The organism is Gemmobacter sp. LW-1, from assembly GCF_001303875.1.
Taxonomy (GTDB): Bacteria; Pseudomonadota; Alphaproteobacteria; order Rhodobacterales; family Rhodobacteraceae; genus Gemmobacter; species Gemmobacter caeni.
Genome location: NZ_LJSC01000037.1, coordinates 94,502 through 149,430, shown reverse-complemented (window position 1 = coordinate 149,430; position 54,929 = coordinate 94,502). Strand labels below are relative to the sequence as shown.

Below are 54,929 nucleotides of genomic sequence, written 5' to 3'. Positions count from 1 at the left end.
GTCGTCCTGGGTGTTCAGGTTGAAGAACGGATCGGGTGTGCCGCCGGGGAAGGGGGCGGCGACGGCGCCATGGGCCGCGCAGAAGTCCATCATCCGCGCCTTGCCCGCAGCCAGCCAGTCCCGCAGGGCGGCGCGCAGGGCCAGCGGCCACAGCGCGAAGGTCGGATGCGCGCGGCCACCACATGTGGCATAGGCCAGTCCGCCATCGGCGGCCATCCACAGGCGCGGCACCAGATCGCCGGGGAAGAACGGGGTATCCACCGCCACGCTGACAAGCGCATTCGCGCCTTCGCTGGCCTCCAGCGCCGCCAGAATGCCCGATAGCGGCCCTTGCGACACATCATCGGCGAGCACCGGCAGGCCGGTGAAGGCCAGCCGCGCCGGATCGCCATTGGCCGAAAGACAAAGCCTGTAAACTTGCGGTTCAAGGCGCGCGATGGCGTTCAGGATCAGAGGCTGGCCCGCCAGCGGCAGCAATGCCTTGTCAGCACCGCCCATGCGTCGCCCGCCGCCGCCTGCAAGGATAACCCCGTCGATGCGCATGACCTCCCCCGGGTTGCAGCCCGCCCCGCAAAGCCCTAAGCCTTCTGCACCGGCCGGTAAAGCCGGTTCCTCCGACATGCCGGATTGTCCCATGCCTTCTCCACTGCGCGCCGCTTTCCTGCGCGGCCTTGCCGCCTCCTTGCCTTTCGTGCTGGTCATCGGACCGTTCGGAACCCTGTTTGGCGTGGTCGCCACCGGGGCGGGGATGACGGTGCTTGAAACCATGGGGTTTTCGGTGGTGGTCATCGCCGGCGCCGCGCAGTTCGCGGCGGTGCAGCTGATGCAGGACGGCGCGCCGCTGGTGGTGGTGATCTTCACCGCTGCCGCCGTGAACCTGCGCATGGCGATGTATTCCGCCTCGCTGGCGCCGCATCTGGGGCTGGCGAAGCTGTGGCAGCGGGCACTGATTTCCTACCTTCTGGTGGATCAGAGCTATGTCGCTGCCATCACCGAGTTTACCCGCAACCCGGATCGCCCGGTGGCCGAGAAAGTGGCCTATTTCTTTGGCACGGTCAGCCTTGTCGTGCCGCTTTGGTATCTGTCCACCTGGGGTGGGGCAGCTTTTGGCAAGGCGATTCCGTCTGACCTCGCGCTGGATTTCGCCGTGCCCATCGCCTTTCTGGCGATGATCGCCCCGGTCCTGCGCACACCTGCGCATTATGCCGCCGCCCTTGTTTCGGTCGGGGGCACGCTGGCCCTGTGGTGGATGCCCTATTCCTCGGGGCTGCTGGTTGCCTCGGCGGCGGCGATGGTCGTCGGGGCGCTGGTTGAAACCCTGTGGGAGAAACGCGCATGAGCCCCGATCAACTGCCCGAGATCATCGCGGTCAAATGGAAGCTCTGGACCCTGATCGTCGCGCTGGGCGCGCTGACCTTCGCGCTGCGCTTTTCGTTCCTGGGGGTGATCGGGGCGCGGCCTCTGCCGCCGATGGTGCTGCGGCTGCTGCGCTATACGCCGATGGCGGTGATTCCGGGGCTGGTGGCGCCCGCCGTGCTGTGGCCCGCCGCAACGGGCGGCGAGACAGATCCGGTGCGGCTTGCCGCTGCGGTGATGACGGTGCTGGCCGGGGTGATCACCCGCAACACGCTGGCGTCGATCGGCGCAGGTGTTGCGGTGCTGTTCGGTTTGCCGCTGCTGCTGGGCTGAGCCCGCCGCGCCTTACTGCGCGGCGGCGGCATCCTGCTCCACCAGACGGGGATCGCCCGCCTGCACCAGCAGAACGCCATGATTGTCGTCTGCATCATCGTCGGTGATCTTGCGCTCGGTCACGCCCGGCAGCTTACCGAATTCTTCCATCAGCTTCTTCGGGAACCAGGTGTGCGGCAGGGTTTCAAAGCCGGGGACGCCCCGCAGGATGGTCGAGACGGCATCGGTGCAATGCGCCTTCGGCACCGCGCCGTAGGACATCGCACGCTGCATCGCCAGTTGCGCGGCCTCGGGCGAGACGATCTTGGTTTGCTCGACGACGTAGTAGGTTTCGCGGGCGTGATAGTCGATGTAGAAATTGACCATCTTGTCGGTCATGCCGAAATGCACGTCATTGCGTTCGGCCAGACGCGGCAGTTTCCAGCTTCCCGCCGGATCGAACATGATCCGCTGCGAGCCGTTGATCATCAGCCCTGCATGCGCGCCCGAGCCGTTGCGGGTGCTGATCACCGTGAACAGCGTGATCGCGGGCGGGCCGTCATGCACATAGCGCGCCTTTGCGACGGCTTCATCCGGTGCCCAGGTCGGCTCGGCTGCGCCGCAGGCGGACAGGGTTGCGACGAGGGCAACACAAAGCAGATGGCGGCGCATCGGGCGCTCCTTCAGGATGTCGGGCAGGAGGTCGGGGCCGGGCCGGGGTTTGACCCCCGGGGCCCGGTCCGCCGGAGACCGGGATCAGGAATTGGCCAGAGCCATGAAGATCAGAACGCCGATGGCGATGCCTGCGCCCCAGGTCGACATGCGGATGAAGCCCGCGAAGGTCTTTTCGTGTTCGCGGATGTCCATGCTGCCATGCTTGTGTTCGGCCATAGGTGCGTCTCCCGGATCTGCCGTGATTTTCCAACCCGATACCTGATTCACCGGGGGCTGTCACCTCCCCGCGTCACGCTTCGGGGGCAGGGTGTTGCGGCTCCGCCGGGGCCGGTTCATCCCAGTCCTGAGCCAGACGAAAGCCGATGCGGCGTGGCGGGGCGTCGGGCATTTCGCGCGGGATGGCCCGCAGCGCGACATTCAGCTGGCTGACATGCTGCACAAGCTGCATCTTCGCCCCGTCCTCGTCCCGACCGTAGAAGGTGATCAGATCGGGGTCGAAATAGCCCAGCCCCTCGATCCGCAGCACGCCGACCTCGCCCCCCGCGAATCCCATCGCCACCTCATGTCTGGCATCAAGCTGGCTTTCGAAATTGCGGATATAAAGGATGAGCCGCTCATAGGCCCATTCGGCCGGGCTTTTCTGTTCCACGGGCTTGCGCGCCACGGCGGCGGGCAGGGGCTGCTGTTCTGCCGTTTCCGGCGCATCCGGGTCGGCATGGACGACATGGGCGCAAGGCAGGGCGCTGGCTTCCAGAACCTCGGCAGAGGTGGCGATTTCGTCGATCATATGCGGCTCCACATCCAGGCTCCTTCCGGGGACAGGTCGCGTTTCGCAAGCCCCCTGTGCAGAAGGTAGGTCAGATGTGCCATGGCTTCCACCATCGCAAGGCCATATTCCCCGTCACCGATGCTGCGGCGGAAGAGGGCAGGGAAGCACCCCGTCGCGGTCTGTGGCTGTTCCAGATGCGCCAGAAGGCGGGTGATGGCGCTGTCGTGGTTTTCCTCAAGCTGGTGCAGCCGCAGTGGCAGGCCGGTGAAGGGCAACTTGTGTCCGGGCAGCACCAGATGCCGGGGTTCGGCCAGTGTGGCGAAGCGGCGGCAGCTGTCGATCCAGTCGCCCAGCGGGTCGGCCAGCGGTTCGGTCGGATAGACCCCGATATTGGGCGAGATCGAGGCCAGAAGCTGATCGCCGCCGATCACCAGATCGTCGCTCTCGCTCCAGAAGGTCGCGTGTTCGGGGGCGTGGCCATCGCCGCAATGCACCCGCCAGCGCCGCCCGCCCATGGTCAGGCTGTCGCCGTCGGCGGTGCGGGTAAAGCCCAGTGGCAGCGGATGCACGACGTCGCAGAAGTTGAAGGGCCGTTCCGTCGCGCGCTTTTCCAGCAGTGCCGCATCCATCCCGGCACCGCGCCAGAAGGCGAGCTGTTCCGGCGTGGCGGCGGGCTGTTCGTCCAGCGTCAGCATGCGGGCATAAAGCCAGGCGGTGCGGGTGGTCACAAGCTCCGCCCCGCGTGCCATGAACCATCCGGCAAGACCAATATGGTCGGGATGGTGATGCGTCACCACCACCCGCCGCACCGGGCGGCCCGCCAGCGGGCCATCCAGAAGCGCCTGCCATTCGGTGCGCGCGCGGCGGGTATCCAGCCCGGTGTCGATCAGTGTCCAGCCGTCGCCCTCGTCCAGCGCGTAGACATTGACGTGATCCAGCGCCATCGGCAGCGGCAGCCGCAGCCACAGAACGCCTTCCGCAATTGCGACCGAGCCGCCCGCTGCGGGCGGCTCGAACGGATAGCGCAGGCCGGTGCTGCGGGTATCGATGCTCACGAGGCCAGCGCCTCGGGGGTGAGGGCATAAAGCCCCGCCGCCCCTTCGCGCATCTGTGCGATCAGCGCGCTATGTTCGGGCATCAGGCGCTTGATGGCAAAGGCCGCCAGCGGTTGCCGTGACGCATCGGCCAGCGCGGCCTTCAGGTGGTAATGTCCGCCCAGCACGCGGGCAAAGGCGCGCAGATAAGGCACGGCCCCGGCGTTGCGGTCTTTGGCCTCCTGCGCGACCAGCCATTCCGTCGCCTCGCGCAGCGCCTCGGCCGCCGCCCAGACATCGCCCGCCAAGTCGGGCAGCGTGGCGCGCGCCTCGCTGGCGTGATCCTCAATCTCTTGCAGCAGGCGGTAGGCCGCCGCGCCACCGTCCATCATCTTGCGGCCCACGAGATCCATCGCCTGAATGCCGTTGGTACCTTCGTAGATGGAGGTCACCCGCGCGTCACGGCTGAACTGCGCGGCGCCGGTTTCCTCGATGAAGCCCATGCCGCCGTGGACCTGCACGCCCAGATAGGCGACCTCGTTGCCCATATCGGTGCCATAGGCCTTGGCGATTGGCGTCAGCAGGGCGGCGCGGGCCTGCCAGTCAGCGCTGCCAGTAGCGCGGCCCATGTCGATGGCGACCGCGCAGGCCAGCGCGATGGCGCGGGCGGCAAAGGTTTCGGCCTTCATCTGCCCCAGCATCCGCCGTACATCGGCATGATCGACGATGGCGGTGGCGCCCAGCGGCGTCTTGCCCTGCTTGCGGTCCATCGCATAGGTCAGCGCGTGCTGGAATGCCGCTTCGGCAATCGCCACGCCCTGCATCCCGACGCCCAGCCGCGCATTGTTCATCATGGTGAACATCGCGGCCATGCCCTTGTGTTCTTCTCCGATCAGCCAGCCGGTCGCGCCGTCATATTGCATGACGGCGGTGGGTGAGCCATGCAGGCCCAGCTTGTGTTCAAGGCTGACGACGCCAAGGCTGTTGCGCTTGCCGGGATTGCCGCTTTCATCGGGGATGAACTTTGGCACCATGAACAGGCTGATGCCTCTGGTTCCGGGGGCGCCATCGGGCAGACGGGCCAGCACGAGGTGGCAGATATTTCCCGCGAAATCATTGTCGCCCCAGGTGATGAAGATCTTCTGCCCTGTCACCGCATAGGTGCCGTCACCATTGCGCTCCGCCTTGGTGCGCAGCGCACCCACATCGGACCCGGCGCCCGCTTCAGTCAGGTTCATGGTGCCGCACCATTCGCCCGAGATCAGTTTCGGGATGTAAAGTTCCTTGATCGCGTCCGAGGCGTGATGCTCCAGCGCCTCGATCTGGCCCTGCGTCATCAGCGGGTTGAGTTGCAGCGACAGGCAGGCGGAGCCGATCATTTCGTTCACGGCGGTGGTCAGCGACATCGGCAGGCCCATGCCGCCATGTTCGGGGCTGGCCGCCATGCCGACCCAGCCACCCTCGGTGATGGCCCTGTAGCCTTCGGCAAAGCCGGGCGAGGTGCGCACGACGCCGTTTTCCAGCTTTGCGGGCGTCAGGTCGCCCGCGCGGTTCAGCGGCGCCAGCACGGTTTCGCACAGCTTGCCCGCTTCGGAGAGAATCGCCTCGACCGTTTCTGGGGTTGCTTCGGCAAAAAGCTCGGTCGCGGCGACCTGATCCATGCCGACCACCTGGTCAAGGACGAAACGGAATTCGGAAACCGGGGCACGGTAGGGCATCTATCCTCCTTCCCGCGCTTGGCAACCGGGGCGCGCGGGTCTATCTGGGGTCATCTGTCGGGGGCGAGATTAACGCAAGGTCAAACCGCCTCAACATCAACGCTGCGTCACGAACCATGGAAACCCGTCTTATCGCCGCCACGTCAGAAGGGATCGCCGAGGCAGCCGGGGTGCTGCGCGCGGGCGGTCTGGTCGCGATGCCGACCGAAACTGTCTACGGGCTGGCCGGGGATGCGTGCGATGATCACGCGGTGGCGCGGATCTATGCCGCGAAGAATCGCCCGTCTTTCAACCCCTTGATTGTGCATCTGCCGGATCTTGACGCGGTCGGGCGCTATGCGGTGCTGACGCCCGAGGCGCGTGCACTGGCCGCGGCCTTCTGGCCGGGGCCGCTGACCATGGTGCTGCCGCTGCGCGAGGGGGCGGGACTGTCGCCGCTGGTGACGGCGGGGCTGCCCACGGTGGCGGTGCGGGTTCCGGCGCATCCGCTGGCGCGCGAGCTGTTGCGGGTGGCGGGGCTTCCGGTGGCTGCACCTTCGGCCAACCCCTCGGGCCGGGTATCGCCGACGCGGGCCGCGCATGTGATGGCAGGCCTGGCAGGCCGGATCGAGGCGGTGCTGGACGGTGGTGCCTGTGCGGTAGGGGTTGAAAGCACGATTCTGGGGCTCGACGGCCCGCCCGCGCTGCTGCGCCCCGGCGGGGTGACGGTGGAGGCGGTGGAGGCGGTGCTGGGACATGCGCTGGTGCTGCCGGGTGATCCGGCGCAGCCCAAGGCACCGGGGCAGCTTGCCTCGCATTACGCGCCCGAGGCGCGGGTGCGGCTGAACGCGACCGGGGCACGGTCGGGCGAAGTGCTGGTGGGTTTCGGCGCGGTGACCGGCGATCTGAGCCTGTCCGAAAGCGGCGATCTGGTGGAAGCCGCAGCGCGGCTGTTCCACCTGTTGCGCGAGGCCGATGCGCTGGCTGGTCCGGGCGGCGCGATTGCCTTCGCCCCGGTGCCCGAGACTGGACTGGGCCGCGCGATCAATGACCGCCTGCGCCGCGCCGCCGCGCCGCGCCCCTGATATGTGTGCCTGACAAGAGGTGCCTTTCTCCGGGGCATCGAGCCCCTGCGAAAGGCGTTGCCACGGAAGGTTTCAGGGCTGGTGCCTTGTGCAATCGTGTTCGGGATCGGCACCGGGGACCGGATCGTAGCCCGATCCGCCCCATGGGTGGCAGCGGCAGATGCGGTGAACCGTCAGGTAGCCCCCCTTGATCCCGCCGTGGCGGGCAAGCGCATCCAGAGCATAGGCCGAGCAGGTGGGCTGAAACCGGCAGCCATGGCCGACCCAGGGGCTGAGCAGCAGCCGGTAGGCGCGGATCGGCAGGGCAAAGATCTGAGCGAGCGGCGACATGGGGAAAGGCCTTTGGCCGTGGCCTGGGTTTTGACCGGAGATATGAGTATTTGGGCAAGAAGCAAGGGCAGGGCGGTGCGCCGTGCTCAGGTCTTGGGGCGCGGCGGGCGGTGGATCTGGGCGAGCGCCTGCGCCAGATCGGCTTGCAGATCTGCAAAATCACGGGTGACCGTGGCGCCGGGGCGGCCGACCAGAACGTAATCCCAGCCGGGGCGGGCAAGGCCGGGCAGGACGGCGCGCACGATCTCTCGCAGGCGGCGTTTGGCGCGGTTGCGCATCACCGCATTGCCGATCTTTTTCGAGCAGGTGAAGCCGACGCGGATATCGGGGCGGTCATCGCCGCGTTCGCGGGCTTGCAGAAGGAAGCCGCCCGTGCCCTGCCGGCGCGCCTGAGCGGCGCGCAGGAAATCGGCGCGTTTGGCAAGGATTGTGTAAGGCACATATGACGAAACCGCCGCGAGGCTTTCGGAAGCCCCGGTCGTGCGGTTTGCTTCCTCTGCCAGCGGCGGTGTCATGTCAGATCTTCCGAAGCGGCCCCGCAGGACAGGACCGACCCTTCTTAGGCCGACAGCTTCTTGCGGCCCTTGGCGCGGCGGGCATTCAGCACAAGACGGCCACCTTTGGTGGCCATGCGGGCGCGGAACCCGTGGCGGCGCTTGCGAACCAGGTTCGACGGTTGGTAAGTGCGCTTCATCGCGGCTCTCCAGTAACGGCGGTAACATGCAGCCCGAACCCCGAAAGATTCGAGGGCCGCGGCAACTGAGGCCCGTCCTTTACGCAGGGCGCGGCGGCAAGTCAATTCCGGATGGGGCGTTTTTCGCAGCAATCTTGCTTCGGCCGGGGTTTCTGCCCGTTGTCCGGGGCATATATGGCGCTGTATTCGGCCCGGCGGGTTTGCTAGTGCTGGGAGAGAGGCGGGCGAGCCGCCACAAGCGGAGACGGATGTGCCGTGCGGAAGCTGACCAGCCGCATTCTCAATACGCTTTCGGGGCGGTTCCTGTTGCTGACCGTCGCTTTCGTCATGCTGGCGGAGGTGCTGATCTTCGTGCCCTCTATCGCGCGGTTCCGGGTGGATTATCTGCAACTGCGGCTTGAAAAGGCGCAGATCGCCTCGCTGGCCTTGCTGGCCAATGACGGGATGATCACGCCCGAGCTGGAGCAGGAGCTTCTCAACAATGCGGGTGTGTTCAACGTGGTGTTGCGGCGCGACGAGGTGCGCCAACTGGTGCTGTCGTCGGAAATCCCGCAGCCGGTAGCGGCGACCTTCGATCTGCGCATGGACGGGTCATTCGATCTGATCCGGGATGCGCTGGCGGTGCTTGTGACGCCCGAGGACCGGATCATCCGCATCATCGGCAATCCTGTACAGCAGGCCGGGCTGTTGATCGAGATTACCCTGCGTGAGGGCCCGCTGCGGACCGAGATGTATGATTACGGCCTGCGCATCTTGTTCCTGTCCGCGCTGATCTCTGTCATTACGGCGGCGATGCTGTTTCTGGCGGTGCGGCGGCTTATGGTGGTGCCGATCCGCCGGGTGGTGCGGCATATGCAGGCCTATGCCGCGGCGCCGGAGGATGCGCGCTATGTCATCACGCCCACGGCACGGGTGGTGGAGTTGCGGGATGCCGAAGAGGCGCTGCAACGCATGCAGACGGACCTGATCGCGGCGTTCCGGCAAAAGGAGCGGTTGGCCCAGCTTGGCGGAGCTGTTGCCAAGATCAGCCATGACCTGCGGAATATCCTGACATCCGCGCAGCTGTTTGCGGATAGAATCGAACAAAGTGCCGATCCGGCGGTGGCACGTTCGGCGCCTAAGCTGGTGAATTCGATCAGCCGTGCTGTCAATCTCTGCGAATCGACGCTGGCCTTCGGCAAGGCCGAGGAGCATCCGCCCCGGCTTGCCCGTTTCGCCCTGCGTCCGCTGCTGGAGGATGTGGCGGATGGCGAGGGGCTTTCGGCCCAGTCGGAGCCTGCCTGTCTGGTCGATGCCGCGCCGGGGCTGATGGTGCGGGCGGATACCGAGCAGCTTTACCGGGTCGTCGCCAATCTGGTGCGCAATGCCCGGCAGGCCATCGACGCGACAGGGCGGGGCGGCACGATCGAGCTTTCGGCGGGCGAGGATGAAGCCGCCTGGTGGATTCGCGTGGGTGACACCGGGCCGGGATTGCCGCCGAAAGCGCGCGACAACCTGTTTCGCGCGTTCCAGGGATCTGCCCGCAAGGGGGGGGCCGGTCTGGGGCTGGCCATCGCGGCGGAGCTTGTCCGGGGCCATGGCGGCCAGCTTGATTTGGTCCGCAGCGACGAGGATGGCACCGAATTCCTGATCCGCCTGCCGCGGGCGGGCGGGCTGGATGCAGAGGAAGCGGCGGGCTGATTCTCTCGGGTGCGCTGTCCCTGGCCGGAATTCGGCCCCGATCACCGAAATCTGCGCGGCAGCTTTCCCAATGCAGCAAGGCCGGAACAGAGCGGCAGAAACAAAGTTGTCATCTTCCGCTTTTTCGCCCTTGCATCCCCCCGGCCCTGCCGCTAAATCCCCCCTCACAGCGGACCCGTAGCTCAGCTGGATAGAGCATCAGACTACGAATCTGAGGGTCGGGCGTTCGAATCGCTCCGGGTCCGCCATTTCCTGAAATTGTGAGAAACATCCCCACTGGGGGGAAGTTGCGCTGTGTCTCAGGCGTTGTGCGCGTCAGCCTGCGGGCGGTGTTGCTGCTGGCCTGTCGATCCGGGCGCGGCATTTTGTTTTGAACGGCCGGGGTGCTGGAAGGAACTCCGGCACGCGGTTCACCTCGCGTGCCGGGGCGGAATTTTGGGGCTTTGGCCCGGCTTCAATGCGCCATCAGGACGGTCGGGTCACTGCGCTTGTCATGGGTGGCGAGCCGGTCGACGATGGTTTCCGATGCGGCGTTCATGCCGATGATTTCAACCACTGTTCCGGCCCGGCGGAATTTCAGGACCGCCATATCCAGTGCCTGCACGCTGGAAATATCCCAGATATGTGCGCGGGTGACGTCGATCACCACGCGCTCGGGTGCGGCGCGGAAGTCGAAAGCCGTGACGAAATCTTCGACGGAGCCATAGAAGAGCTGCCCTTCCACGACATAGGTGCGGACCCGTCCGTCGGGTGAGAGGCTGGACGTGACCTTGAACAACTGTGCGATCTTGGCGGCGAAGAAGATACCCGACAGCAGCACCCCCACCAACACACCGATGGCAAGGTTATGCGTCCAGACCACGGTCGCGACCGTCGCCAGCATCACCAACGAGGACGAACGGGGATGGGTGCGGAGGTTGCGCAGAGACGACCACGAGAACGTGCCGATGGATACCATGATCATAACTGCGACCAGCGCTGGCATCGGAATCCGGGCCACCCAGTCGCCCAGAAAGACCACAAGGATCAGCAGGACCGAGCCTGCGGTGAAAGATGACAGTCGGCCGCGCCCGCCGGATTTGACGTTGATCATGCTCTGCCCGATCATCGCGCAGCCCGCCATGCCACCGATGAAGCCGGTGGCCGCATTGGCGATGCCCTGGCCGATGCATTCCTGATTGCGGTCGGATGTCGTGTCGGTCAGCTCGTCGACGAGGTTCTGTGTCATCAGGCTTTCCAGCAGGCCAACCACGGCAATGGCGATGGAATAGGGCAGGATGATCAGCAGCGTGTCCAGCGTCAGCGGCACGTCCGGGATCAGGAAGACGGGCAGCGTGTCGGGAAGCGCGCCCATGTCGCCGACGGTCCGCACATCCCAGCCAAACCCGAGGCTGAGCGCGGTCAGGACGATGATCGTGACCAGAGGAGAGGGCACGGCCTTTGTCACGCGCGGGAACAGGTAGATGATCGCCAGGCCCGCCGCCACAAACGCATAGGTCAGGGGCGGCACCTTCCTCGGGTCCAGTTCTGGCAACTGGGCCAGAAAGATCAGGATAGCGAGGGCGTTGACAAAGCCGGTCATCACCGATTTCGACACATAGCGCATGACAGAGCCAAGCTTCAGCAGCCCCATGGCAATCTGGATCACGCCGGTCAGCACCGTGGCCGCCAGCAGGTATTGCAGCCCGTGATCCCGTACCAGCGTGACCATAAGGACGGCGGTCGCGGCGGTTGCGGCGGAAATCATGCCGGGCCGCCCGCCGGTCAGCGCGGTCAGAACGGCGATGGAAAAGCTCGCATAAAGCCCGACCTTCGGATCTACACCTGCAATGATGGAAAAGGCGATGGCCTCGGGGATGAGGGCAAGCGCCACGACGAGGCCCGACAGCACGTCGGCCCGGATATTGCCGAACCATTCGGCACGATAGGTTTGTGGTGAAAACATGCAAATTTCCCGCACAGCCGGGGCATGGCCCGTCGGCTGTCATCCAGATCTGGGTTTGGTGAGGTTGTCCGGCGGATGGGCGGCCGGAAGAGCCAGCCGGGAATTGCACCCGGCTCCTTGTTCGCTGCCGCCCGCATACTGGTTTTGCTGCCAGATGCCAAGCCGGTGCGGGGAACGAGGGCCACTGCATGGCGGCCATGTGGCCAGCGGGTCATGTTGCCTTTGCCGTCAGCTCCAGCTTACATCACCCAGAAAGATATATCCCGCGCCGTAGATCGTCTTGATCAGGGTCGGGTTCTTCGGGTCTTCGCCCAGCTTGGTGCGCAGGCGTGAGATGCGGACATCCATCGCGCGGTCAAAGCTTTCGCCCGCCACGCCGCCAAGGCTTTCCTGCATCTGGGCACGGCTGATCAGGCGACGCGGGCTTTCGAGGAACAGGCGCAGCACCTCGCCCTCGGCGTGGCTGAAGGGCACCTCTGCTCCGTCGGCGGCGATCAGCAGATAGCGGTCGAACTGTGCCGTCCAGCCATTGAAGCGGGCCGTCTGGGCACCGCGCTCCGGCTCGGCCCGGGTCTTGCGCAACCGGGCGCGGACGCGGGCCACCACTTCGGCCGGATCGAAGGGCTTGATGATATAATCGTCGGCACCAAGCTCCAGCCCGGTCACGCGATCCTGCACCTGCGCGCGGCCCGATATGATGATGATGGCCGCCCCGGATTCCAGCGCCAGACGATGCACCACAGCCAGCCCGTCGCGGTCGGGCAGACCCAGATCGACAAGGCAGACGTCCGGCGTCATGCGCTTCAGCGCCGCCTCGAATTCGGTGGCGCGGGCGTGGGTGGTGACGCGGAAGCCCGCTTCCTCCAGAGCGTCGGCCAGCATGCGGCGGATTTCCGGCTCGTCGTCCAGAATGGCGATATGCGCGGGTTTGCTCATGCGCGGGCAGCTCCGATGGCGGTGGCAAGGGCGGCGGCGTCGAAAGGTTTCGACAGGACCGGCACGCGGGCGGCGGCGCGGCGCGGATCGCCGGCAGGCAGGGCGCTCATCAGCAGGACCGGGGCAGGGTGCCTGCGTTCGGCGAGCGTTTCGGCAAGCACGGTGCCCTGCGCCGCGCCCAGCTGAATATCCGACAGGATCAGCCCGATGCCCGGCACCTCGGCCAGCGCCAGCGCCTCGTCCACGCTGGCGGCCTCGATCACCGCATGACCCTGTGCGCGCAGCATCTCGCGCACACCCTCGCGGATGTCGCTGTCATCCTCGACCAGCAGGACCAGCAGCGGCGGCAGACCTTCCGCCTGTCCCTCGGCCACCGGGCGGAAGGGCAGCCGCACGGAAATCGAGGCCCCGCCGCCGGGGCGGTTGGACAGCCGCACCGTCCCGCCCGCCAGCGTTGCATGGTCATAGACCATCGACAGGCCCAGCCCCGACCCCTTGCTGCCCTTGGTGGTGAAGAATGGGTCCAGCGCCTTTTCCAGTGCCTCGGGGCTGAAGCCCGGCCCGTCGTCCTCAACCCGGATTTCCAGCCAGGTGTCGCGCAGGCAGGCCAGTGCGATGCGGATCGTGCCGCCCTTCAGCCCCATCGCATCCCGCGCATTCAGCACGAGGTTCAGCAGCGCATCCTGCAAACCGCCCGCATCCAGCATCAGAACCGGCATCTGCGGAGGCAGCACGATCTCCAGCCGGGTCTGAACCGGCAGGGTGGGTGTTGCCAGCAGCCGCAGATCGGCCAGCAGGGCACCCACATCGGTGGGCGCGGGTTTCAGCGTCGGGCGGCCCGAGATCGAGGCGATCCGGTCCAGCAGCACGCCCCCGCGCCGGGCCGCAGCCTGAATGCCGGTTGCCAGCGCGCGGGCCTCATCCGGCAGGGGTAGCCGCTCCATCCGGCTTTGCAGGCCAAGAATCACGGTCAGCAGATTGGCGAAATCATGCGCCATGCCCGAAGTGAACTGCGCCGCAAGCTCGCGCTTGCGGGTCTGTGCCAGTGCCGAACGGGCCTGGGTTTCCGCCGTCACATCGGTCGACAGGATATAGACGCCGTTCACCGGCCCGCCGTCGATCTGATCGGGGGTGAAGGCCGCACGGATGCGGCGCCCGGATTCCTCGTCGGTGAACTCGAACACCGACGCCTCCCCGGCCAGCGCCCGGTTCAGATAGGGAAGGATCTTGCCGAAGGTCAGATCGCCCAAAGCCTCACGCCCGGTCAGCCCGATGATTTCGGCCGACCGGCCGGGCATCACGCTGCCCAGTCTGCGGTTGGAATAGGTATAGCGCAGATCGCAATCCACATGGGCGATATGGGCGGGCATCATTTCCGTCGTCAGACGGGTGCGGGCCTCCATCTCGGTCAGTTCCCGCTTGGCCTCGGCCAGCGCGGCATTGGTCGCAGCCAGCGCGCGGTTGGCCTGCGCCAGCCGTTCGGCATTCGCCAGCACCTCGTCCGACAGTTCCGCCGAACGGTTGCGCAGCATCTTTTCCTGCAGCTTCACTTCGGTGATGTCGGTATAGACCGTGACCCAGCCGCCCTGCGGCAGCGGGGCGCCTTCGACCGAAATCCAGCGCCCGCCGGGGCGTTCGCGTTCCATATAGTGTGGCTGGAAGGCGCGCGCCGCCTCGACCCGCGCCTGAACGGCGGTCCAGGGATCGTCCACCGGGCCATATTCGCCGCGTTCCACCAGATAGAAGATCGTATCCTCGAACGAGGCGCCGGGCGTCACCAGCTGCTCGGGCAGGTCGAACATTTCCTGAAAGCGGTGATTCCACAGCGCCAGTTTCAGGTCGCGGTCATAGATCGACAGCGCCTGCTGGATCAGGTTCAGCCCGGCGCGCATCAGGCCGGTGCGGGCATCGTTGACTGGCATGCATCATCCCCCCGGCCATGGCTAACACCCGCCGCCACTCGCGGAAAAGAGGAAATCCCGCCCTGCAACAATTCGCAAGGATTGGGAAAAAGTCGCGCAAGTTTTGGCGGCAAAGGTTGCATCGTTCGGCAAAGGCGACAGAAGATTCGCCCCGGACCGACCGCCCGGAGGAGGGCGCAGGGAGGAATATGTATGGCTGCGACGGACGGGTTGAACTCGATCCCTGCGCTGCTGGACCGGAATGCGCGCCTGTTCGGCGCCCGTCCGGCGTGGCGCGAAAAGGAATTCGGCATCTGGCAATGCTGGACCTGGGCGGAAGGTGCGGCGGAAATCCGCGCCATCGCTCTGGGTTTTCTGGCGCTGGGGCTGAACCGCGGGGATCATGTTGCGGTGATCGGCCGCAACCGCCCGGCGCTTTACTGGTCGATGGTGGCGGCGCAGATGTGCGGTGCGGTGCCGGTGCCGCTGTATCAGGACGCCGTGGCCGAAGAGATGGCCTATGTGCTGGATCACTGCGGCGCACGCTTTGTGGTCTGCGGCGATCAGGAGCAGGTCGACAAGGTGCTGGAGATCCAGGACCGGCTGCCGCATGTCGAGCAGATCATCTATGTCGACAAGCGCGGCATGCGGAAATACGACCATTCCCACATGAATGCGCTGGCCGATGTGGAGGCCGAGGGCAAGGCGGGTCACTACCGCTTTGACGCCGAACTTGAGACCCGCATCGCGGAGCTGGATTACGACAGCACCTGTGTGATGCTGTATACCTCGGGCACCACCGGCAAGCCCAAGGGCGTGGTGCTGTCGAACCGCAACATCATCGAAACCTCGAAGAACTCGTCCGAGTTCGACAAGCTGCGCCCCGGTGACGATGTTCTGGCCTATCTGCCGATGGCCTGGGTCGGCGATTTCATCTTCTCGGTCGGGCAGGCGATGTGGACCGGCTTCTGCGTGAACTGCCCGGAATCCGCCGCCACCATGATGACCGACCTGCGCGAGATCGGGCCGACCTATTTCTTTGCGCCCCCGCGGGTATTCGAGGGGCAGCTGACGCAGGTGATGATCCGCATGGAAGATGCGGGGCGTCTGAAGAAGCGGATGTTCGATCACTATATGGCGGTTGCGCGGCGCGTTGGTCCCGCGATCCTGGACGGCAAGCCCGTCTCCGCCGCCGACCGCCTGGCCTACTGGATCGGCGACAAGCTGGTCTATGGGCCGCTGAAGAACACGCTGGGCTTCAGCCGTGTGCGTGTGGGCTATACGGCGGGTGAGGCGATCGGGCCGGAGATCTTTGATTTCTACCGCTCGCTGGGCATCAACCTGAAACAGCTTTACGGCCAGACCGAGGCTTCGGTCTTCATCACCCAGCAGCCCGACGGGCAGGTGCGGTCGGATACTGTAGGCGTGCCCTCGCCGGGGGTGGAGGTGCGGATCGCCGAGAATGGCGAGGTGTTCTACCGCAGCCCCGGCACCTTTATGTCTTATTTCAAGAACCCGGAAAGCACCGCCTCGACCAAGGATGCCGAAGGCTGGGTTGCCACCGGCGATGCGGGGTTCTTTGAAGAGGCCACCGGCCATCTGCGGATCATCGACCGGGCGAAGGATGTGGGCAAGATGGCCGATGGTCGCCTGTTCGCGCCGAAATATGTGGAAAACAAGCTGAAATTCTACCCCAACATCCTTGAGGCCGTGGTCTTCGGCAATGGCCGCGACCGCTGCACCGCCTTCATTAACATCGACCTGACAGCGGTGGGCAACTGGGCGGAACGCAACAACATCGCCTATTCCAGCTATCAGGAACTCGCCGGTCATCCGCGCGTCTACGAGGCCATCAAGGCGCATGTGGAGGAAGTGAACCGCTCCGTCGCCGAAGACCCGATGCTGTCAGGCTGTCAGGTGCATCGCTTCTGCATCCTTCACAAGGAACTGGATGCCGACGACGGCGAGATGACCCGCACCCGCAAGGTGCGCCGGAACATCATCGAACAGAAATACGCCGATCTGATTGCTGGTCTCTATGACGGGGCGGACAGCGTCTACACCGAAACCGAAGTGACCTACGAGGACGGCCGCAAGGGCGCGATCCGCGCCACGGTCAGGATGATGGACGCGGCCACCGTCGCCGGTCAGCGGAGGGCGGCATGAACGCGATGAACCCCGAGGGCTATGTCACCTCAGACGGCCGCAAGATCGGCGGCGTGCTGATGGAGATGAAGAACATCACCCTGCGCTTTGGCGGTGTGAAGGCGATCACCGATATCAGCTTCGACATCCGCGAGGGCGAGATCCGCGCCATCATCGGGCCGAACGGGGCGGGCAAATCCTCGATGCTGAACGTCATCTCGGGCTTTTATATCCCGCAGGAGGGCGAGGTCTGGTTTCGCGGCAAGAAACGCGCGCCGATGAAACCCTATGAGGTGGCGCAGCAGGGTATCGCCCGCACCTTCCAGAACATCGCCCTGTTCGAGGGCATGAGCGTGCTGGACAATATCATGACCGGGCGGCTGACGCTGATGAAAAGCGGCATGCTGGATCAGGCGATGTGGTGGGGCCGCGCGCAACGCGAAGAGACCGAGCACCGCGAGAAGGTCGAGAAGATCATCGACTTTCTGGAAATCCAGCACATCCGCAAGACGCCCGTGGGCCGTCTGCCCTACGGGTTGAAGAAGCGGGTGGAACTGGCCCGCGCGCTGGCGGCGGAGCCGAAGCTGCTGCTGCTCGATGAACCCATGGCAGGCATGAACGTCGAGGAGAAAGAGGACATGTGCCGCTTCATCCTGGATGTGAATGACGAATTCGGCACCACCATCACGCTGATCGAACATGACATGGGCGTGGTGATGGACCTGAGCGACCGCGTGGTCGTGATGGATTACGGCAAGAAGATCGGCGACGGTCCGCCCGACGAGGTGCGCAGCAATCCCGATGTCATCAACGCCTATCTGGGGGTTTCGCATGACTGAGTGCCTGTCCTTCCTCCGGTTTCCCGGCTGGACGCGGGCCTGTCTGATGGCTGGAGCACTGACAGGATTTGCCCTGCCCGCCGCTGCCATCCCCGAGGTGACCCCCGCCGAACGTCTGGAACTGGTGCAGGCCTGCGAGAAGGTGTTGCTGGAGCAATCCGAGGCTCCGCTGCGCGGCTATCTGCCCGCGCCGCTCAGCAGCGGCAAGCCCGGCGCGAAAACCTATACCTATTACAGCCAGTCCAAGGCGCTGATGGTTCTTGCCCGCCGCACGGGCAAGATCTGGGATCTTTGCACTGTGCAAGAGGTCGAGGGCGATCGGCGCAGCCTGACCGAGTGGGCGAAAGCCTGGCCGAAAGAGTTCGCCGCGGCCTTTCCGGCCTCGCGATACCAGCAGCACAGCTTTCAGATTCCGCGCCCCGTCGAGCCCTTTGCCGTGCTGTGCCAGGATCAGGGCTTTGCCTTGGTGATCTATCCGCATTTCGGCCAGAAATCCGAATTTGCGGTCTCTGTCAGCAATCAGCTTGACTACATCCGCAGCGATCCCTGCCAACCGGGGAGCGGCTGATGCGGAAGATCTTTCATTCCGAACCGGCAGGCGTGGCCCGCAATGAGCTGGACCTGTCATTCGCATTCAAGGGGGCCGCCCATGCCTGATCAGCTTCTTTATGCGATGGAGGTCTCGCTCAACGGCCTCATGGCGGGGATCATGTATGCCCTCGTGGCGCTGGGCTTCGTGCTGATCTTCAAGGCCAGCGGCATCTTCAACTATGCGCAGGGCGTGCTGGCGCTGTTCGCCGCGCTGACGCTGGTGGGCTTGCAGCAGGGGCAGATCCCGTTCTCGCATGTCATCAACGCGATCTTCGGGACCGAACTGCACAGCTTCGGCTGGACGCTGCCCGCCATTGTCGCCATCGCGCTGACCGCGCTGGTGATGGTGGGGCTGGCCTGGCTGATCGAGCGGCTGGTGCTGAAGCATCTGGTGAATCAGGAGCCGATCATCCTGTTCATGGCGACCATTGGCCTTGCCTATTTCCTGGAAGGTCTGGGCGACGTGATGTGGGGCGCCGATATCAAGAAGCTGGATGTCGGCCTGCCGCAGGGCATTTCGGAAACCATCGACGCGCTGACCTTCAACGCCTTCGGCTATGGCTTCTTCATCGACCGGCTGGACATCGTGGCTGCCGTGGTCGCGGCCCTGCTGGTGGCGAGCCTGACGCTGTTCAGCCAGTATACCAAATACGGCCGTGCCCTGCGCGCGGTGGCCGATGACCATCAGGCGGCGCTGTCGGTCGGCATCTCGCTGCGCTTCATCTGGGTGCTGGTCTGGTCGATTGCCGGTTTTGTGGCACTGGTCGCGGGCATCATGTGGGGGTCGAAATCCGGGGTGCAGTTCTCGCTGTCGCTGATCGCGCTGAAGGCGCTGCCGGTGCTGATGCTGGGCGGCTTCACCTCGATCCCCGGCGCTATCGTGGGCGGGTTGATCATCGGCATGGGCGAAAAGCTGTTCGAGTTCTTCGCAGGCCCCCTGATCGGAGGCGCGACCGAAAACTGGTTCGCCTATGTGCTGGCGCTGCTGTTCCTCGTCTTCCGGCCGCAAGGCCTGTTCGGCGAACGCATCATCGAGAGGGTCTGAGCGATGGGTATGCGATTGGTGTCGGATTGGGGGCCAGCCCCCAAACCCCCGGGATATTTGGACCAAGATGAAAGCCGGACGATGGGAGGACGGGACTGATGTTTTACCGTGAGGCGGGGGACTTCAAGACCTCCTATGTCGATGACAGCCAGACCTTCCCGATCCGTTTCGACCGGATGCGCTATTACGCGGTGCTGGTGCTTGGCTTCGGCATCCTGCCCTTCGTGATGAACGATTACTGGGCCAATGCGGTTTTCGTGCCTTTCCTGATCTATGCGATCGCCGCGATCGGGCTGAATATCCTGACCGGCTATTGCGGTCAGGTCAGCCTTGGCACCGGCGGCTTCATGGCGGTGGGGGCCTATGCCTGCTACAAGCTGATGACGGCGTTTCCCTGGATGCCGATGCCGGTGAACGTGCTGCTGGCCGGTCTGGTGACCGCCGGGGTGGGCGTGCTGTTCGGCCTGCCGAGCCTTCGGATCAAGGGCTTCTATCTGGCAGTGGCCACGCTGGCCGCGCAGTTCTTCCTTGTCTGGCTGTTCAACAAGGTGCCGTGGTTCTACAACTATTCGGCCTCGGGTCAGATCACCGCGCCGGAGCGCACGCTGCTGGGCGTGGCGGTGACCGGGGCAAGCACCCCGGCCTGGGCGAAATACCTGTTCTGCGCCGTGTTCCTGTTCGTGCTGGCCTGGCTGGCCCGCAACCTGACGCGGGGCACGGTGGGGCGCAAGTGGATGGCCATCCGCGACATGGACATCGCGGCTGAAATCATCGGGGTGAACCCGCTGACCACCAAGCTGTCGGCTTTCGCCGTGTCGAGCTTCTACATCGGTATCGCCGGGGCGCTGTTCTTTGCGGTCTATCTGGGCGCGGCCGAGGTGGGCGAGGCGTTTGGCATCCAGAAAAGCTTTCTCATCCTCTTCATGGTGATCATCGGCGGGCTGGGGTCGATCTTCGGTTCTTTCGCAGGGGCGGCCTTCCTCGTGCTGTTGCCGGTGCTCTTGAAGAATCTGCTGGTGGGCGGGCTTGGCTGGCCCACCGATCTGGCGGCGCATATCGAACTGATGATCGTCGGTGCCCTGATCATCGTTTTCCTGATCCTCGAACCGCACGGGCTGGCGCAGCTCTGGCGGGTCGCGAAAGAGAAGCTGCGGCTCTGGCCCTTCCCGCATTGACGGGGCGGGCAGAATAAACCCCGGCGTGAAAGCGCCTGAGAAAACCAGACCCGGCGCGGGAGGCGCCGGAGATAACAAACCGGGAGGAATACGAATGAAGAAGACCTTTACCATGCTGGCGGCGGCGGCCATAGCGGCCACCACGGCAGCCCCGGCGCTGGCCGATCTGGTGGTGCCGAACCTCAGCTACCGCACCGGCCCCTTCGCTGCGGGCGGCATCCCCTATGCCGACGGCTTCAACGACTACTTCACCCTGCTGAACGAGCGGGACGGTGGTATCGGCGGCGAGAAGGTGCAGGTGCCGGAATGCGAGACTGCCTATAACACCGAAAAGGGTGTGGAGTGCTACGAGGCCACCAAGGGTCAGGGCGCGCTGGTCTACAATCCGCTGTCCACCGGGATCACCTATCAGCTGATCCCCAAGGTCTCGGCCGATGGCATCACGCTTTACACCCCCGGCTATGGCCGCACCTCGGCTGCCAACGGCAAGGTGTTCGAATGGGTATTCAACTACCCGGCGAACTATTGGGATGGCGCCAGCGTGGCGATCAAATACCTGCTGGATGAAAACGGCGGCAGCCTTGAAGGCAAGAAGATCGCACTGCTTTACCACAACTCGGCCTACGGCAAGGAGCCGATCCGCACGCTTCAGGAACTGGCCAAGAAGCATGGCTTCACGCTGAGCGAACTGCCGATCGACAGCCCCGGCCAGGAACAGAAAAGCCAGTGGCTGCAAGTGCGCCGCGACAAGCCCGACTATGTGCTGTTCTGGGGCTGGGGCGTGATGAACTCGGTCGCCGTGCAGGAAGCCGCCAACATCCGCTTCCCGATGGACAAGTTCATTGGCATCTGGTGGTCGGGTTCGGAAAATGACGTGCTTCCGGCTGGCGACGGCGCCAATGGCTACAAGGCGCTGACCTTCAACGGTGTGGGCGGCGACTATCCGGTCTATGCCGACCTGAAGAAATACGTCTTCGATGCGGGCAAGGGCAGCGGCGCGGGCGATTCCGCCGGCTCGGTGATCTATTCGCGCGGCATGTATGCGGCGGTCGTGATTTCCGAGGCGATCCGCAAGGCGCAGGAACTTGCAGGGACGCCGAAGGTGAACGCGGCGCAGGTGCGTGACGGGTTCGAGGCGCTGGAAATCACCGATGCGCGTCTGGAAGAGCTGGGCCTGAAGGGCTTTGGTCAGGCGTTCAAGGCGACTTGCGCCGATCACGGCGGTGCCGGTGGCGCTATGATCCAGCAATGGGATGCGGCGGCGAAGAAATGGAGCCTGATCACCGGCTTCATCGAGCCGGATCACGATGTGCTTGACCCGCTGGTGGCCGAGGATTCGGCGGCTTTCGCGGCCGAGAACAACATCGCCGAACGCTGCAACTGATGTGACCGGGGGCCCCGCGCGCCGGGGCCCCCCTTTCCCTGCCGGAGCCAAGCCATGCTGGACGCCACCCCGACCCAAGCCGAGACCCTGCTGGAGGTCAACAATATCGAGGTGATCTACAACCACGTCATCCTCGTGCTGAAAGGGGTCAGCCTTTCGGTGCCCAAGGGCGGTATCACCGCGCTTCTGGGCGGCAATGGCGCGGGCAAGACCACCACGCTCAAGGCGGTGTCGAACCTGCTGCATTCCGAACGCGGCGAGGTGACGAAGGGCCAGATCCTTTATCGCGGCGACCGCGTGCAGGATCTGAACCCGGCCGAACTGGTGAAGCGCGGTGTCATTCAGGTGATGGAAGGCCGCCACTGTTTTGAACACCTGACGGTCGAGGAAAACCTGCTGACCGGCGCCTATACGCGGACGGATGGTGCGGGCGCGATCAGCGCCGACCTTGAGATGGTCTACAATTACTTCCCCCGCCTGAAGGAACGCCGCAAGTCACAGGCAGGCTATACCTCGGGCGGCGAGCAACAGATGGTCGCCATGGGCCGTGCGCTGATGTCGAGGCCTGAGACGATCCTGCTGGATGAGCCCTCGATGGGTCTGGCCCCGCAACTGGTGGAGCAGATCTTCGAGATCGTGAAAGCGGTGAACGAGGGCGAGGGCGTGACCTTCCTACTGGCTGAACAGAACACCAACGTCGCCCTGCGTTATGCCCATACCGGCTATATCCTCGAAAGTGGCCGGGTGGTGATGGAAGGCAGCGCGCAGGAACTGCGCGAGAACCCGGATGTGAAGGAATTCTACCTCGGCATGTCGGACAAGGGCCGCAAATCCTTCCGCGACGTGCGCAGCTATCGCCGCCGCAAGCGGTGGCTGTCGTGAGGGGGGAGGCGCAAATGACCTATTTCGACACATTGGAAACCCGTTCCGCCGACCAGCGCGCCGCCGATCTGGCCCGTGATCTGCCTGCCCTGATCGCCCATGCGAAAACCGCCCCTGCGATGGCCGAAAGCCTCGCTGACGTCGATCCGGCGCAGATCACGGGGCTGGAGGCGCTGTCCCGCCTGCCGGTGATCCGCAAGGCCGATCTTTCCGGCGCGCAGAAAGCCCGCCCGCCGATGGGGGGCTTCCTGCCCGCAGGCGGTGCCTTCGAGCATGTGTTCCAGTCGCCCGGTCCGATCTATGAAATTGGCCGGACCACCGCCGACTGGTGGCGCATGGGCCGTTTCCTGCATGCCTGCGGCGTAGGCAGGGGCGACATCGTGCAGAACTGCTTTGGCTATCACCTGACGCCCGCGGGGATGATCTTTGAATCGGGGGCCCGTGCCGTCGGGGCCGCCGTGCTGCCCGCAGGCACCGGCCAGACCGACTTGCAGGTGCGGGCTGCTGTGGACATCGGTACGACCGCCTATGCGGGCACGCCGGATTACCTGAAGGTCATCCTCGACCGCGCCGATGAAATGGGCGAGCGGCTGGCGATCACCCGCGCGGCGGTGGGCGGCGGCGCGCTGTTTCATTCACTGCGCAAGGAATATGCCGACCGGGGTATCCTGTGCCTGCAATGCTACGCCACCGCCGATCTGGGCAATATCGCCTACGAATCCGAGGCGATGGAGGGCATGATCCTTGACGAGGGCGTGATCGTGGAGATCGTCCGCCCCGGTACGGGCGATCCGGTGCCGATGGGCGAGGTGGGCGAGGTGGTGGTGACCACGCTGAACCGCGATTATCCGCTTGTCCGCTTCGCCACCGGCGATCTTTCGGCGCTGATGCCGGGCGTCTCGCCCTGCGGCCGCACCAATCTGCGCATTCGCGGCTGGATGGGCCGGGCTGACCAGACCACCAAGATCAAGGGCATGTTTGTCCGCCCTGAACAGGTGGCCGAATTCGTGGCCCGTCACGAAGAAGTTGCCCGCGCCCGTGTCATCGCCACCCGCGAGGGCGAGATGGATGCAATGACCGTGCAGGTCGAAAGTCGCGCCGCGAATCCCGGGCTCTACGAACAAAGCATCGTCGATGTGCTGAAGCTGAAAGGCCGTGTGGAAATCGTGGCGCCGGGCAGCCTGCCCAATGACGGCAAGGTGATCGAGGACCGCCGCAGCTACGGCTGACCGCAACACGACCTCCGACTGGCCGCGCTGGGGCGAAATGCCGCAGCGCGGCGTGTTTTTTGCTGGCAGCCCGCGACAATCTGTCCCATCCTACCCGCGCGCGTGGTTTTGGGAGGAACCATATGAACAAGCTTGTTGCCCTGATCTGCGTGATTAGCTGGTCGGGTTTCTGGGCCTTCGGCTATCTGGCGCTTTCGGCCGGGGTCGAAGACAGCGGCCAGATCACCGTGGCCGCCATTCTGGCCGCCATCGGTTTCTTCTCGGGCATGGTGGCCTGGCTGAAACTGGCGCGCGCCGATAACCTGCCACTGCGCGCCTGAAGGGGCGGCGGCTCAGCGCCGCCGCAGCAGTTCCAGAACCTCACGGTCGGGATAGCCGTCGGGCACAAGCCCCCGCGCGGTCTGGAAGGCCTTGACGGCGGCAATGGTCTTTTGTCCGACATTGCCGTCTGCGCCGCCTGTATCGAAGCCCATGGCGGTCAGCCGTTCCTGCAATTCCATCCGTTCGGCCATGCGCAGGGTGCTGTCGCCCGCGGGCCAGGGGGTTTTCAGCCCCGGACCACCTTTCAGCCGGTCAGACAGGTGGCCGACCGCGATGACATAGGCATCCGCCTGATTGTAACGCTCGATGGCGTGGAAGTTGCGGTAGATCAGGAAGGCCGCGCCCTTCACCCCGGCGGGCAGCAGCAGCGCCGCCTGACCGTCGGGCACCGGGCGCCCGTCGGCGCGGGTGATGCCCATGGCGCGCCAGTCCGCCCCTGACCGCTTGGCCGACTTGCCGGACACCGCCGCGCCAAAGCCCGGCGGCAGGGTGACTTCCATCCCCCAGGGCTGCCCGCGCTGCCACCCCGATTTCGCCAGATAGGCGGCGGTCGAGGCCAGCGCGTCGGTCGGATCGTCCGACCAGATGTCGCGCTTGCCGTCGCCGGTGAAATCCACCGCGAAGGCAAGGTACGAGGTCGGGATGAACTGCGTATGCCCCATGGCACCGGCCCAGCTGCCCAGCATATGCCGCGCATCGGTATCACCGGCCTGAAGGATCTTCAGCGCAGCAATGAGCTGACCCTGAAAGAACTCGGCCCGCCGCCCGTCATAGGACAGTGTCGCCAGCGCCTCGATCAGCGGCAGATCGCCCCGCTTCTCGCCATAGCTGCTTTCCATGCCCCAGACGGCAACCACGACTTCCTTGTCGACGCCATAGGTTGCCTCGATCTGGTTCAGCACACCCGCATGCCGGGCCAGCATCGCGCGGCCATTGGCCACGCGCTTGTCGGAAACGGCGGTTTCCAGATATTCCCACAGCGATTTCGTGAACTCGGCCTGGTTGTTCGACCGCCGGATCACCTCGGGGTTATAGATCACCTCGCGGAAGGCCGCGTCATAGGTGCCAGCCGACACGCCCGAAGCCAGCGCGCGCGGACGGAAGGCTGCAATCCACTGCTCCAGCCCCGCCACCTTGGCCGGGTCGGGGTTCTGGTCGCGGCCATATTTGATCACCGTGGGGCTGCTCCCTGATTGCCAGACCGAGCCGCCGCCGCCGATGCATGCCGACAGGGCAGTGGTCAGGGCAAGGGTCATGAGGGTTCTGGAAAAGCGCATGGTCTGGCCCCTTTTCGGGTTGTTCGCGTCTGCTCGCTCCCCAGTGTAGCGGGAACCCTGCGTCTGGGAAAGGCGGCGATGAGAGAAGGGGGGCTTTCCGCCCCCCGTCTCCTGCGGAGACTCCCCCCGAGGATATTTGGGCCAAGATGAAGGCGTGAAGTTCATCTTGGTCCAAATATCCTCGGGGTGAGCCCCGAAGGGGCGAGGGGGCAGACAGCCCCCTGCTTCAGCGCCGCTTGCGCACCACCTTGCGTTTGGCGATGGCCGCGCGGGCGGGTTTGCGCGGTCCGCGGCCATGCCCGGCCTTGCCGCGTTTCGGGGCGGGCAGGGCGCCGCCGTCGATCTCGATCAGTTCCAGAAGCAGCCCGCCGGTCACCGGCACGGCCTCGGCCAGCCTCACTGTCACGCGCGCGCCGGGGCCGATGGTCAGGCCGGTATCGGCGCCGGTCAGGGTCTGGCTGTCGGCATCAAAGAAGAAGAACTCGCGTCCGACCTCACGGATCGGCACAAGGCCATCGGCGCCGGTTTCATCCAGCTTCACGAAAAGCCCGAATTTCTGCACGCCGGAAACCCGCCCGGTGAAGGTCTGTCCCACGCGGTCCGAGAGGTAAGAGGCAAGATAGCGGTCGATGGTGTCGCGTTCGGCAGCCATCGACCGGCGCTCGGAATCCGAGATCAGCTTGGCGGTCTCGTCAAGGTTCTCGACGTCCCAGGCGCTGAGGCCATCCGCGCCCCAGCCATGCCCGTCGATCAGCGCCCGATGCACGATCAGGTCGGAATAGCGCCGGATGGGCGAGGTGAAATGCGCGTAATTGCGCAGCGCCAGTCCGAAATGGCCAAAGTTCTGCGGGCTGTAGTAAGCCTGCGTCATTGACCGCAGCGTGGTGATGTTGATGAGCTCGTCCTGATCGGTGCCTTCCGCCTGCGCCAGCAGCCGGTTCAGATGCGCGGTCTTCAGCACCTGCCCCTTGGCCAGCGTGAATCCCGAAGCCTCGGCCACCTCGCGGAGCGCGTCGAGCTTCTCCTGGCTCGGTTCCTCGTGGATGCGGAACAGCAGCGGGCGTTTCAGCCGGATCAGCTCTTCGGCGGCGCAGACATTGGCCAGCACCATTGCCTCTTCGATGAGCTTATGCGCGTCGAACCGTTCGCGGAAGGCGACTGACAGCACCTTGCCCTCGTCCGAGAGGATGATCTTGCGTTCCGGCAGGTCCAGTTCCAGCGGCTGCCGCACGGCGCGTGCGTGTTTCAGCGCGGCATAGGCGGCATATAGCGGGCGGATCACGCTGTCCATCAGCGGCTCAAGCTTCGGTTCCACCGCGCCGTCGATCGCGGCCTGCACCTGCCCGTAATGCAGTGACCCGCGCGAACGCATCAGGCCGCGGGTAAAGCGATGGCCGCGCTTGCTGCCCTGCGCGTCGATGGTGATGCAGACCGCCATGCAGGGCCGGTCCACCGCTTCGTGCAACGAGCACAGATCGCCCGACAGCACATCGGGCAGCATCGGCACCACACGGTCGGGGAAATAGGTGGAATTGCCGCGCTTGCGGGCCTCGCGGTCCAGCGCGGAACCGGGCGTGACGTAATGGGCCACATCGGCGATGGCGACCCAGAGGTGAAAGCCCCCGGCATTGCCGGGATCGGTATCGGGGATGGCCAGCACCGCATCGTCGCGGTCTCGGGCATCCACCGGGTCGATGGTCACGAGGTCGAGGTGGCGCAGATCCTCGCGGTCGCCCAGCGTCACGGGTTCGGCGCGGTCGGCCTCGGCCAGTACCGCTTCGGGGAACTGGTCGGGGATGCCGTGCTGGTGAATGGCGATCAGGCTGACTGCCTTCGGCCCGGACGGGTCGCCCAGCCGGGCGACGATGCGGGCGCTGGGCAGGCCCATGCGCTTCGGTCCGGCCTGTTCGGCCTCGACCAGTTCGCCATCCTCGGCCTCCAGCGTCAGGCCGGGGGGCACACGCCATTCCTTGTCGGCGCCCTTGTCGATGGGCAGGATGCGCCCGCCTTCGTGGCCGCGGCGGAAGATGCCCAGAACGCGGATGGCCGAGGTGCCCAGCTTGCGGATCAGCCGTGCCTCATAGGCGTGGGCCTCGCCCTCCACCTTTTCCAGCCGGGCCAGAATGCGGTCGCCTTGACCCAGCGCCGGGTCGCCGGTGCGGGCGATGACATGGATCAGCGGCGCGTCCTCGCCTTCCCATTCATTCGGGCGGGCAAACAGGTCGCCCGCTGCATCGGGCGGCAACAGGCGCAGGATGGATACCGGCGGCAAGGTGCCCGCCTCGCGGAACTGGCGCTTACGCTTCTGGATGCCACCTTCCTGCTCCATCTCTTTCAGCAGGCGCTTCAATTCGATGCGGGCGGGGCCACCCTTGATGCTGAACGCCTTCACGATGTCGCGTTTCGAGGCGAGGCCGGGGTTGTCGGTGATCCACTGACGGATCTGGTCTTTGCTGGGCAACTGGTCCATGCGCCTGCGTAGCACGCTGGCGCTGCGGCGTCATCCGCGAAACACTGACAGGATCTCGGCCAGAGGCTTCTTCCGCTTGGCGACCTCCGGCACGGTGGCGTGATCGGCGGGCCAGCCGACGGGCAGGATCATCACGGCCTTTTCGTGATCGGGCCGCCCGCACAACTCGTTGAGGAATTTCATCGGGTTGGGCGTATGTTCCAGACAGACCAGCCCGGCGTGATGCAAGGCGGTGATCAGCAGGCCGGTGGCGATGCCGACGCTTTCCGGGACGTAGTAATTCTTGTAGCGCTGCCCGTCTTCGGTCACGCCATACCGCTGGGCAAAGACCACGATCAGCCAGGGCGCATCGGTCAGATGCGGCTTCGCGGTTCCGGTGCCGATGGGTTCCAGCGCGGCCAGCCATTCGTCGCCCGCGCCACCGGCGTAGAAGGCGGCTTCCTCCTCCTCGGCCGCGGCGCGGATGCGGGCCTTCATCGCCGGATCGGCGATGGCGACGAAATGCCAGGGCTGGTGATTGGCGCCCGAAGGCGCGGTGCCCGCCGCTGCGATACAGGCTGCAATGACCTCCTCCGGCACCGGGCGGGTGGCATAATCGCGGACCGAATGACGCTTGCGCATGTAATCCAGAAACGCCTGAGCATCGGCCAGCGCCTGATCATCGGGTTTCTGAACGCGGTCGGGCAGGGGCAGCGGCTGGTAAGCCACTTCGCCGGATTTATACATGATGCCTCCCATCGCGGGTGTTGCCGCAGGGCGAGGGGAGCATTCCGGGCCGCGAATGGCAAGCGCTATGCCTGGCGCGGCTCAGGCCGCGCGCCAGCCCGTGTTGCCGCGGTTCAGCGCGGCCAGCAGCGCCATCGCCTCGAACCCGCGCAGCTGGCGCAGCGGGGGCGGGCCATTCTGCCCGGCGGTATGACTGGCGGAAAGGAACGCCATGCCATCGCCCTGCACCACCGCCGGAGCGCCCACATCCAGCGATACGGTCCGCACCACCATATGCCCTGTATCGAAGATCGCGGCGAAACCGTCGGTCAGGTGCTGGGCGGCAACCAGCAGGGCCGGCTCCCCGTAAACATCCTCGATATCCCCGCCGGTCAGCAGAACGGGAAGATCGGCACTGACCAGCAGATCGTGACCGGCCACGAAATAGGGTGCGCGCAGCCGCACCGGCGTATGGCTGCCCCGCCCCGGGAGATCAAGATGCCGTACCGAGCGCAGGCCGCGCGCCGATCCGTCGTGCAGTAACACGGTGTCGCCGGGTCCAAGGCTGCCCGCCTGCCGAAAGCCTGAGGGCGTCGCAATCCGGCTTTGCGGATGAACCCAGCCCGAGGCGCAGGGCGGTGCAGACTGGGAGGTGGCGCCGAACCACAGCACCGCCTCGTGCCGGCGCACCAGAGGGGACAGCGCACACATCCGGTCCAGATCGTCCAGCGGCAGTGGAAGGGGGGCCTCGCCGGTCGCCGCGAGGAAGGTGCCGCTGCCCGGTCGGCAGTAGCTCAGCTTCCAGTGGCGGGCAGGGGCGTCGAAGCTCAGGATGACCTGCGCGATGCCCGGTTCGGCGGGCAGGGGGCCACAGAGCCGGTGCAGCGCAACGGCCTTGCCCTGCCGATGGCGGATGGTCAGGCCGCTTTCGGGATCGTGCAGGATAGAAAACGCCCGTTCCCAGCCATCGGCCTCGGCATGGTAATCCAGCAGAACCTGTGCCTTGCGCAGCGGCACGGCCAGTTCAAGAACCAGCGCCCCGCGCTCCATCAGCCCCTTGCGGCCCGCGCCTGCGCCCGGACGGGTCGGGTCGTGCTGAGACAGCGCGGTCCATCCCCCCGGGCGCGGCGCTGTGTTCATGCGGCGCGCCGGGCGTCGGTCAGCAGAACCTGCGCCTCGAAGCCGCGCAGGGTGGGGCGGGCGGCGGGGCCGTAGCCCAGCCAGGTCTCGGGGTCGAGTTCGGGAAACAGGGCCCGGATCTCGTCCAGAACCGGACGGTCAAGGATTTCGGCGGCCTGTGGCCCCGGCAGGAAGCTTTCTGTCACCAGACCTTCCGACCAGACAAGCTGGTGCCTGTCGAACATCAGATGCACATATTCCACTTCTCCCCCCGGCTGCACCGTGATGCTGCGGCCGTTCACCAGCTCTTTCGCGGCGACCAGAACCTCTGCCTCTCCGAACAGCAGTTCGGCCAGCCGGTCGCGCAGCAAAACCCGGTGCTGGGGCGAGACGAAGAGCGTGCCATGCGCCCCGAAGGTGCCCGCCTTGATACGGATGGGTGCGAAAGCGCCGCTGGCGGCCACGCGACGGCTGCCGATCCAGCGCAGCGGCTGCGGTCCGTCATCCATCGTCAGAACCAGGTCGCCGGGTTCCAGCTGTTCCACCGGCACGTCCCCGTCCGGCGTGCGGATGCGGGTGCCTGCCACGAAGCAGGGCACGGAGTTGATGGTGACGATCCCCACATCCGTCACGCCCTTTCCGTTGCCGTTGGCGAGCGTGTAGGTGAAGGACGAACTTCCGGTCTGGCCGTTGCCGACGATGGTGAAGGTGCCATCTGCGTTCAGCGTGATCTGCTGGCCGCTGGCAAGGGTCACGGTCTGTCCCGCGACCACGTTGATGCCGTTGATCTGTGTAATGACAAGCTGGCTGTTACCGGGACCACGGTCATTGGCCAGCGCATTCAGCGTGCGGGTGCCATCAGGGCCCATGGTGATGCTGTCATCCACCGCGACCAGCGCGGTCTGCACGGAATCGCCCGCAATCAGCAGGTTGCTGTCATAGTTCGCATCCGAGGTATCCGCGATGCCGATGCGGATGGAATTGACCTGCCCCGCGATCACCTTCATGTCCAGCGACAGGGTGATGGTGAAGCCGTCCATCTCGGTGTTGTAGGCGTCATTCGTGTTGGAAATGGTCAGGTTGGGCTGGGTGTTCAGGTTGATGTTGTTCACGGCGGTCTTGCCGTTGCCGACCGAGACCGGCACATGGGTGCCGTTTACCCAGACGCCCACGACATCGTTGAACTGTGAATTGACGTATTCCGGGTATTCCTCCGAGGCGAAGACGAATTTCATCGTCATCATGTTGCCGGTCGGGATGAAATCGACATCCAGCCAGGCCGCATCATAGGTGCGGGCGCCCGCGATGGCGTTGAACAGGCTGTTGTTATCGACACCCGAGGTATTGGTCGAGGTGCTGGCGCTGCGGTTGGGATCGCCCGAGCTCTGGGTGAAGCTCGTCACATTGCCGGTTGACAGGATGACCCCGCTTGCCGAGGGCACGACACCGGGTGAAAGATGCCCGTTGGAATAGATCGCGGAAGACGCATTTGGCCCGGTATAGCTTGCCCCGGTGACGGTCACGCCATCGCCGAAAATCGCATTGGCCATCTGCAACGCCGAGGCGTTGGTCTGGTATGTCAGTTCGGCGCCGGTCGCCATGTGCCTGTCTCACCTTTTCAGGTCCCCCCCGGCTGCGGAGTTTTCTCCGTCATCTGCCGGTCTGCTCGGGGGCGGGCGGTTGATCCACCCTGTCGGTTACTGCGGCATGTATCCGCATCTGACGAGAACGATATGTCCGCATTATGCCCCATGTCATCCCTATTGTTGCCACATTCCCACGGTCCGCGCTGTCCGGTGGCGCCCCGGCCACAGTGGTGGGGGCTGCGGTGGCGGGCTTGCGGCAGCCGCTCCGGCACCTTATCCCTGAGGGCCAGAACAAGGAGGCCGCCATGAAGCCCGTCGATCCCGTCCGCCTGACCGCCGACCTCATCCGCTGCAATTCGGTCACTCCGGCCGAGGGGGGGGCCCTGACCCTGCTGGAGCGGATGCTGACCGAAGGGGGATTTACCTGCACGCGTGTGGATCGCGGCGGCATTGCCAACCTTTTCGCGCGCTGGGGCACGAAAGGTGCCAACCGCAGCTTCGGCTTCAACGGTCATACCGATGTGGTGCCGGTGGGCGATGCCACCGCCTGGACGCATGATCCCTTCGGAGGGGAGATCATCGACGGCATCCTCTGGGGCCGGGGCGCCACCGACATGAAATCGGGCGTTGCGGCCTTTGCCGCCGCCGCACTGGATTTCGTGCGCGAAACACCGCCGGACGGCGCGGTGATCCTGGCCGTCACCGGCGACGAGGAAGGCGATGCCGAGGATGGCACCACCGCACTGCTGGACTGGATGGCCGCCAATGGCGAACGGATGACGCATTGCCTCGTGGGCGAGCCCACCTGCCCCAACGAGATGGGCGAGATGATGAAAATCGGCCGCCGCGGTTCGATGACCTGCTGGTTCACCGCGGAGGGCGTGCAGGGCCACAGCGCTTATCCGCACCGGGCGAAGAACCCGATGTCGGCGCTGGTGAAACTGCTCGCGCGGCTGGAGGAAAAGCCGCTGGACGAAGGCACCGCGCATTTTGACGCCTCGACGCTGGCGATCACCACCATCGACTGCGGCAACCCGGCCACCAACGTGATCCCGGCGCGCGGCCATGCCACGGTCAACATCCGCTTCAACGATGCCCATTCGGGCGCGAGCCTCACAGACTGGCTCGCCAGCCACGCCCGCGCAGTCGAGGCGGAAACCGGCGTCCGCATCGCGATGCGGGTGCAGATCTCGGGCGAAAGTTTCCTGACGCCGCCCGGCCCGCTGTCGGATCTGATCGCGCGCGCGGTAGAAGCCGAAACCGGCCGCCGGCCCGAGCTTTCCACCTCGGGCGGCACATCGGATGCGCGCTTCGTCAAGGATCATTGCCCGGTGGTGGAATTCGGTCTTGTCGGCAAGACCATGCATCAGGTCGATGAACGGGTCGAAGTGGCGCAGATCGAACAGCTCAAGACGATCTATAGCCGCATCCTGCGGGAGTATTTCGCGTGACCCCGGTCATCGCGGAAACCACCGATATTGCCACTTGTGTCGCTCTGCGACGCAAAGTGTTTATCGAGGAACAGGGCATCGCCGAGGCGGATGAACTGGACGACCTCGACGATCAGGCGATTCACCTGCTGGCTACAATCAATGCCCGGCCAGTCGGAACCGCCCGCCTGCTGCACAAGGGCGCAACCGGCAAGATCGGCCGGGTCTGCGTGCTGCCCGAGGCGCGCGGCACCGGCCTTGGCGCGGCGCTGATCCGCGCGGGCATCGCACATTTCACGGCCGATCCATCCTTCAACAAGGTCTGTCTCAGCGCGCAGGTGCCCGCGCTGGGCTTCTACGAAAAGCTCGGCTTCACTGCCGAAGGCCCGGCCTATGATGATGCGGGTATTCCGCACCGCGACATGACGCTGCCGCTGTCGCGCTGAAGCGCCATTCACCCTGGCATAAATATCCTGCGGGGGGCCGGGGGTGCAAAACCCCCGGCCTCACCGACCGCGCCAGGCGGCGAGGATATAGGCCGCTGTCATCAGATCCAGATGCGCGCCGCCGCCATTCTTGGCAATGGTGATCTCTTCGGCGGAACGGCGGCGGTAAAGCCCCTGCGGGATGTCGTAGAAATCGGCCTGGATGTCCGCTTCCGAAATGACGCCGCGTGCAATCGGGTCTTTCAGCTCGCCGATGTGATGGATTGTCGTCGCGCGGGAATCCACGAACAGTTGCGCGCGGCTCAGGGCCTCGTCATCAACCTCGCGCATGTCGGGGCGATAGGCGCCGATCAGGTCCAGATGCTGACCGGGGCGCAGCCATTCGCCTTTCACCACCGGCTCGGTGCTCATGGTGCAGGTGCAGATGATGTCAGCCGCCGACACCGCCGCCGCCAGATCGGTGGCCACCTCTGCGCCGGTTTCCCGCGCCAGCGCATTGGCCCCGCCCGGGCTGCGGTTCCAGATGTGAAACCGTGCATCGGGGAAGCCGGCCCGATAGGCCTCAACCATCGACCGCGCCACAGTGCCCGCGCCGACAATCAGAATCTCGCGCGATTCGGGTCTGGCCAGGCGCCGTGCGGACACCAGACTGTCGCCCGCCGTCTTGAACTTGGTGACCAGATGGAAGTCGACCACCGCCTCCAGCTCGCCCGTCGTATCGGCATAAAGCGTGACCGAGCCATTGACGCTGGGTTTGCCAAGGGCACCGTTGCCCGGAAATACGGTCGCGCATTTCACCAGCTGACCCAGCCCGTCGATCCATGCGGCGCGATTGAGCAGTGTATCCTTGCCGCGATAGAGAAGGGCATCGGCGATTTCGGCGCGCGGCAGTCCGTGGCCTGCCTCGATCGCGTCGCAGAGCGTCAGCCAGTCCAGTTCGGCTTCCGCCTCGCGCCCGATGATCTCCACTGTCACAATCCTGCCTCCTTCTCGTTCAGCAATCCTTCCGTCACCAGCCGCCGCGCCCAGCCCTGCCAGCCCTCGAACAGGTGGCAGCGCCAGCCGCGTTGCAGGGCGACGGCGATATTCGCCTCCCGGTCGTCGGTGAACAGCAGCGCTCCGGGCGGCAGGCCGCAATCGGCCTCTACCCGTTCATAGATGCGCGGGTCGGGTTTCGTCACCCCCAAATGGCCCGAAACATAGGCCCGGTCGAATTCCGACAGGAAATCATAGCGGGTTTTCGCGTAATCGAAGCTGCCGATGCCGAAATTCGTCAGCGCGAATACCGCGACACCGCGCGACCGCAATGCCCGCAGCAGCGTGACGGATCCGTCAATGCGCGGGGAGGCCATGTCGAGCCAGTTGTCATGCCACATGCGGATTTCATCGGCCCAGTCGGGGGTGCGGTCAGCCAGATCATAGATCGTATCGCGGAAGGGCGCACCCGCGTCGATGGCTTCATTCATGGCATGCAGGTCGACCTCGGCGAACAGCGCCTCACGTTGGGCGCGGCCGATCTGCCAGTCGTAGAACCGTTCGGGGTTCCATTCCAGCAGCACATTTCCGATGTCGAAGATCACGGCCTGCGGTGCGGTCATGTGCGTCTCCTGTTCACGGTTTCACGCCACAGCGTATAAAGCCCGGCGCCGCAGATGAGGGCGATCCCGGCCCAGGCGGTTGCATCGGGCCACTGGCCGAAAACGGTCACGCCCCAGACAATCGCCAACGGCATGGCGACATATTCGAAGGGTGCGATCAGCGCCGCCTCGCACAGCCGGTAAGCCTGGCTGACCATCAGCCCGCCGATGCCAACGGCAAGGCCGGTCGCCAGAAACACCGGCCAGTCCTGCGGGGGCGGCCAGACCCAGGGGCGGAACAGGAACTCCAGCGAGGCATTGCCACCGCCCGCCAGATGGCCGTCACCCACGATCAGGCCCATGCAGGTACTGACCACAATGAAACCGCACTGAACGTAGAAGTTCAGCGTCGCCGCGCTTTCAGTATCGCGCAGGCGCCGCGTCATCATATGGGTCGAGGCATAGGTGAAGGCCGAAATGAACACCAGCACCGCCGCCGGATGCAGTGCGCCCGCGCCGGGGCGCATCATGATCAGCACACCGACCAGACCCGCCGCCACTGCGGCCCACCGGCGCGGGCCGACATGTTCGTGCAGCACCACGACCGACAGCAGGGTTACCACCAGCGGGCTGATGAAGGCGATGGCCACCGCATCGGCCAGCGGCAGTGCGGCGAGACCAAGGAAATAGGTGATGTTCGACAGCATGACAAAACTGACGCGCAGAAGATGCCCGCGCGGGCGGCGGGTGCGCAATTGCCGGAAGCTGCCGGTCAGGCCGATGAAGGTCAGGATAAAGGCCATGCTGATGGCCGACCGGGTCAGGATCACCTGATGCAGCGGATAGCCGCCCGACAGCGCCTTGATCGCCACATCGTTGATCGACAGGACCGAGGCGCCGCCGATGGCGCAAAGGATGCCCAACAGGGTGGTGCGGGGGGAAGCCTGCGAAATCATGGCCGAAGCCTAGCCGTGTGCCGCGCGTTCCGTCTGTTCCGCCCGCGACGGCGGGACGGAACATTCGCGTCACCGCCGCAGTGCGCGTTCCAGCGCATCGAGGAAGCGCGAGCGGTCCGCCCTGGCGAAAGGCCGCCCGCCGCCCTGGCGAAAGGGATCGGCGCTGCGCAGGTCGGACATCAGGTCGCGCGTGGCCAGCGCCATGCCGATGTTCGCGGTGGTCAGTGCCTCGCCGTTGGGTTTCAGCACCGCCGCGCCTGCTGCCACGCATTTCGCCGCCAGCGGGATATCGCCCGTCACCACCACATCGCCGGGTCCGGCGGTGGCGGCGATCCATTTGTCAGCCTCGTCCGGGCCTTCGGCGACGAAGACGCTTTCCACCAGCGGATTGGCCGAGGGCCGGATGCCGCCGTTCGACACCAGCACCATGCGGATGCGGTGGCGCGTCGCCACCGTTTCCGCCTCGGCCTTCACCGGGCAGGCATCCGCGTCGATGAGGATGCGGCGCTCAGTCATACAGCGCCGCGGCGTGGAAGCCGATGTGATCCTCGATGAAGCTGGAGACGAAGAAGTAGCTGTGGTCATAGCCCTTCTGCATGCGGAAGATTCCCCCCTGCCGCCGCGCCGCCATTGCCTCGGCCAGCGCCTCGGGTTTCAGCAGGTCAAGGAACTGGTCGGCCGAGCCCTGGTCGATCAGGATCGGGCCGTCAAAGCCGCGCTTGCGCATCAGCAATGTCGCGTCATGCGGCGCCCATTTCGCCTCGTCCGCGCCCAGATAGGCGGTGAACTGCTTGCGGCCCCAGTCGCTGCCCGAAGGGTTGGCGATGGGCGCGAAGGCCGAGACGGAGCGGAACCGGCCCGGAAAACTCATGGCGATCGTCAGGGCACCATGGCCACCCATCGAATGCCCGGTGATCGCCTGCCGCTCCTCGGCTACGGGGAAGGCCTTGAAGATCAGCCCGGGCAGTTCTTCCGTCACATAATCCCACATGCGGAAATGGGTGGACCACGGCTTTTCCGTCGCATTGACGTAGAAGCCTGCACCCTGACCCAGATCATAGGCCTCGTCATTCGGCACATCGGCGCCGCGCGGCGAGGTGTCGGGGAAGACCAGCGCAACGCCCGCTTCGGCCGCCCATTTCTGCGCACCTGCCTTCACCATCGCATTCTCATGCGTGCAGGTCAGGCCGGACAGATACCAGATCACCGGCACAGGGCCGCGTTCGGCCTCTTCCGGCAGGAACAGGCCGAAGGTCATGTCACAGCCGCAGGCGGTGGAGCCATGGCTGTAGACGCCCTGCACGCCGCCATAGGCGCGGTTTTCGGAAACGGTTTTCATCGTCGGTCCTCCTTAGCCCGTGATCCAGGCGATGATCATTGTGACGGTCAGGATGCTGGCCGCCGTGGATACAAGAATGGCAGTGGACACCCGTTGCGGGGCCACGCCGTAATGTTGCGCAAGGATATAGACATTGCCCGCGACCGGAAGGCTCGCCGCCGCCACCATGACGCCCGCCGCCGACGGATCGACCGGGAAGATCACAAAAGCCGCCAGCGCCACCAGCGCCGGATGCAGCACCAGCTTCGCGAATGACAGCCAGATCGCCACGCCCAGCCGTTCCGCCCCGCGCCCGGCCAGCGAGGCGCCGATGGCGAACAGCGCGCCGGGGGTGGCGGCGGCGCCGAGGATGCCCAGAAACTCGTTCACCGGGCCTGGCACCGGCAGCGCCGCGCCGGACCAGATCAGCCCCAGCACGATCGACACCACCATCGGGTTCTTCAGCCAGCCCATTGCCAGCATGCGCAGCGTCTGCAACCCCGGTCGCCCGCCGCGCGCGGCGGTGATGATCAGCGTGATGAGGGACGAAAACACCACCATGTCCACCGTCAGCACCATCAGCACCGGCCCGACCGCCTGCGCGCCCAGCAGCACGACCAGCATGGGCACGCCCAGAAAGCCGGTATTGCCCGATTGCGCGCATTGCGCCTCCATCGCCGCTTCCTCGACCCCGCGACCGCGTGCCATGGCGATGGCCATGACCGCCGCATAAAGCAGCAGCGAGGCCGAAAGATAGGCCAGCACGAAGGGCAGGTCGAAGATTTCCGCAAGGCTCAGGTTCGCGGCAAAGCGGAACAACATGGCCGACAGCGCGAAGTAGAACACGAATTTGGTGAGCCAGGCCACGCCTTCGGGCGGGAAGAACCGTTTCCGGCCAGCCAGATACCCCACCGCGATCAGGGCGAAGAAGGGCAGGGTTTTCACAAGTATCGGCAGCATGTTCCGGGGTCCGAGCGTTGGCCCAAGCTTTCACGCCGCGCGGGCGGATGCAAGGCGGGTTCAGCCTTGCGTCTGCGCGTCGGGGATATGCTGGCCGGGCAGGCTGCGGCCATTGGCGCGCAGGGTCGCCACCAGCCTCCCGTCGCCGCCGGTGACCATGATGTCATAAATCGCGCTGCGACCGCTGCGTGACAGCTCGGTCGCCGTGGCGGTCAGCGTCTCGCCGCCACGCGCCGGGCTGACGAAGGTGATCTGGTTCACCTGTGCCACCATCGGCACGTTATGGCTGTTGGCGGCATAGGCAAAGGCGCTGTCGGCCAGCGCGAAGATGAACCCGCCATGGCAGATGCCATGGCTGTTCAGATGCTGCGGCCCCAGATCGAGGCACATCACAGCCCGGCCTGGCGCCACCTCGGCCAGCCGTGTGGCAAGGGTCCGGTTGGCTTCGTCCCCCGCCCACATGGTTGCGGCGCAGGCTTCGGCAAGCGCCTGCGGCTCCATCAGCCGTTGTCCTTGAGCACCGTACCCGCAAGGTAAAGCGAACCACAGATCAGCACCCGCGCCTGTGGGTTGCGGTCAGCGATTCCGGCCAGCGCCGCGCCCACGCTTTCGGCCTCTGCGGCCACGATGCCCGCCTTGCGCGCGGCTTCGGCCGTCACTTCGGCAGGCAGCGTATTCTTCTCGCCCGGAATCGATACGGCATGCAACTCGGCCAGATGCGGCGCCAGCGGACGCAGATAGCCGCCGATATCCTTGGTGTTCAGCATCCCGCAGATGGCGAAGGTCGGACGCGCAGACATGGCGGCCAGCGTCGCGGCAATGGCCTCGCCCCCCGCCGGGTTGTGGCCGCCGTCAAGCCACAGCTCCACCCCCTGCGCCAGATCGACCAGCGGACCCTGACGCAGACGCTGCATCCGGGCGGGCCAGAAGGCGCGGGTCACTGCCGCCTCGCAGGCGGTCTCCGACGCGCCCAGATGGCGCAGCGCGGCCAGCGCCGCCCCGGCATTCTGGATCTGATGCGGGCCGGGCAGGTTGGGCAGCGGCAGGTCCAGCAACCCGGTTTCATCCTGAAACACCAGCCGCCCACGTTCGGTGGTCACATGCCAGTGCTGGCCATGTACCAGAAGCGGCGCCCCCAGCCGGGCGGCGCGCGTCTCGATCACGTCCAGCGCCGCATCTTCCTGCGGGCCGACCACGCAGGGCACGCCGCGTTTGAGGATGCCGGCCTTTTCCCCAGCAATCTCGGGCAGGGTTTCGCCCAGATATTGCTGATGGTCGATGGAAATGGGCGTCAGCACCGTCAGCGCCGGGCGATCCACCACATTCGTCGCATCCAGCCGCCCGCCAAGCCCCACTTCCAGCAGCGTGTAATTCGCTGGGGTGCGGGAAAACGCCAGCAGCGCGGCGCAGGTGGTGATTTCGAAAAACGTGATCTCCTCGCCGCCATTCGCCGCGACGCATTCATCCAGCAGCGAGGCCAGCGCCTCTTCGGAAATCAGTTCGCCCGCCAACCGGATACGTTCATGGAACCACGCCAGATGCGGCGAGGTATAGGCGTGGACAAGCTTGCCGTCGGCCTCCAGCCCGGCGCGGATCATCGCCTGGGTCGAACCCTTGCCATTGGTCCCGGCCAGATGGATCACCGGCGGCAGTGCCCGTTCGGGATGCCCCAAGGCCGCCAGAAGCCGGTGCACCCGGTCAAGCGTGAGGTCGATGATCTTGGGGTGGAACTCCATCATACGCGCCAGAATCGCGTCGGAGCGGCTGGTATCGGTCATCGCGGCCTCGAAGGCGGAATGTTGAAGGGGGAGGGCGGGCCGGTTCTGGCCCGCGAAAGCTCAGCCCTGCGCAGGGGCGGGCTGTTCCACCGGCTGCGCCGGGGGCAGGTCGCCATGCACGGCGGGCGTTTGCCCGGTCAGCATGCGCAGGATGGTGACCAGTTCCTCCCGCAGTTTCTTGCGGTGGGTCACCCGGTCCAGCATGCCGTGATCCAGCAGATATTCCGCGCGCTGGAAACCCTCGGGCAGCTTTTCGCGGATGGTCTGTTCAATGACGCGCGGCCCGGCGAAGCAAATCAGCGCATTCGGCTCGGCAATCTGCACATCGCCCAGCATCGCGTAAGAGGCCGTCACGCCTCCGGTCGTCGGATGGGTCAGCACCACGATATAGGGCAGGCCCGCTTCCTTCAGCATCTGCACCGCCACGGTCGAACGCGGCATCTGCATCAGCGACAGGATACCTTCCTGCATCCGGGCGCCACCGGCGGCGGAAAACAGGATCAGCGGCCGCTTCAGCGCCACGGCCCGTTCAGCCGCTGCCACGATGGCATTGCCGACGTACATGCCCATCGAACCGCCCATGAAGGAAAAATCCTGCGCCACGGCAACAACCGGGGTGCGCAGCATCTCGCCCTCAGCCACCAGCATGGCATCCTTTTCGCCGGTGGCTTTCTGCGCGGCCTTCATGCGTTCGGGATATTTCTTCTGGTCGCGGAAATGCAGCGGATCTGCGACCGGCTCAGGTACTTTCACCTCGACGAAGATGCCGCCGTCGAACATCGCGCTGAAGCGCGCGCGCGGCGTGATCGCCATATGATGATCGCAATGGGTGCAGACGTTCAGGTTCTCCGCCAATTCGCGGTGAAACAGCATCGTCCCGCATTCGGGGCATTTCGTCCACAGGTTCTCGGGTACCTCGCGGCGCGAGAACAGCGAGTTGATCTTCGGGCGGACGTAGTTGCTGATCCAGTTCATACGGGCAGGCCCCTCTTTCTCGGTCGCGTTCCGAAATAAGCCGCGAGGGGCGGAATTGCAATCGCGCGCGCTGTCTTGCCGACGGGGCGGGTGGTCGTGGCGCTCCCGCTTGCCCGGCTGTGGCGCGCGCAGTATGACGTTCCGGTTTTCCGGAGAGCTGTGCCTTGACCGCTGTTTCGCGCCCCTTTCGCCTTCCCACCCTGTTCGCTGCCGCCGCGCTGCTGCTTGCAGGCTGCGTCATGCCCGCAACCGGGCCTGCGGGGGACTACCGGCAGCGCGTCGTGACCGCCACGAAAGTCGCGGTGGCGGCACCGACCGGCTACTGCATCGAACCGGCCTCGGTGGTGGAGCGTGCCGACAGCGCGGTGCTGCTGCTGGGCCGCTGTGCGGGGGACGCGACGCAGGACCCGGCGGTTCTGACCGCCAGCGTCGGGGCGGCTGGATCTGCTGCGGGGCTGGATGTTGCCTCGGGCGGGCGGGAACTCGCAGCGTTTTTCCGGTCTGATCGCGGTCGGGCGGCGCTGAGCCGTCGCGGACGGACCGGGGACGTGACCGTGCATCAGGCGCTGGGCATTCCCGGTGCCTTCCTTCTGCGGTTCGAGGATCGCGGTGCCAGGGGGGCCACGATGCAACCGGAAAGCTGGCGCGCCATCCTGACGCTGCGGGGACGGCTGGTCAGCCTGTCGGTCACCGGGGTCGCCGGACAGGGCGGATTGGACCGCGCCGAAGGCCGCGCCCTGCTGGAAGCTTTCGTCAGGGCGGTGCAGCGTGCCAATCCTGCGGGCAAGCCGGCAGGCTGAGGGACGAAAAGGCGCGAAATTCCGGCGGCTTGGGGTGGCGTTCTTAATTATTTAGGGTGATAAACGAATCGTTTCTTGGCATGAAACGGGTTAACCGGCGGTGCGGACCGTCCGGTGCATCATCAACGGTGACATGGGCAACAAACTCGACAATCTTCTCGACCGACTGATCCAGCGCCGGTTCGAACGGCGTTGGGCGGGATGGGCGGATCGCGCCACGCAGATGGGGCTGGAAGAACTGCGCGACCTGCGGGGCCGTGCCCGCGCCGCGCGCCGCCAGCTGGACCGGGTGATCCATGTCGCGGAACACCGGCTCGCCCTGCCGGTGATCGGCTCCAACGCCTTGCGCAAACCCATGGGGTCCGACTGGGTCTGGCGTCCTGACCTGTGGAAGGGCGAAATTCCGGTGCCGGGCTTTTCCTCTGTCCCTTCCAAACAGCCGGTTTGCGAGGGGGCGACGCTGTTCCACGATTGCCGCCGCTCGGAACTGACCGTGCGGCAGGTGCGCAATACCCGCGAGGCCGATCTTGCCCCCTTCGGGCTGCGGATGGATGTGTTCCGCTTTGACGGCTCGTTCCTGTCGCTGGTGCTCGACCTGCCGCCCGAGTCGGTGCAGGGCTTGCGCCTGCGCCATCTGATCCGGCTTGACGTGATCGTTGAGATGGAGAAGCCGCTGGAAATCTTTGCCCGTCTCAACGTGCGGCATGGCCCGAACGTCGAACAGATCGTGCGCGAACTTCCGCTTGCCGAAGAAGAGGTCATGGTCGAATTCGACCTCGCCTATACGAAGATGAGCGAGAAACGCGTCGAGAAAATGTGGATCGACCTGATCTTCGAAGGCCCGGAGATGAACCAGATCATCCTGCGCGACGTGACGCTGTCACGGCGGCCCCGCGCGGATATTTGAAAGGACGCCTGCCATGGCAGAGGCCAAGCTGACAAAGACGAAAGTCCGGGCCGGGGTCTGGGAGGGGCTGCTGACGGCCGAGGGCGGCGCGCCCGCGCTGGAAGTGCTGCATCTGGAGCAGAAACTGCCGGGGCTGAGCGTGACCGAAGTGCCCGGTCAACCCGGCCATTATGCGGTGCGCCTGCCCATCCCCGCTTCGGTGCTGACCGAGGGCGTGCAGACTTTCCTGTTCCGCGATGCCATCACGGGCGACAAGCTGGGCCATTTCACCATCATCACCGGGGTGGCGATGGAGGATGACCTGCGGGCCGAAGTTGACCTGCTGCGCGCCGAACTCGACATGCTGAAACGCGCTTTCCGGCGGCACTGCCTGGAAACCACGGGCTGAGGCGCGCTGCCGCGTCTGCCGGGCGCGGGCAAAAGTTTTTCTGAAAACTTTTGCAAATTTCTTCAAAGAAATTTGCGGGCTCTGGACTTTCCGACCGGGGGGACCAGATTCATCCCCGACAGGATCAGGAGGCCGCATGTCCCGCTTTGCCAAGACCGCCGAGGCCGTCGCCCGGCTGACCCCCGAACAATATCGCGTCACGCAGGAAAATGGCACCGAGCGTCCGTTCACCGGCGCCTATGACCATCATTTCGAGCCTGGCATCTATGTCGATATCGTATCGGGCGAACCGCTGTTTTCTTCGGCTGACAAATACAACAGCGGTTGTGGCTGGCCTGCCTTTGCCCGTCCCATCGACGAGGCGCATATGGTGGAGCTGCGTGACACCACCCATGGCATGATCCGCACCGAGGTGCGGTCAACCCATGGCGACAGCCATCTGGGCCATGTCTTTCCAGATGGTCCGCGCGAAATGGGCGGGCTGCGCTACTGCATCAATTCCGCCAGCCTGCGCTTCATCCCGAAGGACCGGATGGAAGCGGAAGGCTATGGCGACTGGCTCGACCGGGTGTAACCCCCGGGTCGCTTCACGCCCAGGTGCGGAAGAATTTGCCGGCGGGGGACAGGGTGAAGATCTCGCAGCCCTCTGCCGTCACACCCACCGAATGCTCGTATTGCGCCGAAAGTGACTTGTCGCGGGTGACCGCGGTCCAGTCGTCGGCCAGCACCTTGGTTTCGGGGCGGCCGAGGTTCACCATCGGTTCAATTGTGAAGAACATGCCTTCTTCCAGCACCGCACCGCTGCCCGCGCGGCCGTAGTGCAGCACGTTCGGCGGGGCGTGAAACACCCGGCCAAGGCCGTGGCCGCAGAAATCGCGCACCACCGACATGCGGCTTGCCTCGACATAGGTCTGGATCGCGTTGCCGATGTCGCCGAAGGTATTGCCGGGTTTTACCGCCGCGATGCCGCGCATCAAACCTTCGTGCGTGACCTCGATCAGCCGCTCCGCCTTACGGCCCAGATTGCCTGCCACGAACATGCGACTGGTATCGCCATACCAGCCATCCACGATGACAGTGACGTCGATATTCAGGATGTCGCCATCCGCCAGCACCTTGTTGCCGGGGATGCCGTGGCAGACCACATGGTTGACGCTGATGCACGAGGCATGGCGATAGCCCTTGTAGCCAATGGTGGCCGAAATCACGCCGTGCCGTTCAACCTCGGCGGTGATGAACTCATCCAGCTCGCCCGTTGTCGCGCCGGGTTTCACCAGCGGGATTACCGCGTCGAGGATCTCGGCCGCCACCTGCCCGGCGGCGCGCATCCCGGCGAAATCGGCCAGGTCATAGATGCGGATGCCATCCTTGGTCACGCGGCCGCGAGTCTCTTTCACGGGGTATCCTTTCCTTAAGGCTTGCGTCTAGATAAAGCCTCGGGCAGCAAAAGGCCAGAGCCGGGCGTGTTCAGGCAGGCGCGGCGCGGATCGTCAAGGAGACCGTCATGACCAACCCCACAGCCGCGATGCTGGTGATCGGCGACGAGATTTTGTCGGGGCGCACGCGCGACAGCAATACGCATTATCTTGCGGGGGAACTGACACAGCGCGGAATCCGGCTGATGGAGGCGCGCGTGGTGGCCGATGACCATGCGGCCATCGTCGAGGCGGTGAATGATCTGCGCGGGCGCTGGGATCATCTGTTTACCAGCGGCGGCATCGGGCCGACGCATGACGATATCACCGCCGATGCGGTGGCGGCGGCCTTCGGTCTGGGTATCAGCCATCGCGCCGATGCGATGGCGCTGTTGCAGGCGCATTACGACCGCGCGGGGCTGGAGTTCAACACGGCCCGGCAGCGCATGGCGCGCATACCGGATACGGCAGCCCTGATCGACAATCCGGTCAGCACAGCGCCCGGCTTCACGCTGGGCAATGTGCATGTGATGGCGGGCGTTCCCAACATCTTTCAGGCCATGGTGGCAAGTGTGCTGCCCAAACTGACCGGGGGGGAGCCGCTGCTGAGCCAGTCGCTGCGCGTCAATCGTGGCGAGGGCGAGATCGCGGGGCCTTTCGCCGCGCTGGCGGCTGAATTCCCCGACCTCTCGATGGGGTCTTATCCGTTCATCCAGAACGGTGCGCATGGCACCAATCTGGTCATCCGGGGCACCGACCCGGCGCAGCTGGATGCGGCGATGACCAAGCTTTGCGCGTTGTTCTCGTGATGGGGGGGCTTCTGACGCCGGAAGGGCTCGCCGGGGTGATGGAGACGACATGGCCGCCCGCCCGCAGCTTCGTTGAAGGTCCGTGGCGGCTGCGCGACGGGCAGGGCGGTGGCCAGAGGGTGTCGGCAACCACGGCGGAGGGGGCCTGGACCGAAGCCGATCTGCTTCAGGCCGAAACCGCGATGACCGCGCTGGGGCAGAAGCACCTCTTCCTGATCCGCGCAGGCGATGCCGCGCTGGATGCGGCACTGGACGCACGGGGCTACCGGATCAATGACCCTGTGGTGGCCTATGCCGCCCCTGCCGAGGATCTGGCGCAGCCGGTCAGCGGCATGGCGGCTTTCCTGCATTGGCCGCCGCTTGCGATTGCCGCCGATATCTGGGCGGCCGGGGGCATTGGCCCGGCCCGCCTGGCGGTGATGGATCGGGTATCGGGGCCGAAAGTGGCGATCCTTGGTCGGACCGATGACACGCCTGCCGGTGCCGCCTTTGTCGCGGTGTCTGGCCCGGTTGCGATGCTGCATGCGCTGGAAGTGCCGGTGACGATGCGTCGGCGCGGTGCGGCGGCGGTGATGATGCGGGCTGCGGCGGGCTGGGCGGTGATGCAGGGGGCTACCACCTTCGCCGTGGTGGTGACCGAAGCCAATGTCCCGGCGCGCGCGCTTTACGCGCGGTTGGGTATGGTCGAGGCCGGGCGCTATCACTACCGGCTGAGGGATTGACCATGCGGCGGTTCTGCCTTGGGCTCGCGCTTGCGCTGCTGCCGGGTGCTATGGCTGCGGCACCGCTGTCGCTGCGCCTGCCCGGCCCGGCGACCGAGACCGCCCGCATCACGGAACCCGGCGCCAGCTACCGGATGCCGCTCGGCCCGTGGCAGGACGGTCGGGTCGAAACCCGTGTGGCAGAAGGCACGGTTGAACAGGTGGCCTGGCGCATCGCCGGTCCTGTATCTACGCTGGACCTGCTCGCGCCCCTGCGCAAACAGGTGCAGGCGGCGGGCTGGCAGGTGCTTTACGAATGCGAAACCGATGCCTGTGGCGGCTTCGATTTCCGCTATGATCTGCTCCTGATGACCGAGCCGGACATGCATGTCGATCTGGGCGATTTCCGCTATCTCGCCGCTGCGAAGGGGGATGAGGTGCTGAGCTTGATGGTCAGCCGGTCGCAGGCCTCGGGGTTTGTGCAGATGACGCGGGTTCAGCCCGGCGCTGTCGCAGAGGAAACCGGGTTGCAGCCTGTTGACCTTGGCGAAGCCGAAACACCGCCCGCGGTTGTTCCGGGTGAGGCCCCGGATATCGGTGCCGCGCTGGAGGGGCAGGGCCATGCGGTGCTGGAGGGGCTGGATTTCGCCTCGGGCGCGGCCCGGCTGGAAACCGCGGGCAATCCGGCCTTGCAGGCGCTGGCCGACTGGCTGGCGGCCAACCCGTCGCGGCGCATCGCTCTGGTCGGCCATACCGATGCCTCGGGCAATCTCGCCACCAATCTGGCGCTGTCGAAGCAGCGCGCAGCGGCGGTGCGGCAGGCGCTGATCGCCGCCGGGGCCGATGGTGCGCGGATCGAGGCGCAGGGCGTGGGCTATCTGGCACCCCGCGCCAGCAACCTGACCGAAGCCGGGCGGATGGCGAACCGGCGGGTCGAGGCGATCCTGACCTCAACCGAATAGCGGCGCCTTCCCACGCCGCGCGCTTTGGCGTAAAGGCACTGCGCAAAGGAGTGCGCCCATGAGCCTGAACACCTTCGGTCACCTGTTCCGCGTCACCACCTGGGGCGAAAGCCATGGCCCTGCGCTGGGCGCCACGGTCGACGGCTGCCCGCCGGGGGTGGAGATCGGGGCGGCGGCGCTGCAACACTGGCTCGACCGGCGCAAGCCGGGCCAAAACAAGTTCACCACCCAGCGGCAAGAGGCCGATGCGGTGAAGATCCTCTCGGGTGTCTTCGAGGGGAGATCGACCGGCACGACTATCCAGCTGATGATCGAGAATACGGACCAGCGGTCGAAGGATTACGGCGACATCGCCCGTGCCTTCCGCCCCGGCCATGCCGATCTGGCCTATCATCTGAAATATGGCCTGCGCGATTATCGCGGCGGTGGCCGGTCCTCGGCGCGCGAAACTGCGGCACGGGTGGCGGCAGGGGGCGTCGCGCGCGCGGCGCTGGCCGCGCTGGTGCCGGGGCTGACCATCACCGGCTATATGGTGCAGGTCGGCCCGCACGGGATCGACCGCAGCCGGTTCGATGCGACCGAGATCGAGAGGAACCCGTTCTGGTGTCCCGATGCTGTGGCGGCGGAAGGCTGGGCCGGCTATCTGGATGACCTGCGGCTGAACCACAATTCGGTGGGCGCGGTGATCGAGGTCGTGGCCTCCGGCGTGCCTGCGGGGCTGGGCGCACCGCTTTACGGCAAGCTCGACAGCGATCTGGCGGCGGCGATGATGTCGATCAACGCGGTGAAGGCGGTCGAGATCGGCGAGGGCATGGCGGCGGCGGCGCTGACCGGGGTGGAAAACGCCGACGAGATGCGCATGGGGCCGAACGGGCCGGAATTCCTGTCGAACCACGCGGGCGGCATTCTGGGCGGTATTTCCACAGGGCAGAATGTGGTGTTGCGCTTTGCGGTGAAGCCGACCTCCTCGATCCTGACGCCACGTAAGACGGTCAATCAGGCGGGCGAGGAGATCGAACTGATCACCAAGGGCCGCCATGATCCCTGCGTCGGTATCCGCGCCGTGCCGGTGGGCGAGGCGATGATGGCGTGTGTCCTGCTCGATCACCTGCTGCTGGATCGCGGCCAGACCGGCGGTGTGCGCGGCACCGTCGGGTGAGGCGCAAATCTTTTGCGAAAAGATTTGCAAATTCGTTGATCAACGAATTTGCGCCTTGCCCTGACCGCGCAGGCGGGTGTGAAACGCGCGCAGCAGCGGCACGCGGCGGGGCCGGAAGCTTTCGTCGCTTTGCGTGACCTCTGACATCTGGTGCAGCTTGAAGCGGCGGAAGTCGTTGCGCAAACAGCACCAGGCCAGCAGCATCAGTGATTTGTCCAGCCAGACCACCGACAGCGGCCAGATCCGGCGCTGGCTGTTTTGGCCCGCATTATCCTCATAGCGCAGGTCCAGCGCGCATTCGGCCCAGATCGCCTCGCGGATCAGGCCCAGATGTGGCGGAGCGGGCTGGCGCGGCTCGAAGCGGTAGATTTCCTGCGCGGCATGCAACGCCTGCCGCTGCACCCTTTCGGGCAGGGTGGCGATGATGCGGGCGGCGGCGGTTTCAGCCGCACGGGCCAGCACCGGGTCGCCCGAAAGGCGGATCTCGGCCAGCCCGAGCATCAGCGCCTCGACCTCCATCCGGGTGAACATCTGCGGCGGCAGGGCCGGATCTTCGGTCAGCGTGTAGCCTACTCCGGCCTCGCCCTCGATCCGCGCTCCTGCCGCACGCAGGCTGGCGATGTCGCGGTAAAGCGTGCGCGGCGAGACTTCAAGTTCCTCTGCCAGCCGCGCGGCTGTCGCGGGCGGCGGCAGGCGGCGCAGGGTATCCAGCAGGCGGAACAGGCGGTCGGATCGGGCCATGATGCTGACAGCTTTCGTCAGGAGGGGTGCAGCATAACAGGGGCATGCAGAAAGAAAAGGAGCCTGCCATGCTGACCCTCTGTCACGCGCCCAATTCGCGGTCCTCGCGCATCCTGACCCTGATCGAGGAGATGGGGATCAGGGATGAGGTGGCGCTGCGTCCCGTCACGATCCGCCGGTTTGACGATTCCGGCGGACCGGATGCGGCGAACCCGCATCCCGAGGGCAAGGTGCCGCTGCTGGACCATGACGGGACACTGATCTCGGAAACGGCGGCCATCATGCTTTATCTGACGGCACTGTTCCCGCAGGGGGGCATGGCGCCGCCGCCTGGCGATCCGCAGCGGGGCGCGTTTCTGACCTGGCTGTTCTGGTATGGTGCAGTCATGGAACCCGCGCTGATCGTGGCGCGCAGCGGGCTGTCGCATCCGGCCTTCACCGCCACATGGCGCGGCACAGATGAGGTGGCGGCGCGGATTTCGGCAGCGCTGGCGCGCGGGTCGTGGCTGCTGGGTGATCGCTATTCGGCGGTCGATCTGCTGGTGCATTCGCCTTATGCCTGGTTCCGCGAGGCGACGCCGGACGACCCGGCGATCCGCGACTGGGTGGCGCGGTGTCAGGCGCGCCCGGCGGTGGCAGCGATGCTGGCGCGGGATGCGGCGCTGATGGCGGGTTAGGGCCGCGCGCGGGTCTCGCGGGCGCGCTGCACGGCAAGGATACCGGCCATGACCACCACGACCCCGGCAATGTCGGTGGCCCGGATCTGTTCGCCCAGCAGCGCGGCCGCGATGGCCACGCCAAAGAACGGGTTGAGGAAGTGAAAGCTCGATGCCTTCACCGCGCCGATCTGGTGCACCAGCGCGAACCACAGCACCGTCGCCGCGATGCCGGGCATGAAAATCTGATAAGTCATCGCGGCAATCCACTGCGGGTTCGTCGGCAGGTGCCAGCTTTCCAGCAGCCCGCCCGCGACCCACAGAACCGCCGCCCCGACCCACATCTGAAGCCCGACGATGATCCACAGATTGCCGCCCGACGCCGCGCCGCGCAGGGTCAGCGTTGCGGTGGCCAGCGCCAGCGCGGCGGCAAGGCAGAAGACCACGCCCAGCGGGTCGGCTCCGCCGGTCAGCCGCGCCGCCATGATCAGCGCCACGCCACTGAAACCGAGGCCAAGGCCCAGCACGCCCAGCGGTGACAGCCGCTCCCCCCGGAAGGCCCAGCCCAGGGCCGCAACGATCAGCGGCATGGAAGAGGCGATGATCGCGGCCAGCGATGCCTCGATCCATTGCATCGCGATGAAATTAAGACCCAGATACAGGGCGTTCTGGCACAGGCCGAAGATCAGCGTGGCCCGCCATTGTGCGCGCGTCAGGCACAGGCTTTGCCCCAGCAGCAGGCCGATGCCGACCGCAACCACGCCCGAGATGCTGAACCGCAGCGCCAGCGACAGCAGCGGCGGTGCGTCGGCCACGATGATGCGGGCTACGGCATAGGCCGAAGACCAGATCAGGGCGAAGCACAGGCCGGTGACAAGGGCGCGCAGGTTCACGGGGCAATCCGGGCAAAGGAAGGGCGCAAGAAAAAGGCCGCCTCGCGGGCGGCCTTGGCGAACGGCGCGGGGCCGATCAGGCGTTCACGCTGTCTTTCAGCGCTTTCGCGATGGTGAATTTCACCTGCTTGTCGGCCGGCTTGGTCACGGTTTCGCCGGTGGCCGGGTTGCGCACCTGACGTTCCGGGCGGGCGCGGCAGACGACCTTGCCAAGGCCCGGCAGCGTGACGGCGCCACCGGCAGCCACTTCACGCGCCACGATGGCGGCGATCGCATCCAGCGCGGTGCCGGCGGTTTTCTTGTCGGCGCCCATGGCTTCGGACAGGGCGGCCACGAGTTGCGTCTTGGTCATCGGTTTCGACATTTTTCTTTCCTTTGGTCTTGTCCCCGCCTTTGGGCGGAGAATAAGCCCCTCGGGGCATTGATGGACAGTGCTACACAGGTTTTCGCGGCAAAGTGCAAGCCCAGAATGCCGGGATGCGCGCCCTGCCGCGCTGCTGCATCGCAGCGTTACAGGAAGGCGGTTTCCTCGAAGCTGCGCAACTTCCGGCTGTGGATACGTTCAACCGGCATGTCGCGCAACTGTTCCATGGCGTGAATGCCGATCAGCAGATGGCGCGCAACCTGACTGCGGTAGAAATCGGTTGCCATGCCGGGCAGCTTCAGCTCGCCATGCAGCGGCTTGTCCGAGACGCAGAGCAGGGTGCCATAGGGCACCCGGAAGCGGAAGCCGTTGGCGGCGATGGTGGCGCTTTCCATGTCCAGTGCGACGGCGCGCGACTGGCTGAGCCGCTGCACCGGGCCGGACTGGTCGCGCAGTTCCCAGTTGCGGTTGTCGATGGTGGCAACCGTGCCGGTGCGCATGATCCGTTTCAGTTCGTAACCCTGCAACTGCGTCACATGTTCCACCGCGCGCTCCAGTGCGATCTGGATTTCCGCCAGCGCCGGGATCGGCACCCAGATCGGCAAATCGTCGTCCAGAACGTGATCCTCGCGCAGATAGGCATGGGCCAGCACGAAATCGCCAAGGCTTTGCGAATTGCGCAGGCCGGCGCAGTGACCCACCATCAGCCAGGCATGTGGGCGCAGCACGGCGATATGGTCGGTCGCGGTCTTGGCGTTCGAGGGGCCGACGCCGATATTGACGAGCGTGATGCCCTGCCCGTCGGGGCGCTTCAGGTGATAGGTCGGCATCTGCGGCATCTTGGGCAGCACCACAAGATCGCCGTCAGGCGTGGTAATCTCGGCATTGCCGGGCGCCACGAACGAGGAATAGCCCGAGGCCGGATCACCCAGAACCTTGCGGGCATAGGCCTCAAATTCATCCACATAGAACTGATAGTTGGTGAACAGGACGTGGTTCTGGAAATGCCCGGCATCGGTCGCGGTGTAATGCGAAAGCCGCGCGAGCGAGTAATCCACCCTTTGCGCTGTGAACGGCGCCAGCGGGCGCGAGCCGTCGGGATACTCGGTCAGCACGCCGTTCACGATGTCGTCGTTCGTGGTGGCCAGGTCCGGCACGTCGAACACGTCGCGCAGCGGGAAGTCCAGCACGCCCTCCTGCGGCACCAGAACGCCGGGGCGGTTGGCCAGCGCGAAATGCACCGGGATCGGGGTTTGCGACGGGCCGATGGCGATGGGCACGCCGTGGTTTTCGATCAGCAGGCCAAGCTGCTGGATCAGGTAGTTACGGAACAGGTCAGGCCGGGTGATCGTGGCGACATAGGTGCCGGGCTGGGCCACATGGCCGAACGACAGCCGCGAATCCGCCTTGGCAAAGCTGGTGGTGACCAGCCGGATCTCGGGGTAGCAGGCGCGCAGCCGCGTCTCGGGGCGGTTGCCCTGCATCACAGCATTGAAACCGGCGGTCAGATGCGCGACGGCGGCATCGTAAAGGTCTTGCAGCCGGTCAACGGCGGCGGTCGGATCGGTGAAATATTCCTGCGCCGGATCGGCCGGCGCGTTTTGCGTTTCGGTAAACTGCGTCACATCTTTTTCCATTTTTTGATCGCCCTTTTTGCACCTTTGCCGGGGGGCAAATCAAGTCTGTTATGGGGGCGCTAACGCAGGCTGGTGAAAGCCGCGTGACATGCGGTCGCGCCGCCACGGCTTGCCAAGGGCGGCGACAGGGCCGAAAACGGGGGAAAGGGAAGGGCGGGGCAGGATGGAACGGCATTTACTGGCAATCGGTTACGGCTATTCGGCGCGGGCACTGACGCGGCGGCTTCTGGCGCAGGGCTGGCTGGTCACCGGCACCACCCGCAGTGCCGACCGCGCGGCGGCCATGGCGGCAGAGGGCGTAACGCCGCTGATCTGGCCCGGCGTCGATCTGGCCGGAGCCGTGGCGGGGGCAAGCCATATCCTGCTTTCCGCCGCGCCGGATGCGGCGGGCGATCCGGTTCTGACGGCGGCGCCGGAGGCGTTCGACCGGCCGCTGCCGGGGCTGCGCTGGCTGGGGTATCTGTCCACCACCGGGGTCTACGGCGATCACGCGGGCGGCTGGGTGGATGAGACGACACCCCTGACGCCCGGCACCACGCGCGGCCATCAGCGCGTCGCGGCTGAGGCTGGTTGGCAGGCGCTGGCCGCCGCTCAGGGGCTGCCCCTGCATATATTCCGCCTTGCCGGGATCTACGGCCCCGGTCGTGGCCCGTTCCGCAAGGTCAGGGACGGCACTGCGCAGCGGATCGTGAAGCCGGGGCAATATTTCTCGCGCATCCATGGCGAGGACATCGCGCAGGTGCTGGACGCTTCGATCAACCAGCCCGAGCCGGGGGCGATCTACAATGTCTGTGACGACGACCCATCGCCGCCGCAGGACGTGCTGACCCATGCGGCCGAGTTGCTGGGGGTGGACCTGCCGCCGGTCGTGCCGATCGACGAGGCTGAGATGACGCCGCTGGCCCGCAGTTTCTATGCCGAAAGCAAGCGGGTGCGGAATGACCGGATGAAGCGCGATCTTGGCGTGCAGCTTTCCTATCCGACCTACCGGGAGGGGCTGGCGGCGCTATTGGCCGAACACCTCAGGTCAGGCGATTGAGGAGCGCCATAAGGTGCGCCCGTTCTGCCCGGTTCAGCGGTTCCATCGTGGCGGCGCTGATGCGCAGCCCGTCGGCATAGCGCGCAGAGACAAGTGCTGCGCCCGCCTCGGTCAGTGTGACGGTCAGGCGGCGTTTGTCGCCCGGATCGGCGGCGCGGGTCACAAGGCCCAGCTTTTCCAGCCGGCCCACCACGCCTTTCACCGTCGCCGCATCCATCGAGGCCGCGCGGCCCAGATGGTTCTGGCTCAGCGGCCCCTGCTGGTGCAGCCGCACCAGACAGGCGAATTGCATGGCGGTGATTTCGGGGATGTGCTGCGAGAAGATCGCAAGGTGGCGCTGCGTCACCCGCCGCAGCAGGTAACCGACCTGATCGTCCAGCACATAGGGTTCGGTTTCCTCGCTCACCCCTCTCCGATAGCGGCGGGGGGCGGCGGGGGCAAGCGCTTTGCCATCAAAACCCTTGCCATCAAAATCGTTGACAGCGGGCGGCAGATCGCCGCAGGATGTTTGCATACAAACAATCTACCCGCCGTTCCCGCCCCGACCCGCAACCCGCGAGGCCGTTTGTGACCGATTACGCGCGCCCCGATACGCTTGACCAGGCGCTTGGCCTTCTGGCCGCGGGCGGATGCCGTGTGCTGGCGGGGGGGACGGATCTTTATCCCGCCACACAGCGACAGGCCTTGGGCTTTGCCGTGCTGGACCTGACCGCGCTGCCGGGGATGGCCGAGATCCGCGAAACCCCCGAGGGGCTGTGTATCGGCGCGGGGGTCACATGGTCCGCTCTGGCCGCTGCCAATTTGCCGCCCGCCTGTGCGGCCCTTCAACAGGCGGCGCGGCAGGTGGGGGGCTGGCAAATCCAGAATGCAGGCACGGTGGGTGGCAATCTTTGCAATGCCTCGCCCGCCGCCGATGGTGCGCCGCCGCTGCTTGTGCTGGAGGCGGAGCTGGAGCTTGTCTCGCCCCGTGGTCCGCGCCGCCTTCCACTGGTCGAATTTCTGACCGGCGCACGACAAACGGCGCTGGCGGCGGATGAACTGCTGCTGACCCTGCATCTGCCGCGCCGGGCGCTGGCGGGGCGGTCGGCCTTTCAGAAGCTGGGCGCGCGGGCGCATCTGGTGATCTCCATTGCCATGGTGGCGGCACGGCTGCGGCTGGAGGGCGGGGTGATTGCCGAGCTTGCATTATCCGCCGGGGCCTGTGCGCCGACCGCGCGTCGTCTGGCAGCGGCGGAAACGGCCTGCCGGGGTCTGCCGCTGGCCGAGGCACTGGCGCGCATCACGCCCGATCTGTTGGCTGCTGACCTTGACCCGATCAACGACGTGCGCGGCAGCGCCGCCTATCGGCTGGAGGCGGCGGCAGAACTGACCCGCCGCGCGATGATGGAGGCGGTGGCATGAGCTGCGTCAACGGCAAGCCTGTCTCCTTCATCGGCACCACCCGACGCCTGTCGGATGCGCTGCGGGAGGAGGCGGGGCTGACCGGCACCAAGGTCGGTTGCGATGCCGGTGATTGCGGCGCCTGCACCGTGCTGCTGGATGGCGCGCCGGTTTGCGCCTGCCTCACGCCCACCGCCCGCGCCAAGGGGCGCGCCGTCACCACCATCGAGGCCGACGATCCGCTGCTGACGGCGCTCCGCGCCGGCTTTCTGCGCCATGGTGCGGCACAGTGCGGCATATGCACCCCCGGTATGCTGATGACGGCGCTGGCGCTGCTGCGCCGGAACCCCGCGCCCTCGCGCGCCGAGGCTGAGGCCGCCTTGGGCGGTGTTCTGTGTCGCTGCACCGGCTATCAGGCCATCATCACGGCGGTCTGCGATACCACGCCGCCGCCCG

Annotated in this window: 59 protein-coding genes, 1 tRNA gene and 1 other annotated feature (1 of these 61 cut by a window edge); of the genes, 28 read left to right on the top strand and 32 right to left on the bottom strand. The window is 65.7% G+C overall.

The window, feature by feature from the left end; all coding sequences use genetic code 11:
• Positions 1-543 carry the 5' portion of a molybdenum cofactor guanylyltransferase MobA gene (mobA, locus tag AO684_RS09565; RefSeq protein ID WP_054302517.1) on the bottom strand. It extends 39 nt beyond the left edge of the window, so 543 of the gene's 582 nt are visible here — the first part of the coding sequence; its start codon is at positions 541-543; its stop codon lies beyond the left edge, outside the window.
• Between the two features lie 91 nt (positions 544-634).
• Here mobA and AO684_RS09560 point away from each other — a divergent pair, with 91 nt between their 5' ends.
• Together AO684_RS09560 and AO684_RS09555 are read left to right on the top strand one after the other, a co-directional pair.
• Entirely contained in the window at positions 635-1,339 is a 705-nt protein-coding gene (locus AO684_RS09560) for an AzlC family ABC transporter permease (protein ID WP_054302516.1), read from the top strand.
• Positions 1,336-1,689: an AzlD domain-containing protein gene (locus AO684_RS09555; RefSeq protein ID WP_054302515.1), complete on the top strand. Its 354-nt coding sequence runs from the start codon at positions 1,336-1,338 to the stop codon at positions 1,687-1,689. Before AO684_RS09560 ends, AO684_RS09555 begins: the two co-directional genes overlap by 4 nt.
• 12 nt (positions 1,690-1,701) lie before the next feature.
• On the opposite strand, the gene AO684_RS09550 is transcribed toward AO684_RS09555, so the two are convergent.
• The 5 genes from AO684_RS09550 to AO684_RS09530 all read right to left on the bottom strand — a co-directional run bounded on the left by AO684_RS09550 (position 1,702) and on the right by AO684_RS09530 (position 5,864).
• Positions 1,702-2,340, bottom strand: a complete 639-nt coding sequence (locus tag AO684_RS09550; RefSeq protein ID WP_054302514.1) for a hypothetical protein — start codon at positions 2,338-2,340, stop codon at positions 1,702-1,704.
• An 84-nt stretch (positions 2,341-2,424) separates the two neighbouring features.
• A complete protein-coding gene (locus AO684_RS09545) occupies positions 2,425-2,559 on the bottom strand; it encodes an aa3-type cytochrome c oxidase subunit IV (RefSeq protein ID WP_054302513.1) in 135 nt (44 codons plus the stop codon).
• Positions 2,560-2,632: 73 nt separating this feature from the next.
• Positions 2,633-3,130, bottom strand: a complete 498-nt coding sequence (locus AO684_RS09540) for a DUF6173 family protein (protein ID WP_054302512.1) — start codon at positions 3,128-3,130, stop codon at positions 2,633-2,635.
• Entirely contained in the window at positions 3,127-4,167 is a 1,041-nt protein-coding gene (locus tag AO684_RS09535; protein ID WP_369814585.1) for an MBL fold metallo-hydrolase, read from the bottom strand. The genes AO684_RS09540 and AO684_RS09535 overlap by 4 nt, the downstream gene beginning before the upstream one ends.
• Positions 4,164-5,864 carry an acyl-CoA dehydrogenase gene (locus AO684_RS09530; RefSeq protein ID WP_054302511.1) on the bottom strand — a complete coding sequence of 567 codons (1,701 nt, stop codon included), beginning with the start codon at positions 5,862-5,864 and terminating at the stop codon, positions 4,164-4,166. Before AO684_RS09530 ends, AO684_RS09535 begins: the two co-directional genes overlap by 4 nt.
• 116 nt (positions 5,865-5,980) lie before the next feature.
• Between AO684_RS09530 and AO684_RS09525 the strand changes: the two genes are divergently transcribed.
• Positions 5,981-6,928 (top strand): L-threonylcarbamoyladenylate synthase, encoded by a 948-nt coding sequence (locus tag AO684_RS09525; protein WP_054302510.1) that lies wholly within the window; start codon positions 5,981-5,983, stop codon positions 6,926-6,928.
• A gap of 72 nt (positions 6,929-7,000) precedes the next feature.
• Here AO684_RS09525 and yidD read toward each other — a convergent pair whose 3' ends face one another.
• From yidD to rpmH, 3 genes are all read right to left on the bottom strand, one after another.
• Positions 7,001-7,258, bottom strand: coding sequence for a membrane protein insertion efficiency factor YidD (gene yidD, locus AO684_RS09520; protein ID WP_054302509.1), 258 nt, complete (start codon positions 7,256-7,258; stop codon positions 7,001-7,003).
• Positions 7,259-7,344: 86 nt separating this feature from the next.
• Positions 7,345-7,773 (bottom strand): ribonuclease P protein component, encoded by a 429-nt coding sequence (rnpA, locus tag AO684_RS09515; protein WP_054302508.1) that lies wholly within the window; start codon positions 7,771-7,773, stop codon positions 7,345-7,347.
• Positions 7,774-7,817: 44 nt separating this feature from the next.
• The gene (gene rpmH, locus AO684_RS09510) at positions 7,818-7,952 is read right to left on the bottom strand and encodes a 50S ribosomal protein L34 (RefSeq protein WP_054302507.1); all 135 of its coding nucleotides are present in this window, start codon (positions 7,950-7,952) and stop codon (positions 7,818-7,820) included.
• Between the two features lie 327 nt (positions 7,953-8,279).
• Between rpmH and AO684_RS09505 the strand changes: the two genes are divergently transcribed.
• Entirely contained in the window at positions 8,280-9,632 is a 1,353-nt protein-coding gene (locus AO684_RS09505; RefSeq protein ID WP_054302619.1) for a HAMP domain-containing sensor histidine kinase, read from the top strand.
• Between the two features lie 171 nt (positions 9,633-9,803).
• Positions 9,804-9,880: transfer RNA gene (locus tag AO684_RS09500), tRNA-Arg, on the top strand.
• A 206-nt stretch (positions 9,881-10,086) separates the two neighbouring features.
• On the opposite strand, the gene AO684_RS09495 is transcribed toward AO684_RS09500, so the two are convergent.
• From AO684_RS09495 to AO684_RS09485, 3 genes are all read right to left on the bottom strand, one after another.
• Complete coding sequence (locus AO684_RS09495; protein ID WP_054302506.1) at positions 10,087-11,577, bottom strand: SulP family inorganic anion transporter; 1,491 nt, start codon at positions 11,575-11,577, stop codon at positions 10,087-10,089.
• Between the two features lie 62 nt (positions 11,578-11,639).
• Positions 11,640-11,697 (bottom strand) — a sequence feature (sul1 is cis-regulatory element that is thought to sense ions involved in sulfur or methionine metabolism; They are found in Alphaproteobacteria).
• A 108-nt stretch (positions 11,698-11,805) separates the two neighbouring features.
• Positions 11,806-12,513: a response regulator transcription factor gene (locus tag AO684_RS09490; RefSeq protein WP_054302505.1), complete on the bottom strand. Its 708-nt coding sequence runs from the start codon at positions 12,511-12,513 to the stop codon at positions 11,806-11,808.
• Entirely contained in the window at positions 12,510-14,435 is a 1,926-nt protein-coding gene (locus AO684_RS09485; RefSeq protein WP_054302504.1) for a PAS-domain containing protein, read from the bottom strand. Before AO684_RS09485 ends, AO684_RS09490 begins: the two co-directional genes overlap by 4 nt.
• A 192-nt stretch (positions 14,436-14,627) precedes the next feature.
• Here AO684_RS09485 and AO684_RS09480 point away from each other — a divergent pair, with 192 nt between their 5' ends.
• The 9 genes from AO684_RS09480 (at position 14,628) to AO684_RS09440 (ending at position 24,024) form a co-directional block, all read left to right on the top strand.
• Positions 14,628-16,580, top strand: coding sequence for a long-chain fatty acid--CoA ligase (locus tag AO684_RS09480; RefSeq protein ID WP_054302503.1), 1,953 nt, complete (start codon positions 14,628-14,630; stop codon positions 16,578-16,580).
• On the top strand, positions 16,577-17,398 hold the full coding sequence (locus AO684_RS09475; RefSeq protein WP_054302502.1) for an ABC transporter ATP-binding protein: 822 nt from the start codon (positions 16,577-16,579) through the stop codon (positions 17,396-17,398). The genes AO684_RS09480 and AO684_RS09475 overlap by 4 nt, the downstream gene beginning before the upstream one ends.
• Before the next feature lie 46 nt (positions 17,399-17,444).
• Positions 17,445-17,966 carry a hypothetical protein gene (locus AO684_RS09470; RefSeq protein ID WP_054302501.1) on the top strand — a complete coding sequence of 174 codons (522 nt, stop codon included), beginning with the start codon at positions 17,445-17,447 and terminating at the stop codon, positions 17,964-17,966.
• A gap of 81 nt (positions 17,967-18,047) precedes the next feature.
• Positions 18,048-19,034, top strand: coding sequence for a branched-chain amino acid ABC transporter permease (locus AO684_RS09465; RefSeq protein ID WP_054302500.1), 987 nt, complete (start codon positions 18,048-18,050; stop codon positions 19,032-19,034).
• Between the two features lie 98 nt (positions 19,035-19,132).
• Positions 19,133-20,209, top strand: a complete 1,077-nt coding sequence (locus AO684_RS09460) for a branched-chain amino acid ABC transporter permease (protein WP_054302499.1) — start codon at positions 19,133-19,135, stop codon at positions 20,207-20,209.
• A 94-nt stretch (positions 20,210-20,303) separates the two neighbouring features.
• Positions 20,304-21,593, top strand: coding sequence for an ABC transporter substrate-binding protein (locus AO684_RS09455; RefSeq protein WP_054302498.1), 1,290 nt, complete (start codon positions 20,304-20,306; stop codon positions 21,591-21,593).
• Positions 21,594-21,647: 54 nt separating this feature from the next.
• Positions 21,648-22,475 (top strand): ABC transporter ATP-binding protein, encoded by an 828-nt coding sequence (locus AO684_RS09450; RefSeq protein WP_054302497.1) that lies wholly within the window; start codon positions 21,648-21,650, stop codon positions 22,473-22,475.
• 14 nt (positions 22,476-22,489) lie between these two features.
• Positions 22,490-23,704, top strand: coding sequence for a phenylacetate--CoA ligase family protein (locus AO684_RS09445; protein ID WP_054302496.1), 1,215 nt, complete (start codon positions 22,490-22,492; stop codon positions 23,702-23,704).
• Between the two features lie 122 nt (positions 23,705-23,826).
• A complete protein-coding gene (locus AO684_RS09440; RefSeq protein ID WP_054302495.1) occupies positions 23,827-24,024 on the top strand; it encodes a hypothetical protein in 198 nt (65 codons plus the stop codon).
• 12 nt (positions 24,025-24,036) lie between these two features.
• Here AO684_RS09440 and AO684_RS09435 read toward each other — a convergent pair whose 3' ends face one another.
• From AO684_RS09435 to AO684_RS09415, 5 genes are all read right to left on the bottom strand, one after another.
• Positions 24,037-25,302, bottom strand: coding sequence for a lytic murein transglycosylase (locus tag AO684_RS09435; protein ID WP_082400857.1), 1,266 nt, complete (start codon positions 25,300-25,302; stop codon positions 24,037-24,039).
• A 226-nt stretch (positions 25,303-25,528) separates the two neighbouring features.
• Positions 25,529-27,772 (bottom strand): ribonuclease R, encoded by a 2,244-nt coding sequence (gene rnr / locus AO684_RS09430; protein ID WP_054302494.1) that lies wholly within the window; start codon positions 27,770-27,772, stop codon positions 25,529-25,531.
• Positions 27,773-27,802: 30 nt separating this feature from the next.
• Positions 27,803-28,498: a nitroreductase family protein gene (locus tag AO684_RS09425; protein WP_054302617.1), complete on the bottom strand. Its 696-nt coding sequence runs from the start codon at positions 28,496-28,498 to the stop codon at positions 27,803-27,805.
• A gap of 81 nt (positions 28,499-28,579) precedes the next feature.
• Positions 28,580-29,617, bottom strand: a complete 1,038-nt coding sequence (locus AO684_RS09420) for a Hint domain-containing protein (protein WP_054302493.1) — start codon at positions 29,615-29,617, stop codon at positions 28,580-28,582.
• Entirely contained in the window at positions 29,614-31,197 is a 1,584-nt protein-coding gene (locus AO684_RS09415) for a Hint domain-containing protein (protein WP_054302492.1), read from the bottom strand. Before AO684_RS09415 ends, AO684_RS09420 begins: the two co-directional genes overlap by 4 nt.
• 290 nt (positions 31,198-31,487) lie before the next feature.
• On the opposite strand from AO684_RS09415, the gene dapE reads away from it, so the two are divergent.
• Positions 31,488-32,633 (top strand): succinyl-diaminopimelate desuccinylase, encoded by a 1,146-nt coding sequence (gene dapE / locus AO684_RS09410; RefSeq protein ID WP_054302491.1) that lies wholly within the window; start codon positions 31,488-31,490, stop codon positions 32,631-32,633.
• Complete coding sequence (locus tag AO684_RS09405) at positions 32,630-33,058, top strand: GNAT family N-acetyltransferase (protein WP_054302490.1); 429 nt, start codon at positions 32,630-32,632, stop codon at positions 33,056-33,058. The genes dapE and AO684_RS09405 overlap by 4 nt, the downstream gene beginning before the upstream one ends.
• Before the next feature lie 60 nt (positions 33,059-33,118).
• Here the strand turns inward: AO684_RS09405 and AO684_RS09400 are convergent, their stop codons facing one another.
• From AO684_RS09400 to accD, 9 genes are all read right to left on the bottom strand, one after another.
• Positions 33,119-34,033, bottom strand: a complete 915-nt coding sequence (locus tag AO684_RS09400; RefSeq protein ID WP_054302489.1) for an ornithine cyclodeaminase family protein — start codon at positions 34,031-34,033, stop codon at positions 33,119-33,121.
• Positions 34,030-34,656 (bottom strand): HAD family phosphatase, encoded by a 627-nt coding sequence (locus AO684_RS09395; RefSeq protein WP_054302488.1) that lies wholly within the window; start codon positions 34,654-34,656, stop codon positions 34,030-34,032. Before AO684_RS09395 ends, AO684_RS09400 begins: the two co-directional genes overlap by 4 nt.
• Positions 34,653-35,591 carry a DMT family transporter gene (locus AO684_RS09390; protein WP_054302487.1) on the bottom strand — a complete coding sequence of 313 codons (939 nt, stop codon included), beginning with the start codon at positions 35,589-35,591 and terminating at the stop codon, positions 34,653-34,655. The genes AO684_RS09395 and AO684_RS09390 overlap by 4 nt, the downstream gene beginning before the upstream one ends.
• A gap of 69 nt (positions 35,592-35,660) precedes the next feature.
• The gene (locus AO684_RS09385; protein WP_054302486.1) at positions 35,661-36,107 is read right to left on the bottom strand and encodes a YaiI/YqxD family protein; all 447 of its coding nucleotides are present in this window, start codon (positions 36,105-36,107) and stop codon (positions 35,661-35,663) included.
• Positions 36,100-36,930, bottom strand: a complete 831-nt coding sequence (gene fghA, locus AO684_RS09380; RefSeq protein WP_054302485.1) for an S-formylglutathione hydrolase — start codon at positions 36,928-36,930, stop codon at positions 36,100-36,102. The genes AO684_RS09385 and fghA overlap by 8 nt, the downstream gene beginning before the upstream one ends.
• 12 nt (positions 36,931-36,942) lie before the next feature.
• A complete protein-coding gene (locus tag AO684_RS09375; RefSeq protein WP_054302484.1) occupies positions 36,943-37,869 on the bottom strand; it encodes an AEC family transporter in 927 nt (308 codons plus the stop codon).
• A gap of 60 nt (positions 37,870-37,929) precedes the next feature.
• Positions 37,930-38,370, bottom strand: coding sequence for a hotdog fold thioesterase (locus tag AO684_RS09370; RefSeq protein ID WP_054302483.1), 441 nt, complete (start codon positions 38,368-38,370; stop codon positions 37,930-37,932).
• A complete protein-coding gene (locus tag AO684_RS09365; RefSeq protein WP_054302482.1) occupies positions 38,370-39,647 on the bottom strand; it encodes a folylpolyglutamate synthase/dihydrofolate synthase family protein in 1,278 nt (425 codons plus the stop codon). Before AO684_RS09365 ends, AO684_RS09370 begins: the two co-directional genes overlap by 1 nt.
• Before the next feature lie 60 nt (positions 39,648-39,707).
• Positions 39,708-40,622: an acetyl-CoA carboxylase, carboxyltransferase subunit beta gene (gene accD / locus AO684_RS09360; RefSeq protein ID WP_054302481.1), complete on the bottom strand. Its 915-nt coding sequence runs from the start codon at positions 40,620-40,622 to the stop codon at positions 39,708-39,710.
• Between the two features lie 164 nt (positions 40,623-40,786).
• On the opposite strand from accD, the gene AO684_RS09355 reads away from it, so the two are divergent.
• The 4 genes from AO684_RS09355 to msrB all read left to right on the top strand — a co-directional run bounded on the left by AO684_RS09355 (position 40,787) and on the right by msrB (position 43,291).
• A complete protein-coding gene (locus AO684_RS09355; RefSeq protein WP_054302480.1) occupies positions 40,787-41,422 on the top strand; it encodes a hypothetical protein in 636 nt (211 codons plus the stop codon).
• A gap of 133 nt (positions 41,423-41,555) precedes the next feature.
• Positions 41,556-42,329 (top strand): DUF6478 family protein, encoded by a 774-nt coding sequence (locus tag AO684_RS09350; protein WP_054302479.1) that lies wholly within the window; start codon positions 41,556-41,558, stop codon positions 42,327-42,329.
• Between the two features lie 13 nt (positions 42,330-42,342).
• Positions 42,343-42,717, top strand: coding sequence for a hypothetical protein (locus AO684_RS09345; protein WP_054302478.1), 375 nt, complete (start codon positions 42,343-42,345; stop codon positions 42,715-42,717).
• Between the two features lie 136 nt (positions 42,718-42,853).
• Positions 42,854-43,291: a peptide-methionine (R)-S-oxide reductase MsrB gene (msrB, locus tag AO684_RS09340; protein WP_054302477.1), complete on the top strand. Its 438-nt coding sequence runs from the start codon at positions 42,854-42,856 to the stop codon at positions 43,289-43,291.
• Between the two features lie 13 nt (positions 43,292-43,304).
• Here msrB and map read toward each other — a convergent pair whose 3' ends face one another.
• Entirely contained in the window at positions 43,305-44,114 is an 810-nt protein-coding gene (map, locus tag AO684_RS09335; protein WP_054302476.1) for a type I methionyl aminopeptidase, read from the bottom strand.
• A gap of 107 nt (positions 44,115-44,221) precedes the next feature.
• Here map and AO684_RS09330 point away from each other — a divergent pair, with 107 nt between their 5' ends.
• The 4 genes from AO684_RS09330 to aroC are packed head-to-tail and all read left to right on the top strand — an operon-like array spanning position 44,222 to position 47,763.
• Positions 44,222-44,941: a molybdopterin-binding protein gene (locus AO684_RS09330; RefSeq protein WP_054302475.1), complete on the top strand. Its 720-nt coding sequence runs from the start codon at positions 44,222-44,224 to the stop codon at positions 44,939-44,941.
• 11 nt (positions 44,942-44,952) lie between these two features.
• Positions 44,953-45,663 carry a GNAT family N-acetyltransferase gene (locus tag AO684_RS09325; protein WP_054302616.1) on the top strand — a complete coding sequence of 237 codons (711 nt, stop codon included), beginning with the start codon at positions 44,953-44,955 and terminating at the stop codon, positions 45,661-45,663.
• Between the two features lie 2 nt (positions 45,664-45,665).
• The gene (locus AO684_RS09320; protein WP_054302474.1) at positions 45,666-46,604 is read left to right on the top strand and encodes an OmpA family protein; all 939 of its coding nucleotides are present in this window, start codon (positions 45,666-45,668) and stop codon (positions 46,602-46,604) included.
• Between the two features lie 58 nt (positions 46,605-46,662).
• A complete protein-coding gene (aroC, locus tag AO684_RS09315; protein ID WP_054302473.1) occupies positions 46,663-47,763 on the top strand; it encodes a chorismate synthase in 1,101 nt (366 codons plus the stop codon).
• A gap of 39 nt (positions 47,764-47,802) precedes the next feature.
• Here aroC and AO684_RS09310 read toward each other — a convergent pair whose 3' ends face one another.
• Complete coding sequence (locus AO684_RS09310; RefSeq protein ID WP_054302472.1) at positions 47,803-48,504, bottom strand: YafY family protein; 702 nt, start codon at positions 48,502-48,504, stop codon at positions 47,803-47,805.
• 68 nt (positions 48,505-48,572) lie between these two features.
• Here AO684_RS09310 and AO684_RS09305 point away from each other — a divergent pair, with 68 nt between their 5' ends.
• Positions 48,573-49,181, top strand: coding sequence for a glutathione S-transferase family protein (locus AO684_RS09305; protein ID WP_054302615.1), 609 nt, complete (start codon positions 48,573-48,575; stop codon positions 49,179-49,181).
• Here the strand turns inward: AO684_RS09305 and AO684_RS09300 are convergent.
• The 3 genes from AO684_RS09300 to AO684_RS09290 form a co-directional block, all read right to left on the bottom strand.
• Positions 49,178-50,053 carry a DMT family transporter gene (locus AO684_RS09300; protein ID WP_054302471.1) on the bottom strand — a complete coding sequence of 292 codons (876 nt, stop codon included), beginning with the start codon at positions 50,051-50,053 and terminating at the stop codon, positions 49,178-49,180. The two genes, AO684_RS09305 and AO684_RS09300, sit on opposite strands and share 4 nt — an antisense overlap.
• Positions 50,054-50,129: 76 nt before the next feature.
• The gene (locus tag AO684_RS09295) at positions 50,130-50,417 is read right to left on the bottom strand and encodes an HU family DNA-binding protein (RefSeq protein ID WP_054302470.1); all 288 of its coding nucleotides are present in this window, start codon (positions 50,415-50,417) and stop codon (positions 50,130-50,132) included.
• Positions 50,418-50,563: 146 nt separating this feature from the next.
• Positions 50,564-52,042, bottom strand: coding sequence for an AMP nucleosidase (locus tag AO684_RS09290; protein ID WP_233557055.1), 1,479 nt, complete (start codon positions 52,040-52,042; stop codon positions 50,564-50,566).
• Positions 52,043-52,217: 175 nt separating this feature from the next.
• Between AO684_RS09290 and AO684_RS09285 the strand changes: the two genes are divergently transcribed.
• The gene (locus tag AO684_RS09285) at positions 52,218-53,093 is read left to right on the top strand and encodes an SDR family oxidoreductase (protein WP_054302468.1); all 876 of its coding nucleotides are present in this window, start codon (positions 52,218-52,220) and stop codon (positions 53,091-53,093) included.
• Here AO684_RS09285 and AO684_RS09280 read toward each other — a convergent pair.
• The gene (locus AO684_RS09280; RefSeq protein ID WP_054302614.1) at positions 53,077-53,499 is read right to left on the bottom strand and encodes a MarR family winged helix-turn-helix transcriptional regulator; all 423 of its coding nucleotides are present in this window, start codon (positions 53,497-53,499) and stop codon (positions 53,077-53,079) included. The two genes, AO684_RS09285 and AO684_RS09280, sit on opposite strands and share 17 nt — an antisense overlap.
• A gap of 161 nt (positions 53,500-53,660) precedes the next feature.
• On the opposite strand from AO684_RS09280, the gene AO684_RS09275 reads away from it, so the two are divergent.
• Both AO684_RS09275 and AO684_RS22215 read left to right on the top strand, forming a co-directional pair.
• The gene (locus tag AO684_RS09275; protein WP_054302467.1) at positions 53,661-54,494 is read left to right on the top strand and encodes a xanthine dehydrogenase family protein subunit M; all 834 of its coding nucleotides are present in this window, start codon (positions 53,661-53,663) and stop codon (positions 54,492-54,494) included.
• Positions 54,491-54,929: (2Fe-2S)-binding protein (locus AO684_RS22215; RefSeq protein WP_235451253.1), on the top strand; the 439-nt coding region annotated here is incomplete at its 3' end. The genes AO684_RS09275 and AO684_RS22215, both read left to right, overlap by 4 nt.

Coding starts and splice junctions, on each gene's coding strand:
- msrB (WP_054302477.1), top strand. CDS start 42,854: ATGTCCCGCTTTGCCAAGACCGCCGAGGCCGTCGCCCGGCTGACCCCC.
- AO684_RS09350 (WP_054302479.1), top strand. CDS start 41,556: ATGGGCAACAAACTCGACAATCTTCTCGACCGACTGATCCAGCGCCGG.
- AO684_RS09445 (WP_054302496.1), top strand. CDS start 22,490: ATGACCTATTTCGACACATTGGAAACCCGTTCCGCCGACCAGCGCGCC.
- AO684_RS09475 (WP_054302502.1), top strand. CDS start 16,577: ATGAACGCGATGAACCCCGAGGGCTATGTCACCTCAGACGGCCGCAAG.
- AO684_RS09530 (WP_054302511.1), bottom strand. CDS start 5,864: ATGCCCTACCGTGCCCCGGTTTCCGAATTCCGTTTCGTCCTTGACCAG.
- AO684_RS09395 (WP_054302488.1), bottom strand. CDS start 34,656: ATGACCGCACCGCAGGCCGTGATCTTCGACATCGGAAATGTGCTGCTG.
- AO684_RS09320 (WP_054302474.1), top strand. CDS start 45,666: ATGCGGCGGTTCTGCCTTGGGCTCGCGCTTGCGCTGCTGCCGGGTGCT.
- AO684_RS09555 (WP_054302515.1), top strand. CDS start 1,336: ATGAGCCCCGATCAACTGCCCGAGATCATCGCGGTCAAATGGAAGCTC.
- AO684_RS09450 (WP_054302497.1), top strand. CDS start 21,648: ATGCTGGACGCCACCCCGACCCAAGCCGAGACCCTGCTGGAGGTCAAC.
- AO684_RS09305 (WP_054302615.1), top strand. CDS start 48,573: ATGCTGACCCTCTGTCACGCGCCCAATTCGCGGTCCTCGCGCATCCTG.
- AO684_RS09330 (WP_054302475.1), top strand. CDS start 44,222: ATGACCAACCCCACAGCCGCGATGCTGGTGATCGGCGACGAGATTTTG.
- AO684_RS09505 (WP_054302619.1), top strand. CDS start 8,280: ATGCTGGCGGAGGTGCTGATCTTCGTGCCCTCTATCGCGCGGTTCCGG.
- AO684_RS09375 (WP_054302484.1), bottom strand. CDS start 37,869: ATGCTGCCGATACTTGTGAAAACCCTGCCCTTCTTCGCCCTGATCGCG.
- rnr (WP_054302494.1), bottom strand. CDS start 27,772: ATGGACCAGTTGCCCAGCAAAGACCAGATCCGTCAGTGGATCACCGAC.
- AO684_RS09425 (WP_054302617.1), bottom strand. CDS start 28,498: ATGTATAAATCCGGCGAAGTGGCTTACCAGCCGCTGCCCCTGCCCGAC.
- AO684_RS09480 (WP_054302503.1), top strand. CDS start 14,628: ATGGCTGCGACGGACGGGTTGAACTCGATCCCTGCGCTGCTGGACCGG.
- AO684_RS09415 (WP_054302492.1), bottom strand. CDS start 31,197: ATGGCGACCGGCGCCGAACTGACATACCAGACCAACGCCTCGGCGTTG.
- AO684_RS09440 (WP_054302495.1), top strand. CDS start 23,827: ATGAACAAGCTTGTTGCCCTGATCTGCGTGATTAGCTGGTCGGGTTTC.
- AO684_RS09460 (WP_054302499.1), top strand. CDS start 19,133: ATGTTTTACCGTGAGGCGGGGGACTTCAAGACCTCCTATGTCGATGAC.
- AO684_RS09470 (WP_054302501.1), top strand. CDS start 17,445: ATGGCTGGAGCACTGACAGGATTTGCCCTGCCCGCCGCTGCCATCCCC.
- AO684_RS09465 (WP_054302500.1), top strand. CDS start 18,048: ATGCCTGATCAGCTTCTTTATGCGATGGAGGTCTCGCTCAACGGCCTC.
- AO684_RS09370 (WP_054302483.1), bottom strand. CDS start 38,370: ATGGAGCCGCAGGCGCTTGCCGAAGCCTGCGCCGCAACCATGTGGGCG.
- AO684_RS09435 (WP_082400857.1), bottom strand. CDS start 25,302: ATGCGCTTTTCCAGAACCCTCATGACCCTTGCCCTGACCACTGCCCTG.
- AO684_RS09345 (WP_054302478.1), top strand. CDS start 42,343: ATGGCAGAGGCCAAGCTGACAAAGACGAAAGTCCGGGCCGGGGTCTGG.
- AO684_RS09550 (WP_054302514.1), bottom strand. CDS start 2,340: ATGCGCCGCCATCTGCTTTGTGTTGCCCTCGTCGCAACCCTGTCCGCC.
- AO684_RS09310 (WP_054302472.1), bottom strand. CDS start 48,504: ATGGCCCGATCCGACCGCCTGTTCCGCCTGCTGGATACCCTGCGCCGC.
- AO684_RS09285 (WP_054302468.1), top strand. CDS start 52,218: ATGGAACGGCATTTACTGGCAATCGGTTACGGCTATTCGGCGCGGGCA.
- AO684_RS09545 (WP_054302513.1), bottom strand. CDS start 2,559: ATGGCCGAACACAAGCATGGCAGCATGGACATCCGCGAACACGAAAAG.
- yidD (WP_054302509.1), bottom strand. CDS start 7,258: ATGTCGCCGCTCGCTCAGATCTTTGCCCTGCCGATCCGCGCCTACCGG.
- aroC (WP_054302473.1), top strand. CDS start 46,663: ATGAGCCTGAACACCTTCGGTCACCTGTTCCGCGTCACCACCTGGGGC.
- dapE (WP_054302491.1), top strand. CDS start 31,488: ATGAAGCCCGTCGATCCCGTCCGCCTGACCGCCGACCTCATCCGCTGC.
- AO684_RS09295 (WP_054302470.1), bottom strand. CDS start 50,417: ATGTCGAAACCGATGACCAAGACGCAACTCGTGGCCGCCCTGTCCGAA.
- AO684_RS09490 (WP_054302505.1), bottom strand. CDS start 12,513: ATGAGCAAACCCGCGCATATCGCCATTCTGGACGACGAGCCGGAAATC.
- AO684_RS09560 (WP_054302516.1), top strand. CDS start 635: ATGCCTTCTCCACTGCGCGCCGCTTTCCTGCGCGGCCTTGCCGCCTCC.
- AO684_RS09455 (WP_054302498.1), top strand. CDS start 20,304: ATGAAGAAGACCTTTACCATGCTGGCGGCGGCGGCCATAGCGGCCACC.
- AO684_RS09385 (WP_054302486.1), bottom strand. CDS start 36,107: ATGACTGAGCGCCGCATCCTCATCGACGCGGATGCCTGCCCGGTGAAG.
- rpmH (WP_054302507.1), bottom strand. CDS start 7,952: ATGAAGCGCACTTACCAACCGTCGAACCTGGTTCGCAAGCGCCGCCAC.
- AO684_RS09485 (WP_054302504.1), bottom strand. CDS start 14,435: ATGCCAGTCAACGATGCCCGCACCGGCCTGATGCGCGCCGGGCTGAAC.
- AO684_RS09540 (WP_054302512.1), bottom strand. CDS start 3,130: ATGATCGACGAAATCGCCACCTCTGCCGAGGTTCTGGAAGCCAGCGCC.
- fghA (WP_054302485.1), bottom strand. CDS start 36,930: ATGAAAACCGTTTCCGAAAACCGCGCCTATGGCGGCGTGCAGGGCGTC.
- AO684_RS09390 (WP_054302487.1), bottom strand. CDS start 35,591: ATGATTTCGCAGGCTTCCCCCCGCACCACCCTGTTGGGCATCCTTTGC.
- AO684_RS09420 (WP_054302493.1), bottom strand. CDS start 29,617: ATGAACACAGCGCCGCGCCCGGGGGGATGGACCGCGCTGTCTCAGCAC.
- rnpA (WP_054302508.1), bottom strand. CDS start 7,773: ATGACACCGCCGCTGGCAGAGGAAGCAAACCGCACGACCGGGGCTTCC.
- AO684_RS09525 (WP_054302510.1), top strand. CDS start 5,981: ATGGAAACCCGTCTTATCGCCGCCACGTCAGAAGGGATCGCCGAGGCA.
- AO684_RS09495 (WP_054302506.1), bottom strand. CDS start 11,577: ATGTTTTCACCACAAACCTATCGTGCCGAATGGTTCGGCAATATCCGG.
- AO684_RS09365 (WP_054302482.1), bottom strand. CDS start 39,647: ATGACCGATACCAGCCGCTCCGACGCGATTCTGGCGCGTATGATGGAG.
- accD (WP_054302481.1), bottom strand. CDS start 40,622: ATGAACTGGATCAGCAACTACGTCCGCCCGAAGATCAACTCGCTGTTC.